The sequence below is a fragment of the Actinoallomurus iriomotensis genome, from assembly GCF_030269445.1.
Lineage (GTDB): Bacteria > Actinomycetota > Actinomycetes > Streptosporangiales > Streptosporangiaceae > Actinoallomurus > Actinoallomurus iriomotensis.
In genome coordinates, this window is the sequence record NZ_BSTJ01000019.1 from 57,672 (window position 1) to 114,354 (window position 56,683).

The window sequence follows — 56,683 nt, forward strand, 5'->3', positions numbered from 1 at the left end:
GCTGCGCGGATCGTCGCCGGGCGCGACCCGCTGCGTGCACGGCTCGCACCCGATGGAGGGGTAGCCGTCGTATTGCAGCGGGTTGACGAGGATGCCGTTCTTCTCGATGTAGGCGCCGAGCTGCTCGTGCGTCCACCGGGCGAGCGGGTTGACCTTGACCTTCCCGCGCGACGCGTTCCACTCCACGACCCGGGACCCGCGCCGGTGCGAGGTCTCCTCCCGGCGGATCCCGGTGATCCACGCGAGGTACGGCTCCAGGGCGCGGTTCAGCGGCTCGACCTTGCGCAGGTGGCAGCACAGGTCCGGGTTCCGGCCGTAGAGCCGGGGCCCCAGGTCGCGCTCCTGCTCGGCGACCGTACGCGAGGAGGTGACGTTCACCACGTTGACCGGGTAGACGGCCTCGACGGCGTCGCGGGTGCCGATCGTCTCGGCGAAGTGGTAGCCGGTGTCGACGAACAGCACGTCGATGCCCGGCCGGATCTTGGCGGCGATGTCCACCAGCACGGCGTCCTTCATCGAGGACGTCACGCAGATCCGGTCGCCGAAGGTCGCGATCGCCCAGCGGATGATCTCCTCGGCCGGTGCCTCCTCGAGGGCGTCGGCGGCCGACTCGACGATGTCGGTGAGGTCGAGCGCGGCGGTCGGGCGTTCGAAGGTGAGCGTCATCTCGCGCCTCCCTTCGGCGCGGCGGGGACGGCGGTGCTGAGCGCGCCGGTGCCGATGAACCGCAGCCGGAACGCGCGGGTGCAGGCACGGCAGTGCCAGCCGCCGCCGTCGCTCTCGTACGGCTCCAGGTCCTCGTCGCCGCAGTAGGGGCAGTAGAAGGGGACCGCTCGTTCAGTCATGAGTCCTCCTTCGTCGGAGGAGTCACTGAGGGCACCGTGTTCTCGGTTCGCTCACTCCGTTCGCTCATTTCAGGTCCTCCTGTTCCGCCCGCTGCACCCAGTCGGCGAAGGACTCGCCGTCGCCGCGCTGCTTCTGGTAGCGGCGCAGGACCCGCTCGACGTAGTCGGGCAGCTCGTCGGCCGTGGTCTTCAGCCCGCGGACCTTCTTGCCGAAGGCGCCGCCGACCGCCCCGCCGAGGTGGATCTGGTAGCCCTCGACCTGGTTGCCGTCGGCGTCGGTGACCAGCTGGCCCTTCAGCCCGATGTCGGCGACCTGCACACGCGCGCAGGAGTTCGGGCAGCCGTTGAGGTTGATGCTCAGCGGCTGATCGAAGTCCGGGAGGCGCTTCTCCAGCTCCTCGATGAGGTCCATGCCGCGCTGCTTGGTCTCGACGATCGCGAGCTTGCAGTACTCGATGCCGGTGCAGGCCATCGTCTGCCGCCGGAAGGTCGAGGGCCGCACCTGCAGGTCGTGGGCCTCCAGTTCGGCGGCGAGGGCCTCGGTGCGGTCCTCGGGCACGTCGAGGATGACCAGCTTCTGCTCGGTCGTCGTGCGCACCTGACCCGAGCCGTACTCCTCGGCCAGGTCGGCGATCACGTGCAGCAGCTCGCCGTTGACCCGGCCCACCCTCGGCGCGAACCCGACGTAGTAGTTGCCGTCGCGCTGCGGGTGGATGCCGACGTGGTCCCGCCGGGCGTCACGGGGGGCGCCCGGCGCCGGCCCGTCGGGCAGCGGGTAGCCGAGGTACTCCTTCTCCAGCACCTCGCGGAAGCGCTCGGGTCCCCAGTCGTTCATCAGGAACTTGAGCCGGGCGCGGCTCCGCAGCCGCCGGTAGCCGTAGTCGCGGAAGATTCCGATGACCCCGGCCCAGACCTCGTGCGCCTGCTCGGGGCGGACGAAGGCGCCGAGGCGCTTGGCGAACATCGGGTTGGTGGACAGCCCGCCGCCGACCCAGAGGTCGTAGCCGGTCTCGCCCTCGTCGTTCACCACACCGACGAACGCGATGTCGTTGATCTCGTGGACGGTGCACTGCGCCGTGCAGCCGGACATCGCAGTCTTGAACTTGCGCGGCAGGTTGGAGAAGTCCGGGCTGCCGATGTAGCGGTCGTGGATCTCCTCGAGCTGCTGGGTGGCGTCGATCACCTCATCGGCGGCGATCCCGGCGAGCGGGCAGCCGAGGATCACGCGCGGGGTGTCGCCGCAGGCCTCCGTCGTGGACAGGCCGACGGCCTCCAGCGTCTCCCAGATCGCCGGCACCGACTCGATCTCGATCCAGTGCAGCTGGATGTTCTGCCGGTCGGTCACGTCGGCGGTGCCGCGCGCGTACTTGCTCGACACGTCGGCGATCGCGCGCAGCTGGTCGAGGTTCAGCCGGCCGCCGTCGAGGCGGACGCGCAGCATGAAGTAGCGGTCGTCGAGCTCCTCGTCCTCGAGGACGGCCGTCTTGCCGCCGTCGATCCCCGGGCGCCGCTGCGTGTAGAGCCCGTACCAGCGGAACCGGCCGCGCAGGTCGGCCGGGTCGATCGAGTCGAAGCCGGCTTTGGAGTAGACGCCCAGGATCCGGTCGCGGACGTTCAGTCCGTCGTCGTTCTTCTTGTTCTCTTCGTTCTTGTTGAGCGGTTCGCGATAGCCGAGGGCCCACTGACCCTCGCCTCGCCTCCGCTGACGGGGTGGCATCGTGCGCGTCCTCCGTGGTGGGTGGTGGACGCGGAGCACACCGGCAGGCTCGCTGCTGGCTCTACGCTGAGCTTAAGGAAATCCGACACCGGCATACCGCGCGCCCATGAGGCAGTGGCGGTTGATCAGTGTCAACGACAGATGGCGCTGCCCACGCGGAGAAAATCGACGTGCCGGCGCATCACCAGCAACGGGTTCGCAGCAGCCATACACCGATGATGACATGCCGTTCGATGAGTGTCCAACCTTGTCCGATATGCGAAACGGCGTCCCATCTCGGTGGCCTGAACCCGGCGCGGTTTCTCAGCCCTGGCGGAGCCAGTTGACCGGCGGCTCGGACCCGTCCGGCCCGGTGTCCGGCTCGTCCTTGTCGTCCGGGGGCTGGTGCTGGCAGTCGCACCACGTGCCGCCCCGGCACTCCTCGTGCCGCCGCTCGCGGCACGCCTCACAGATCATGCTCCCATTCTCGCAGTACGGACCGGCACCGAACGCCGTTCTGTACGCTGATGCGATGGGTGTGGCGACAGAGGTGCTGATCCGTGACCTGAGCGCCGAGACGGCCGACCTCGACCGGCTCCTCGGCCCGGACGTGTGGGACGTTCCGACTCCGGCCGAGGGCTGGGCGGTACGGGACCAGATCGCCCATCTGGCGTGGTTCGACGACGCGGCGGTGCGCGCGGTCACCACGCCGGAGGCGTTCCGCGACGAGGCGCGTGCCGCCGCGGCCGGGGGCCTGGACGCCGACGCGCTCACCGCGGAGCGGCGGTCGATGCCGGGGGAGGACCTGCTCGCCTGGTTCCGCGCCGCCCGCGCCGGCCTGACCGAGACGCTTACTGCGGCCGACCCGAGGACGCGGATCCCCTGGTACGGCCCTGACATGGGTCTCGCGTCGTTCGCGACGGCGCGGCTGATGGAGACCTGGGCGCACGGGCAGGACGTCGTCGACGGCCTGCGGGAGGCCGGCCGCGACGCGGTCCGCGAACCCACCGACCGGCTGCGCCACGTGGCCGAGATCGGCGTACGCGCGCTGCCGTGGAGCTTCGCCGTGCGCGGGCGCCCCGCCCCGCGCGTGCCGGTGCGGGTCGAACTCACCCTGCCGGGCGACGGGCCGTGGACCGCCGGGCCCGAGGACGCCGCCGACGTCGTACGCGGAACGGCGCTGGACTTCTGCCTCGTCGTCACGCAGCGGCGGCATCCGGCCGACGTGGATCTGGCGGTCTCGGGCGCCGTCGCGAAAGAATGGATCAGTATCGCCCAGGCGTTCGCGGGGCCGCCGGGCGCCGGACGCCGCCCGGGACGGTTCACCTGAGCCGAGGACCGGCGGGAACGAGGGAAGGGCGGTGGATGGGCGGCACGCGTATGAGGCGTACCTCCCGCCGGGTGCCCGGCGGCGACGGGTGTCTCCGTGCGCCGGACCGGCCGTACGCCGGGTGGCGCGACCTCCCCCGAAGTGGTCGTCGCAGCGCGTATCGGACGCGTCACGGCTACGGTAGACCTTCGTGACCACCCTCTCCGATGCTTCGGCGGGTGTCGCCGAGGTCTCGGTGCGCGCCCGAATCCGGTCCGCCGTGTGGCGGGTCGTCCGCGGTACGAGCGTCTCCGCGTTCCGCTACCGGGTGACCGGCCTGGCCGCGGAGGCCGCGTTCTTCACCCTGCTGTCGCTGCCGCCGCTCGTGCTGGGGCTGATCGGCACGCTCGGGCACTTCCGGTCGATGCTCGGCGACGACACGGTGTCCGACATCCGCACGTGGGTGATCGAGAAGGCGCAGACGGTGCTGACCGAGCAGTCGGTGGACACCGTCGTGCGGCCGCTCCTCGACGACGTCCTGCGGGGCGGCCGGGTCGAGATCGTCTCGCTGAGCTTCCTGGTGTCGCTGTGGGCCGGCTCACGCGCGCTGAACGTCTACGTCGACACGATCACGATCGCGTACGGCCTGTCCGGCGTGCGCGGCGTCATCCGCACCCGGCTGCGCGCGTTCTTCCTGTACATCGCCGGGCTCGGCGTCGGGCTGGTGGTCATCCCGCTGCTGGTCGCGGGCCCGACGCTCGTCCTGCGCTGGCTGCCCGAGGGTGCGCGGGTGCTGCACGTGCTCTACTGGCCGGTGCTGATCGTCGTCTCGATCGTGTTCCTCGCCTCGCTGTACTACCTCAGCGTCCCGGTGCGCACGGCCTGGTGGCGGGGTCTGCCGGGCGGCGCGGTGGCCCTGGCGATCTGGGCGCTGGGCAGCCTCATCCTGCGCCTCTACCTGGACGGCTCCGCGTCGGGCGTGTCCGTGTACGGCTCGCTGGGCGCGGCGATCGCGGTCCTCGCCTGGCTGTACGTCACCGCCCTGGCCGTGCTGATCGGTGCCGCGCTCAACGCCGAGATCGACAAACTGTGGCCCGGCGAGTACACCGCGCGCGCCCGCGCCGAGGTCGCCGAGGCGCGCGCCCGGGCGGCGAAGAAGCAGCTCCGGGCCGCCGAGCGGCGCGTCGAGGCCGCCACGACCGACGAGCCGGAGGAGCCCACCGCGCCGGAGGAGGACGCCGAGCCTCAGGAGGCGCGGGAGCCGCGGGGGCCGCTGGAGGCGCGGGAGAGCGAGCGCGAGCAGGCCCGCCCGGAGTCCCGCAGCGCCTGACCGATCCGCCGGCCGGCGGAAGACCGGTCGTCTCCGGGCCGCCGCCCGCACCTGTGATCGGCCTGCCGCCCGCGCGGGCGGAGGAACCACGGGAAGGTCAGGCGCCGGGGGAGGCCAGGTGGTCGACGGCGGGCGGTGGGCCGGAGGACACCGGACGGGGTCTGGCGGTCCGCCGCCGGGTTCGCGGGTCCCCCGAGGTCGTCTCCGGACGTCCCGGGCCGTCCTGGGGGCGTCTGGAGCCGTCCTCCGCGTGTCCCCGGACGTCCGGGCCGCGTCCCTGTCCGTACCAGGGGCGGGCGATCGGGGTCCACCGCGCGAGCAGTTCCATCGCGTCCGGGAGCGTCTCGGCGAAGATGTGCTCCACCACGTTGCCCGCGTTGCCCTCGAGTTGGAGCAGGAACTGCAACGGCGGCGTCTCCCGGGAGTAAAGCGTCAGCGAGACCGGCACCGACGGCAGCTCACCGACCTGGCACCACGCCTCGTACCCCAGGTTCGCCACCGCCGCGCGCACGTCACCGCCGTACGGCTCGCAGATCGCCATCACCGGGTCCTCGCGTTCCACCCACGAGCCGTTGACCAGGCACCATGCGTGAATCATCTCGTTCATGATCACACCCCACGGTAGGCCGGGCGGACCGTCCGCGGCGGTAACGCCACGCGGCGTGAGCGACTCCCCGTACACCGGGCCGGGTGTCTCTGGTGGATCAGTGCGCCGGCAGGGGCCACTCGAGGCGGATCCGCGAACGTTCGGGGGACCGGGGCAGGTCCTGGCAGGAGACGTCCATGCCGCGCCCGCTGAGCGCGCGGATACGCCCGGCCACTTCGGTGAGGTCGCCCGTGGGCGCGTCGAGGTGCATGACGAGCCAGGTCGGTGGTCGCGGGTCGGCGGTGATCATCACATGGACGTCCGGCAGACGCTCCCCGGGGACGAGGGCGAGGGTCCGGTGGACGAGCCGGGCGACCCACTGCCAGGCCGACGGGTCGATCACCGCCTCGATGCCGTGCCCGAGCGTCAGCGCCGGGCACATCCGGCCCGGGCCGCAGGCCCGCTCCACCGCCTCCACGACCAGCGCGCGCAGGCCCGATTCTCCGGCGGAGTCCTCGGGGCGCAGGTCGAACACCACGCCGCGAAAGTCCTTGATCGCGCCGTCCAGGCCGTTGATGGCCTTGTGGACCTTGGCGACCGTGACGTCGGCGCCGAGGTTCGCCTCGATGTAGGTCAGCGCGGCGTGCAGGTCCAGACCGACCGCGAACAGGCGGTGCATCAGGACGTCCGCCATTCCGGGGGAGACCCGCTCGCCGCCCTCCGCGGTGGCCACGGGCGATGATCCCCCGCCGACGTCGTTCATCACCGGCTCACTCGGTGTGATCAAAATCGTCCATCCCTCTCTGTCGGCCGTACGGCTCACGGGCGGCGGGCCGCCCATCGGCTGGGGGAGGGATCCCGGGGGCGTCACGAATTTGCATGCCCATTGTGGCTGTTCAACGCACTGTGCGCCCTACCCAGCGAATGCCTGATTTATACGTTGTTGGCCGGGCGTGGGCGGGATCCCGGCGGTTGCGGTATTCAGGACCTTCGCCCCTGGCTCACCGTCATCATGTGACGCAACGTGTAGGTGAGGACCTGTGGGGAAGGGGGTTCGGCCGCACGTTGGGAGAAGGGGCCGAGGATCTCCAGTCGCCTCGGCCGCAGCTCAATGGCGAGTGACGGTGGCGGCCTGCCGAGGCAGGACGGCACCGCCCGGCGGAGGTGGTCATGTCGTTCACGGACATCGCCAGCGCGCTGGCGGAACAGGGGCGCTTGTTGCTCCCGATACCCGGACACTCCGCCGCCTCCGAGCCCGACCGTCCCCCGCCGACCCGGTCGATGACGGTCACCGCCGATGACGGCGTCGAACTGCACGTGGAGATCCAGGACGCCCCCGGCGCCCCGCTGACCGTCGTCCTCTGCCACGGTTACCTGCTGAACTGCACGAGCTGGGACGTCCAGCGCACGATGCTGGCCGGCAAGGCGCGGGTGGTCCTGTGGGACCACCGCGGCCACGGCCGGTCCGGCTGGGGAACACCGCCCAACGCCACCATCGACCAGGTCGGGCGCGACCTGTTCGCGGTGATCCGGGCGGCGGCGCCGCGCGGACGGCTGGTGCTGGTCGGCCACTCCATGGGCGGGATGGCCATCCTCGGCCTCGCCAAGTCCCACCCCGGCATGTTCGGCGGGCGGGTGGTCGGCGTCGTGCTCTCCTCGACCTCCGCCGGCGGCCTGTCCACGATCACCGCGGGCCTGCCGCAGATCACGGCGCCGTTCGTCGTCCGCCGCCTGGTGCCCGCCACCCTCAGCACGCTGCGGCGGCACGCACGCCTCGTGGACGGCGCGCGGCGGTCCGCGGGCGGCGCGACGTACCTGATCACCTGGCCCTACCTGTACGGCTCGCGGGTGCCCCGCCCGGTGGCCCGGCTCACCACGCGGCTCATGGCGTCGGTGCCCATCCAGGTGATCGCCGAGTTCTACACCGAGCTCGTCCGGTACGACCTGCACGCGGTCCTCCCGGCCCTCGGCCGCATCCCGGTGCTCGTCCTCGTCGGCGAACGCGACGTCATCACCCCGATCGCGCACGCCGAGGCGCTCGTCGCCGCGATGTCCGGCGCGGAACTGGTCGTGGTCCCCGACTCGGGCCACCTGCTGGTCCTCGAACGCCCCCGCGAGTTCGGCGAACAGGTCTGGAGACTGATAAGCCGCGTCACGCCGCCGCGCCTCGTCGCCGCCTCATCCGCCGTACCCCGCAGGCACATCGAGAAGCCGGCGCGAGCCCAGCACCAGCACCGTTCCTAACCGGTGATCGGCGCGCGGCCAGGACGGGTGGACGGCAGATCCACAGGCATCGCCGGCCGCTACGTGGACGTCCCGCGGTTCGAGGAGGCTCAGCCGGGCGGCGCGGGCCGGAGGCCGTCCATCAGGAGGTCCAGCAGGCGGTCGGCCCTGGCTTTGCGCCCGGGCCGGGGGGCCACGGTGAAGATGCCGATGAGCGAGGCGGCGATGTCTTCGGCGGTGACGTCGGAGCGGAGGTCGCCCGCCGCGCGGCCTGCGTCGAGAATCGTGGTGATGGCCGCCAGCAGCTCGGTACGGGTCCGCGCGTGGGCGATCTCACCCGATTCGATCATCGCGAGCAGCGTGTCGAGCATGCCGTTCTTGGTCGCGATCCAGTCCCCGAACAAGTCCATCCAGCGCCGCATCGCCGCGGCCGGGGGCAACGGGCCGAGCAGCTCGCGGGCTCCGGTCGTCAGCCGCACGACCTGGTCCCGGTAGACCGCGTCGACCAGCGACTCGCGGGTCGGGAAGTGCCGGTAGAGCGTGGCGATGCCGACTCCGGCCTCGCGGGCGATCGCACGCATCGACGGCTCGCCGTCAGCCGAGACGAACACGCGGGTCGCCACCGCGAGCAACTGGTCGCGGTTGCGGGCCGCGTCCGCCCGTGGCGCGCGCCTCTCCGCCTCAGTCAAAACGGATCACGCTCCGGTTGTGTTACGGTCAGCCATGAAACGGAGCATAGTCCGTTTCAAGGCGTTCCTTCGGTTCCCAAGGAGACAGGCGTACATGCAGGAACAGAGTGATCACCCGTCGGCGGGCAGGGGCAGGGCGGTCCGGCTCGATTCGTTCGGCGGCCCCGAAGTCCTGGACATCCGTGAGGTTCCCGCGCCGCAGGCCGGGCCGGGACAGGTCCGGGTGCGGGTCACCGCGGCCGGTCTGAACCCGATGGACTGGATCATGACTGCCGACGCGGACACCGCCGCCCGGTTCGGCTTGAGCCTCCCGGCCGGGTTCGGGACCGACTACGCGGGAGTGGTCGACCAGGTCGGTGACGGGGTGACCGGCTTCGCGCCCGGCGACCGCGTGTTCGGGGGTGCCCTGTCCCGCGCGGTCGCCGACTTCGTGGTGATCGACCCGGCCGGGGGGACCGCGGCGAACGAGGCCCACCACACGCCGGACGGCGTCGACGACCGCACCGCCGCCACCCTCACGATCGCGGGCCGCACGGCATCCGCCGCCCTTGCCGCGGTCGGCGCCGGCCCGGACGACACGGTGCTGATCGGCGGCGCGGCGGGCGGGGTCGGGGTGTTCGCCGTCCAGCTGGCCCGGATCGCAGGAGCGCGCGTGATCGGGACAGGGTCGGCGACATCATCCGATTTCCTGCGCGATCTGGGAGCCGAGCCGGTCGCCTACGGTGACGGCCTGGCCGACCGGGTCCGAGCCCTCGCTCCCGGCGGCGTCACCGCCGCCATCGACCTGCACGGGACGGAGACAGCGCACGTCGCAAGGGAACTCGGCGTCCCGGACGGCCACATCTGCACCATCGCCGCGCAGGTCGACGGCGTCGCGGCGGCCAACGGAGCGAACGCCGCCCCCGGCGCCCTGGAGGAGATCGCCCGCCTGGTCGCGGCGGGCCGGCTCCGGGTGCCCATCGCGGCGAGCTTCCCGATCGAGCGGATCCGCCGCGCGGCCGAGCTCCAGGCCGGCCGGCACGTGCACGGCAAGGTCGTCATCGACCTGTAGACCAAGGCCGTCGCGACGATGAACGCGTTGTCGTCGTCGCCGATCGGACGGGGACGGCCTCCCGCCCGCCAAGGGGCGACGGCGGGATGCCCTTCACGTCGCAGCCGAGGATGACGCCGCGGACGGCGTCCTTGTCCGCGGCCCCCAACCGCGCGATCGCTCGAGCGGCGTATCGCCAACCGGTGAACCCAGGTGGACTAGTCGGGGCGCGGCGCGCACTTGGCGCGGAGGCGGCTCTGCTGGACCAGCCGGCCGAGGTCCTCGGCGGTGACCATGCCGACGACGCGATGGTCGGCGACGACGACGGCGAGCACGGTACCGGCGAGCGGCAGCCGCCCGGCGAGCGGCGCGACGGGGTCCTCCGGCGCGGCCAGGTAGTCGGCGGGCAGGGCGACCGCCACCGAGTCGATCCGGTCGCCCGCACGGCCCGGCGGCACCCGCGTGAGGCGGGCCAGGGTGACCACGCCGCACGGTTCGCCGCCGAACCCGGTGACGGGGAAGGCCGACTGGCGGGACCGCGCGGCGACGCTCGCGATGAACTCCCCGATCGGCTGCCACGAGGGCGCGCACTCCGGCTCGGGGACCATCAGGTCGCGTACGCGGACGCCCGCGGCGGCCTCCTGTGTCGCCCGCGACCGGGCCTCGGCGCCGGCCGTCCACATGAGAAACCAGCCGATGAGCATCAGCCACAGCCCGCCCGTCTGGCTGAGGAAGATCAGCTGAGCGACGCCGGCACCGGCGAGCGCGGCGCCCATGACCTGGCCGGCGGCGGTCGCGACCCGGTCACCGCGCGACCGGTCGCCGCAGCGCATCCACACCAGCGCCCGCAGAATCCGTCCGCCGTCCAGCGGCGCGCCCGGCAGCAGGTTGAACACGGCCAGGAACCCGTTGGTCGCCCCGGTCCACGCGAGCGCCGCGACGATCACGCCCGGTGCGCCGGCCGACGAGGCGCCCTCCGCGGCGCCGAACAGCACCCCTCCGACGGCGAGGCTCGTCAGCGGGCCCGCGGCGGCGACGGCGAGGTCCGTACGGGCGGTCTTCGGCTCGCTGTCGAGCTGGGCGACGCCGCCGAGCATCCACAGCGTGATCGACCGCACCCCGAGCCCCCGCCTGCGCGCGACGGCGGCGTGCGCGCCCTCGTGGGCCAGCAGCGAGGCGAGGAAGAGCAGCGCCGTGGGGATCGCGATGGCCCAGTACACGCTCGCGGACCGGCCCGCGTCCGCACGCGGCAGGACGTTCACGGCGACGATGTCGGCGATCAGCACGAGGATCACCACGACCGACCAGTTGACACCCACCGGGATGCCCGCCACGTGGCCCAGCCGGAGATTCTGCTTCATCGCCACCCCCTCGATGGTGACCCAGGCTCCACTCTCGGCTCGTGCGGCCGGCCGGGGTACGTCCATTGGTCCCCGGTGAGCGGGCGAAGGTCGCAGGAACGCCCGGCGCCGCGGCCTCGGCGTCCCGTGGGACGGGACAGGCGACCAAGGTCCCGCCGCGGATGGGACCTTCGCCCCTGGATGGCTCTTCGGCCCGTGCGAGGCTGAATACAGGCCTGCGGGACGAGCGAGGGAGCCGGATCATCGACGACCTCCAACACCTGAACCGGGTGAAACCGGCGCAGGGAAATCGCCCCGCAGGTCTTCTCGTCGCCTGATCGAGAGCCCGTCCAGGGACCGGAACCCGTCGCACCAGCGCCCCTGGACGGCTCCCGGGCGATGCCCGTTGAGGGCCGCCGCTGCTGGGTAGAGCCACGGACAACCGGCTTTTCGAGGTGGTTCACCGTGGGTTCGAACGGACATGGCGTACGGCTGCCGTTCACCGACCGGGCCGAGGCCGGACGGGTGCTCGCCGAGCGTGTGGCGGCACTGGGCCTCACCGACCCCGTCGTCCTGGCCCTGCCCCGTGGCGGTGTCCCGGTGGCGCACGAGATCGCCGAACGGCTCGGCGTCCCCTTCGACGTCCTGGTCACCCGCAAGATCGGCTGCCCGGGCCAGCCCGAACTGGGCGTCGGGGCGATCGCCGAGGGCGGCGAACCGGTGTTCGACGCCGACCTGCTGCGCCGCCTGGGCCTGACCGAACGCGACCTGGACCCGACCACGACCCGGGAACGCGCCGAACTGGCCCGCCGCATCACCGCCTACCGCGGCGACCGCGCGCTGCCCCCGCTCAAGGGCCGCGACGTCGTCGTGGTCGACGACGGACTCGCCACGGGCGGCACCGCACGCGCGGCCCTGGCCGCGGTACGGGGGGAGGGCGCGGCACGCGTGGTCCTGGCGGTCCCCGTGGGCGCCGCGCAGACGGTGTGGGAACTGTCGTCGGCCGCGGACGACCTGATGGTCCTGGCCGCCCCGTCGGCCTTCCGCGCGGTGGGCCAGTGGTACCAGCACTTCGACCAGCTCACCGACGAGGACGTCCTGACGCTCCTCCACGCCCCGCACATGCGATGAGACAGGCCACGTTGGTGACCAGGCCGGGGAGAACGCCGGTGCCACGGATGCTTCCGTGGCACCGGTGATCGGGCGGGCCGTCGGGCCGGGGGAGAGGGTCCTCGTAGAGAGGACAAGAGCCGGATCCGCCTGGTCGGCGGTACCGGCTCTATGGAAACGGCCCCGCGGGGGCGGGGCCGCAGGCTGCGCTCTCGCTCAGGCGGCGTTGGCGCGGCGCATGCGGCGGCGGCGCTCCGACGCGCGCTCGTCCTCGTTCAGGCCGCCCCACGTGCCGTACTTCTCGGGCCGGGACACGGCATAGTCAAGGCATTCTCCTCGCACGGGGCAGCGCATGCAGACCGCCTTGGCCTTGCGCTCGCGGATCTCCCGCTCCGGCTGACGTTCACCGTCCGGGCCGAAGAACAGGATGAGGTCCTCCCCCCGGCACTCGGCAGCGTCCTGCCAGCCCCAGCTAGGGCGGGGGAGGTTTGCCTGCCGACGTACCTGAGCCATAGAACTACCACCTCGTAGCTTGCGGGTGAGCATAAATTTCGGTCACGGGCGCCAAACGGTGAGTACGTGCCAAAACTGTGCAACGTCGTGAAGCGCCGTGATGTTCCCCGGAGAGCGCCGTGTCCCCTCGGGAACGGCGTACAGGGCCTCGGAGAGGTTACACGAGGGCCGTCGCGTTGAGAAGAGTCAGGTCCCGTTCAACATAGGTTCGGACGTCTTCGCCGCATCCGGGACCGCAGGCGCTCATCGGCCTCTGCTCTACTCGGAGCCTATAGCGTGCCGTGCGTGCTCGCACCACGGCGACGTCGCCGGCCATGGACTCCACGGTGACGTCGCCGACCCCGAGGACCCCCGTACGCGCACGGACGAAATGCTCCGCTGCCTGCGAGGACTCCGGCTGGCCGCCCCGTCCGCGGAAGCCTTCGAGGACCACCCGGCCGCGCCGATATTCCTCCGCCGCGACCAGCGCCCGCCGCTCGTCCAGGTCGCCGTAGAACAGGCCGTGCGGCAGGCAGACGAGGTTCGCGGCGTAGCGGTCGCCGCCCACATGTGTCGTCTCCCACACCTCGCCGAACCGCTCGTGCAGGAACCGGGCGAGGGGCGCGCCGACGCGGGCGCAGCAGGCGTTGTGCCTCCCGTGCGTGCACACGAGGAACACCGGCCCGGCGACCGGCACTCCGAACCCGGGGGCGTGGCCGGCGCCGACGGCGGCCAGGTCGAGGTCGGCCAGTTCCTCGGGGTCCTCCAGCTCGCGTCCCTCCAGCCAGACGTCGCCGCCGGGGCCGGAGAACCCGGCGTACACCCGGAGCGGCGGTGTGACGCGCCGCCGCCGGGGCGCCCGGATGAGCTGGGGGCGTACGCCGTGGCGCCGGGCGCGGGCGACGGCCTCGGCGATGGGCGGGGGGAGTGTCATGGTGTCGACGTCCTCGCCCCACGGGCCGGGGTGTTCGATGAGCAACCAGGCGCGCGAGCCCACGGTCGCGCTGGCCAGGCACGGACGCCGGCCGATATGGCACCCGGCGCAGTGCGTGCATCGGTTGTCTCGCAACGAACCCCCTTCACAGGCTTATTAGGTAAGACTAACCTAACTATCTGCCGTCACGCGAGTGAACAGGAGTCGTGAATGAACACAGCGTGAACACCCGCCCGAGAAATGCCGGAAGGCGTCGACGCGTGACACCGCGCACGCTCTACAGTGTTTCCGTCCCCCGAGACCGATCATGGGAGCCCCATGCGCACGCCGTTCCTGGTCGTGAGCGTGGCGTTGTTGCTGGCCAGCGCCGGTGACGCCCGCCCGACCCTCGGCGCACCGCGCCCGGCCGCCATCGAGGCGTCGACCACCGGCTGCGGCACCGGCTGGACGCATCCGCACGCGGGCGGTCAGGTTCTCACGCTGCGTAACGACGGCGCCACCGCCGCGGGCGTGATGCTCGTCGATCCGTCCTCCGGCGCGGTCTACGCCGAGGTCGAGGGCCTGGGGCCCGGCGTGACGCGGCGACTGCACCTGTCCCTCGGGGGCGGCACGTACGCCTTCCGCTGCGAGGACGACCGCGCCGGCGACCCGGTCACCGGCCCCTCGGTACGCATCGCCGGCGGCCGCGGGAGCAGCGTCGCGGTGCTGCCCGTGACCAACAACGACCTGTACGCCCCGGCGCGGGCGTACTCCAAGTACGTCGACGCCGGGCTCGACCGCCTCATCGCCGCGACGGACCGGCTGCGCGCGGCCGTGGACGACGGCGACCTCGGCGCGGCCCGTACCGCCTGGACGCCGGCCCACGTCTCGTACGAGCGCCTCGGGGCGGCGTACGGCACGTTCGGCGACTTCGACGGCGCGATCAACGGCGGCCCCGCCGGCCTGCCGAAGGGCGTGCACGACCCGGACTTCACCGGCTTCCACCGGTTGGAGTACGGCCTGTGGCACGGGGAGTCCGCCGCGTCGCTGCGCAAGGTGGCCGACCGGCTCGCCCACGACACCCGCGCCCTGAAGTCCGACTTCCCGCACCAGCGCATGGACCCCGCGGACCTGCCGCTCAGGGCGCACGAGATCCTGGAGAACACCCTGCAGTTCCAGCTCACCGGCACGGCCGACCAGGGGAGCGGCACCACGCTCAGGACGGCGGCCGCCAACGTCGAGGGCACCCGCGAGGTGCTCGGCGTCCTCCGGCCGGTCCTGCGCGACCGCTACCCGGCCCTGTCCCAGGTCGACACCTGGCTCGACCGGCTCGACGCGCAGCTCAAGGGCAGGTCCTCGGTCGACGGTCTCTCCACCGCGGAGCGCGAGCGCCTGAACGGAACGGCGGGCCGGCTGCTGGAGCTGCTCGCGCCGATCGCCACGCTCGCCGAGCCGAGGCGCGTCTCATGAGCGCCCGCGGCCCACGTGACGACGGTGCCGGCGGCGACCGCCGGTCCTTCCTGCGCGGCGCGCTGGCAGCCGGCGTCGCCGGCTCGCTCGCCGGCGCGTCCGCGTCCGCCGCGGCGGCGCCGGCGGACCGCGCCACCACGCCCCCCGCACGCCCGTTCCACGGCGTGCACCAGGCCGGCGTGCTCGACCGGTCGCGCCCGCGGACGATCGTGGTCTCCCTCGACGTCATCGCGTCCGGGCGGGGCGAGCTGACCGAGTTCTTCCGCACCCTCACCGACCGGGCCCGCACGCTGACCGCCGGCGGCGCGCCGGACGACAGCGGCATCAGCGGGCCGCCGCCCGACTCCGGAGTGCTCGGGCCCGACGTGCCCGCCGGCGGGCTGACGGTCACCGTCGGCGTCGGCGCCTCGCTGTTCGACGACCGGTACGGCCTGGCGAGCCGCAAGCCCGCCGGGCTGAAGCCGATGCGGATGTTCCCCAACGACGACCTCGACCCGGACTGGTGCCACGGCGACGTCAGCCTGCAGCTGTCGGCCGAGGACGACGACACCGTCGTGCACGCGCTGCGCGACATCGCGCGGCACACGCGCGGCGCGGCGCAGATCCGCTGGCGGATGAGCGGGTTCACCAGCCCGCCACGCCCGAGCGGCACGCCCCGCAACCTCATGGGCTTCAAGGACGGCATCTCCAACCCCGACGCCACGAGCGCGGCCGAGATGGACCGCCTGGTCTGGGCGGACCGCTCGCGCGAGCCCGCCTGGACGGCCGGTGGCTCGTACGTCGTCATCCGGCTGATCCGCATGCTCGTGGAGTTCTGGGACCGGGTGGGGATCACCGAGCAGGAGCAGATGTTCGGCCGCGACCGGGCGACCGGCGCGCCCCTCGACGGCACGCGCGAGGCGGACGAACCCCGGTTCGCCGAGGACCCGATCGGGAAGGTCATCCCGCTGACCAGCCACATCCGGATGGCCAACCCCCGCACGCCGCAGACCGCCGACAGCCGGATCCTGCGCCGCAGCTACAACTACGACCGCGGCGTGGACTCCGTCGGCGACCTCGACATGGGCCTGGTGTTCACCTGCTACCAGCAGAACCCCGAGCGCCAGTTCGAGGCCGTGCAGGAACGCCTGATCGACGAGCCGCTCGTCGACTACATCACCCCGTTCGGCGGCGGCTACTTCTTCGCGCTGCCGGGCGCACGCGATTCCAAGGACTTCCTGGGGCGAACGCTCCTCGCGTAGGTGTACGGCGGATGAACGCCTTCGCCGTGAAGGCGAGGCAAAGATCCTTTAATCCCACATGGGGCCTTGTTCACCTGCCGTACACCTTCCATCACCGCGATCTTCGTCCCGGTCCGATGAGATCCCCGCTGGACCGACGCGGCCCCCGGGATTCCTCATCTCAGGGCCCGGAGCTTGATATTTCCCCAGGAGGCAAGATGGGTCCCGGCAAGTGGAAGAGACGGCGACCGGTGGTGATCGCCGCTTCGCTGGTGGCCGCCGGCTCGCTGGCTCTCGCGGCCTGCGGCACGACGGGAGGCGGGGCGACGTCGCTCACCGCGGCCGAGTCGCCCGTCCGGACCGCGACCCCGATCAAGCACCTCGTGGTGCTGTTCGACGAGAACATCTCGTTCGATCACTACTTCGGGACGTACCCGAAGGCGGCCAACACGGACGGCACGAAGTTCACCGCCGCGAGGCACACCCCGAAGGTGAACGGGCTGACCAAGAAGCTCCTCACCAAGAACCCGAACCAGTACAACCCCACGCGCCTGACGCACGACCAGGCCCTGACCTGCGACCAGGACCACAGCTACGGCCACGAGCAGAAGGCCGTCGACGGGGGCAAGGTCGACAAGTTCGTGGAGAACACCGGCAAGGACACCTGCACGGGCATGCCGCCCCTGTTCGGTGAGCCGGGCCTGGTCATGGACTACTACGACGGCAACACCGTCACCGGGCTGTGGAACTACGCCCAGAACTACGCGATGAGCGACAACTCCTGGGACTCGGTCTTCGGGCCGTCCACCCCCGGCGCGCTCAACCTGATCTCGGGTCAGACCCACGGCGTCTACGCCGTCGACCCGAAGACGGGCGCGAAGGTCAGCGACTCGTACGTGGTCGCCTCGCCGGACAAGAACGGCGTGGGCACGGTCATCAACGACCCGGACCCGGCCTTCGACGACTGCTCGGGCAACAACCACACGTCCAAGAACAACCTGGCCGTGATGACCGGCAAGAACATCGGTGACCTGCTCAACCAGAGGAAGGTCACCTGGGGCTGGTTCCAGGGCGGCTTCAAGCCGACCGGCTCGGCGAACGGCTACGCGGTCTGCGGCGCCACCCACGCCAACGTCGGCGGCGTCTCCTCGGTCGACTACAGCCCGCACCACTCGCCGTTCCAGTACTACAAGTCGACCTCCAACCCCAAGCACCTGCCGCCGTCGTCGGTCGCCGCGATCGGCCGTACGGACCAGGCCAACCACAACTACGACCTGACGGACTTCGACGCGGCGCTCAAGGCGGGCAACCTGCCGGCGGTGAGCTTCCTGAAGGCCGGCGAGTACCAGGACGGCCACGCGGGCTACTCCGACCCGCTGGACGAGCAGCAGTTCCTCGTGAACACGATCAACAAGCTGCAGCAGTCCCCGGACTGGAAGTCCACCGCGGTCGTCATCGCCTATGACGACTCCGACGGCTGGTACGACCACGTGGCTCCGCGGATCCTGAACGGCTCGTCCGACGCCGCCAACGACGACACCGCGACCTGCGGCAAGACCAGGGTCGTGGCCGGTGGCTACCAGGACCGCTGCGGCCCCAGCCAGCGGCTTCCGCTGCTGGTGGTCTCGCCGTACTCCAAGGTCAACTACGTCGACCACCACTACACCGAGCAGGCCTCGATCACGAAGTTCATCGAGCAGAACTGGGGTGTCGGCCGGATCGGCGACGCCTCGTTCGACGCTCGCGCGGGAGACCTGTCCCACATGTTCGACTTCCACAGGCCGGCGGCGAGGAACCTGATCCTCGACCCGAAGACGGGCGCTCGCCGGTAGCCCGAGCCAGGCAGCGAAGGCGCCTCCGTCCGGCTTCGGCCGGGTGGGGGCGCCTTTTCGTCATCACCTGCTGTTTACCTCTCGTTCGGGTTCCGGCAACATGATCGTCGCTCCGTCTTCACCCTGGAGGGTAAATGGCTCCCCGCAAGTGGAAGAGGCACAGACCGGCGGCGATCGCCGCCGCCCTGGTGGCGGCCGGTTCGCTGACCCTGGCGAGCTGCGGAAGCGGCCAGAACGCCGCGAGCACGCTGACCGCCGCCGAGTGGTCGCCGGTCCGTACCTCGACGCCGATCCAGCACGTCGTCGTGCTGTTCGACGAGAACATCTCCTTCGACCACTACTTCGGGACGTACCCGAAGGCGGCCAACACGGACGGGACGAAGTTCACCGCCAAGAAGCACACGCCGAAGGTGAACGGGCTGAGCAAGAAGCTGCTCACCGACAACCCGAACGTGTACGACCCCCAGCGCCTTACGCACGAACAGGCCCTGACCTGCGACCAGGACCACACGTACGGCAAGGAGCAGCTGGCCGTCAACGGCGGCAGGATGGACAAGTTCGTCGAGAACACCGAGAAGGACAAGTGCACCGGCCAGCCGGTCCTGTTCGGTGAGCCGGGCCTGGTGATGGACTACTTCGACGGCAACACCGTCACCGGCATGTGGAACTACGCCCAGAACTACGCGATGAGCGACAACAGCTGGGACACGGTGTTCGGACCCTCGTCGCCGGGCGCGATCGACCTCGTCTCCGGCAACACCCACGGCATCTACGCCGTCGACCCGGTGACGCATGAGAAGGTCAGCGACTCCTACGTCGTTCAGTCGCCGGACAAGAACGGCGTCGGTACCATGATCAACGATCCGGACCCGGCGTTCGACGACTGCTCGGGCAACAACCACACGTCCAAGAACAACCTCGGCGTGATGACCGGCCGCAACATCGGCGACCTGCTGAACCAGAAGAAGGTCACCTGGGGCTGGTTCCAGGGCGGCTTCAGGCCGACCGGCTCGGCCAACGGCTACGCGGTCTGCGGCACCACCCACGAGAACGTCGGCGGTGTCCCGGTGGTGGACTACAGCCCGCACCACAACCCGTTCGCGTACTACAAGTCGACGGCGAACGAGAAACACCTGCCGCCGTCGTCGGTCGCCGCGATCGGCCGTACGGACCAGGCGAACCACAACTACGACCTGACCGACTTCGACGCGGCGCTCAAGGCCGGCAACCTGCCGGCGGTGAGCTTCCTGAAGGCCGCGTCGTACCAGGACGGCCACGCGGGCTACTCCGACCCGCTGGACGAGCAGCAGTTCCTCGCCGGCACGATCAACAAGATCCAGCAGTCGCCGGAGTGGAAGTCCACCGCCGTCTTCATCGCCTACGACGACTCCGACGGCTGGTACGACCACGTGGCGCCGAAGGTCACGAACGGCTCGTCCGACGCCTCACAGGACACGCCGCTGTGCTCGAAGAAGCCTGCCGCGGGCGGCTACCAGGACCGCTGCGGGCCGAGCCAGCGCCTGCCGCTGCTCGCCATCTCGCCGTACTCCCGGGTCAACCACGTCGACCACTCGTACGCCGAGCAGACCTCGATCCTGCGGTTCATCGAGGACAACTGGCGGGTGGGCCGGATCGGCGACGCGTCGATGGACGTACGCGCCGGCGGTGTCGGCGGCCTGCTGGACTTCCGCCACCCGAGGGCGGGCCGGCTGATCCTCGACCCGAAGACCGGAGCCCCGGTCTCCTGACCTTGAGCACCGGCACGGCCCCCGCCCATCGGGCGGGGGCCGTTTCGGCTAGCTCAGGCCCGCGTCGTGGGCCAGGAGCGCGATCTGGGTGCGGTTGTCCAGGCCGAGCTTGGTGAGAATGCTGGAGACGTGAGCCTTGACCGTCGTGATGCCCATGGCGAGCTCCGCGGCGATGTCGGCGTTCGTCCGGCCGCGGGCGATCGCGAGGGTCACCTCGTGCTCGCGTGGGGTGAGGACGGCCAGCGCGGCGCGGGCCCGCTCGTAGGTGCCGGTCTGGGTGACGGTGCGGTCCATGAGCCGCCGGGTGATGCGGGGGGACAGGATCGGGTCTCCCTCCGCCACCCGGGTGACCGCCTCCACGATCCGCGGAGGCGAGGTGTCCTTGAGCAGGAACCCGCTGGCGCCGGCGCGCAGTGCGTACAGGATGTTCTCGTCGGTGTCGAAGGTGGTCAGCACGATCACCTCCGGGGGACGAGCGCGGGCGCGCAGCCGGCGGGTGGCGGTGATGCCGTCGACGCCCGGCATCCGCAGGTCCATGAGGACGACGTCGGGTGCGTGGGCGTCGGTGGCGGTGATGGCCTCCTGGCCGTCGGCGGCCTCGCCGACGACGGTGATCCCGGCGGCGCCGTCGAGCATCATCGACAGCCCGGCACGGACCATGGCGTCATCGTCGACCAGCAGCACGCGGATCACGCGGGCCATGGTAGCGACGCCTGGAGCCGGAACTCCCGATCGGCGATCCGGTGGTCCAGCCGCCCGCCGGCCAGCCGTACCCGCTCGGTGAGCCCGACCAGGCCCAGACCGCTGCCCGGCACGGCTGGGGCCGAGTCCGCCGCCGGCAGCGGGTTGCGGATGTCGATCAGCAGGCGCGTGCCGGGACGGCCGTGCAGCAGCACGTCGACCGGCCGGCCGGGAGCGTGCTTGCGCGCGTTGGTCAGCCCCTCCTGCGCGACCCGGTAGGCGGTCCGGGCGGCGGCCGGCGGAAGTGTCGTGGCGTCGGTGACCTCCTCGCGCAGGCGTACGGGCTGGCCCGCCTCCTGCGCCTCGGCGACCAGGCGGGGCAGGTCGGCCAGCGTGGGCCGGGGTTCCAGGTCGTCGTACCCGTCGTCTTCCTCGCGCAGGAGGCCGATCACCTGACGCAGCTCCTCCAGCGCCTGGTGCACGCCGGTGCGGACCACCCCGGCCGCGCGGGCGAGCTGCTCGGGGGAGGAGTCCGGGCGGTACTCCAGCGCTCCGGCGTGGGTGGCCACCAGCGACAGCCGGTGGGCCAGCACGTCGTGCATCTCCCGGGCGAGCGTGCGCCGCTCGGCCATGCGGGCCTCGGCGACCCGCCTGCCCTGCTCGGCCTCGGCACGCTGGGCGCGCTCGTACAGGGAGATGAGCAGCGCGCGGCGCGAGCGGGCCAGCGCGCCCCAGCCGAGCAGCGCGCCGTACGCGGCGAAGATCAGCAGCAGCCACCAGCCGAGAGAGATGCCGGAATTGGGCCGCCACAGTCGCTGGACCACGTGCGCCGCCATGCCCGCCGCCGTCACGGTCACCGCGATGGGGAACCGCCTGCGCTGGGCCGCCTGCAACGCCCCCATCGTCGCCGCCGGCGTGGCCACCGGGGAGACCGCGGCGAGCAGGGTGGCGGCGAGCGCGCCGGAGACCGGCCACCGCAGCTGGGCGAGCGCCGCGAGCAGGCTCGCGACCGCGGCCGCGGCATCCAGCACGAACAGGGACCCGCCCTTCTGCCCCCACAGGGACACGGCGGTCAGCCCGCCAATTCCGAGGGCCACACTCGCCACGGCGACCGTACGCGGGGATCGGCATCGGTTCACGGGCTCAAGGTAGCCGCCGGTCCGGCGGGGCCGTCACCTACCAAAGTCGGAGCCGGCCCCCACGCGGGACGGACACGGTGCGACCGCGCGCCCGATGCGGCGGCCCGGCCGGGCGGGCGAGGCTGCTCGGCGTGAACACCTCTGTGCGAAGACTCTTCATCACCGTGCTCGGCGCACCCGCCGTCGCCCTGGCCGTGTGGGCCCTGGCGGTGCCGCTGGCCGGAACCACGCTGACCGTACGGTCGGGCGGTGGCGAGCAGACGGTCGGGCCGGTGGCCGTCGCGGTGGCGAGCCTGCTGGCCGGGCTCGCGGGCTGGGCGCTCCTGGCCGTCCTGGAGCGGTCGGCGGCCCGGCCCGGCCGTACCTGGACGATCATCGCTCTGGCGGTGCTCGCCCTGTCCCTGACCGGCCCGCTCGGCGGCGCGGCCGGGGCCGCCGCGGCGCTGGTGCTGGTCCTGCTGCACCTGGCCGTCGCCGCCGTGCTCGTCACCGGGCTGGTGCGCCGATGAGCCTGCCCTACGGCTATCTGGTCACCGTGGGCCTTCTCGCGGCCGGCGCCCTGCTCACGCTGGCCGCGCCGCGCCGGCCCCGGCCGCTGGCCATGCTGAGCTTCCGGCTCGGCGTGGTCGTCAACGAGCTGCCCTTCGTGGCGCTCGCCTGGCTCCTGGCCGCCACCGCCCTGGCCCTCGCCGAGGGCGACCTGGCCGCACCGGCCGCCGCCGCCGTGGCGGTGGCGGCCCTGGTGGGCCCGGGCGCGGGTCTGGGGGTCGTGGCGTGGCGCGGCGGCCGGGCGCTGCCCGCCGTGCGACGTGCCATGGGGACGGTGCCCGTCGCGCGGCGTCTGCCGTACGGGCGCATCCTGTTCCGGCCCTTCTTCCGCCGTCGCCGCGCGGTGGAGCGGATCCCCGGCCTGACGTACGGCCCGGCGGGCCGGCACAACCTCCTGGACCTCTACCGTCACCGCTCCCGGCCCACCGGGGCCCCGGTCCTGATCCACCTGCACGGCGGCGGGTACACGGCGGGCCGGAAGAACAGCCAGTCCCTTCCCCTCCTGCACCGGCTGGCCGGCGAGGGCTGGGTGTGCGTGAGCGCGAACTACCGCCTGAGCCCGCAGGCGACCTTCCACGACCACCTGGTGGACGCCAAGAAGGTGATCGCCTGGGTCCGGGAACACGGCCCCTCCTACGGCGCCGACCCCGATCGGATCGTGCTGGCGGGCAGCTCGGCGGGTGCTCACCTGGCGGCCCTGGCCGGTCTCACCGCGGACGACCCCGCCTTCCAGCCCGGCTTCGAACCCGCGGACACCTCCGTCGCGGCGGTGATCGGTCTGGGCGGCTACTACGGCCCGTACGACGAGGCGGACCCGCGGACCTCGCCCTTCGCCCATGTACGGCCGGACGCACCGCCGTTCTTCATCGTTCACGGCGATCACGACACCCTGACGCCGGTCGAGACGGCCCGGCTCTTCGCCGAACGCCTGCGCGCCGTGTCGACCCGGCCGGTCGTCTACGCCGAACTGCCCGGCGGGCAGCACGCCTTCGACCTGTTCCACTCGCTGCGTTTCGAAGCCGTCATCAACGCCATCGACGCCTTCGCCGGGTCGGTGCTCACGCAGCGTTGAGCTCGGCCGTGGTCAGGTCCGCGAGCCGCCGCGCGGTCGTGAAGTGGGAGTCGATCAGGTCGGCAGGGCCGATGCCACGAGGCATCGCCGGCACGCCGGCCGAGTGCGTGAGCACGTGCCGAAGAGTCGCGGTCGTCTTGCCGTGGGCACCGTGATGGTAGACGGCGACCTGCAAGCCGGTCTCGGCTCCGGTGTCGACGAGTTCGTCGAGGACGCTCTGCACCTTGTGCTGCAGTGCGGGCGTCGTCGTCACCGGCTCGGCCACGTGTAGCGAGTCTGGCCGGGCACCGGCAGCTTGCCGAAGGCGAATCCGACGGCCGGCGCGACCCGGTACAGCCTGACGTCGCCGGCGATGACGGCCTCGCCCAACCGGTACCAGGTGCCCTCGGGGCTGGTCAGATGCGCGCCGTACTTCCGCTCGAAGTCCGCGACGGCCTGTTCACGCTCGGAGCGCTCGTCCACCAGGGACGCGATTCCCTCGATGACGACGTCCACACCGGTCAGGGCGTTCGTGCCGGTCGTCAGCACACAGCGGGGATCGTGCTCGAGGTTCCGCGCCTTGCGCTCCTGACCACCCGTGGTGAAGCACAGGCCACCCAGACTCCACACCGCCAGCAACGGCGTCACGTGGGGTCGCCCGTCGGGTCGCACCGTGGACAGCCAGAACACCTCCGCCTCACCGAGGACCGCCGACGCCGACGCCCACGGCGTCGCTCGCGCGTCTGGAGACGAGAACGGCCCCAGCTCGGCATCCGGTTCGTCGTCGGCGGCGGCAAGCCGGCTCATCATGCCCTCCAGTAATCGTCATCTGCGGTCCTGATGGTGACTCGAACTCGCCGGGAAACTCATCGGTCGCCTCCCTCCCGTCATCCGATCGGTGGGGTGGACATTTCGCGGGCGGCGGGTACGGGCCGCTGTCCCGGCGGTACGGCTCGGTGGTGGATCACCTGTACGGGGTGGAGGTCGTGGTGGTCGACCGCGACGGCGCCGCCGCGCCGGGGTCAGTCCTTCCGGTGGGTGTCCGCGCCGAGCGCGCCTTCCAGGAACTCCGCCTCCAGGACGAGGATGTTCTCGGCGATCTCCTCCTGCGGCGTCATGTGCGTCGCGTCCGGCAGCGGCAGCACGGTGTGCGGTCGCCCGGCGGCCGTCAGCGCCGACGAGAGGCGTAGCGTGTGCGCGGCGAAGACGTTGTCGTCCGCGAGTCCGTGGATCAGCATGAGCGGCCGCCGGAGGTGTTTCGCGTCGGCGAGAAGGCTTGAGCGGTCGTACGCTTCGGGGTTCTCGTCCGGATGGCCGAGGAAGCGCTCGTTCCAGTGGGTGTCGTACAGCCGCTGGTCGGTCACTGGCGCGCCGGCCACGGCGGCGTGGAAGACGTCGGGTTCGCGCAGCACGGCGAGCGCGGCGAGGAAACCGCCGAAGGACCATCCGCGGATGCCGACCCGGTCCAGATCGAGGTCGGGATGGCGCGCGGCGGCCGCGTGCAGCGCGGCCACCTGGTCGGTCAGCGCGAGCTCCGCGCGGTCGCCGTAGATCGCCCGTTCCCAGGCGGGGCCGCGGCCGGGCGTGCCGCGGCCGTCCGCGACGATGACCGCGAAGCCACGGTCGGCGAACCACTGGGAGACCAGGTACTGGTTCCGCGCCGCCAGCACGCGCTGCGCGGCGGGCCCACCGTAGGGGTCCATCAGCACCGGCAGCCGTCGCGACCCCGGTGTGTGCCCGGTCGGGAAGAGCACGGCGGTTCGCAGCTCCCCGTCTCCCATGCGCAGGAGTTCCACCTTGGGCGTCAGGACGGGTTTCTCGGCATGCGAGGTGATCGACGCGGCCGGCCGCCCGTCCCGGTGCACGGTCACCTGGGCGCCGTCGTGGCGCAGGGACTGCGCGACCACGACGGTCGTACCGCCCGCCCGGTGACCGTGGTGGACGCCGGGCGCGTCGGCGAACGGCGTCACCCCGGTACTCGGCGCGTACGTCCACAGGCCGATCTCCGTCGGCTCGGTGGACGCGGTGAACAGGACGGTCTCGCCGTCGACTCCGAGGACCTGACGGACGTGCAGGCGGGGTGGCGTGACGGGTTCGTCGTCGAGGAGCAGGCGCCGGCAGTCGTCCAGGTCCGCGGTCCAGACGAGGCGGCCGCTCTCGGCGAGCGCCGGCACACCCGGCACGATCTGCACCCAGTACGGGTCGGTGTCCTCACGCCGTGGGCGTGTCGTCCCGGTCAGCGGGTCCACCGCCAGCACCCGCATCGTCCTCTGGTCGCGGCTCTGCACGGCGATGAGCGGCTCGGGCCCGCTCCAGCAGACGGCGGTGACGTACTCGAAGGCGGCGCGGTCCCAGTCGACGGCCACCCGGCCGCCGTCCAGGCCGACGATCCACAGGGACACGTCGGCGTTGCGGGTGCCGGCGGCCGGGTAGGCGATCTCGGCGGGCGGCCTGGCCGGGTGCGCCGGGTTGGCGATGTACCAGCGCTGTACCGGTGCGTTGTCGACCTGGGCGGCCAGAAGGCGAGAGCCGTCCGGTGCCCACCAGAACCCACGGTGACGGCCCATCGACTCGGCCGCCACGTGCTCGGGGAGGCCGTAGGTCACCTCCGGACCCTCCGGTGTGGCGAGCGCGCGGTCCCCGGAGCCGTCCGCGCCGATCACGCGCAGGGATCCGCCGGACACGTAGGCGACCGTGGCGCCGAGCGGGTCGGGGCGCGGTCCGACGACCGGGCCGGTCGCGGGCAGCTCCACCGCGGACGGGGCTGCGAGGTCGGCCAGCCACAGCCGTCCGGACAGCGCGTACGTCGCCTTGGTCAGCGCACGATCGGTGGCGTACGCGGTCACTCCCGCGCTCTGCTCGCGGGCGCGCTCGCGCCGTGTCGCCTCGGCCGGTGACAGGGCCTCGGTGGCGTCTCCGGGGTCGGCGATGAGCCGCTCCGCGCCCGCGGTGACGTCGAACTCCCACAGGCAGGTGATCGGATCGCTCCCGGCCCGCGACCGCAGGAAGACGACCCGCCGGCCGTCCGGGGAGATGGTGAAGGACCGGGGGACCCCCAGGCTGAACCGGCGGGTGCGTGCGTGCTGTCGGGGCAGGTCGAGGGTCACTTGTCCTCCATCGCGAGTCCGTCGGCCGCGTCGCGCCGGTCGTGGCGGCTGAGGGGCTGGCGGCACGTCGCCCTCGCGCCGGAACCGGGCGTGCCACGCGCAGAACACGGTGCCCGGCCGGACCCTCCCGCGCAACCGGTGCGACCGCCACCGGACCGGCGGTGCTGGGAGGAGTCCATGGTCATCCGTGTCCATCCGCACACGCGGGTGGCGGGGAACTCGTCCCCGGCCGGGTCAGAGGCGCAGCTCGGCCCGGCCGAGGGCGCGGCGGGCGGCGGGCAGGGCCGCCTCGCGGTCGGCGGCGATCAGGCCGACGCGGGTGCGGCGGTCGAGCAGGTCGCCCTCATCCAGCGCGCCCTCGTGGCGGACCGCCCAGGCCAGCTCCGCCCCGATCGTCGCCGAGCCCGGCGCGACCGGCTCCAGCAGCGCCGGGTCCTCGGCGGCCAGGGCCATGACGTCGCGCGCCTCCGTGCCGTACCGGTGGACCAGGTGGGCCGGCGCGACCAGCCGGGACAGATCCGCCGCCGGGCCCGCGCCCACGAGCGGCAGCCGGGCCGTACGGCACGGGCCGGCCTCGACGCCGCGGCTCGCCAGGGCGGCGTCGACCGCGTCCTCGGCCATCCGGCGGTACGTCGTGAGCTTGCCGCCGACGATCGTCACGACGCCGTTCGCCGCGGTCAGCACGGCGTGGCGGCGGGACAGGTCGGCGGTGCCGCCCTCCGCGCCGTACAGCAGCGGCCGCAGCCCGGCGTACGCCCCGGCGACGTCCGCGCGGCGCACGGGCACGTCGAGGGCCGAGTCCAGCAGGTCAAGCAGGAACCCGATCTCGGCCTCCGAGGGCTCCGGCACGTCCGGGACCGGCCCGTCGACGGGCTCGTCGGTGAGCCCGACGTAGATCCGCCCGTCCTCCTGCGGCAGCACGAGCGCGAAGCGGCCCGCCGAGCCCGGCACGGGCAGGTGCAGCCCGGTGGCGAGGCCGCCCAGGCTCTCGGCGCGCAACACGAGGTGGGTGCCGCGCGAGGGCCGCAGGCGCACGCCCTCGGCGAGGCCGCCCGCCCACACGCCCGTGGCGTTCACGACCGCGCGGGCGCGCAGGAAGAACTCCGCCCCGGTGAGTTCGTCGCGCACCTGCGCGCCGTCGCCGGTCAGGGTGAGCGCCCGGCAGCGCGTCAGGACGCGTGCGCCGTGCGCCGCCGCCGTACGGGCGATCGCGGTGACCAGGCGCGCGTCGTCGGTGAGCTGCCCGTCCCACGACAGCAGCCCGCCGCGCAGCCCGTACGAGCGCAGCGCGGGCGCGAGCCGCAGCGCCTCCACCGTGCTCAGGCGGCGCGGCCGGGGCAGCGCGGCACGGTGGGTACGGGCCGACATCCGCAGCACGTCACCGGCCCGCATCCCGGCCCGGGCGAGGGCCACCGCGGACGCCGGGACCTGCGGCGTCAGCGGCAGCACGAACGGCAGCGCGCGTACGAGGTGCGGCGCGGTGCGCTCCATGAGGACGCCGCGCTCGACCGCGCTCTCGTACGCGATGCCGAGCTGCCCGGAGGCGAGGTACCGCAGGCCGCCGTGGATCAGCTTGGAGCTCCACCGCGACGTGCCGAAGGCGAGGTCGTGCGCGTCGATCGCGGCCACGGACAGGCCGCGTGAGGCGGCGTCCAGCGCGACGCCGGCGCCGGTCGCGCCGAGCCCGACGACCAGGACGTCGACGGCCGTGCCGTCGGCGAGCTCGGCCAGCTCGCGGGCGCGCCGCGCGGCGTTCAGCGATGAGGCGGGAGACGCGGGCGGAACGGCCGCCTCGGCGGGCCGGTGGAGACGTGTCATGGAGCCTCCTTCATCGGGGGGAGTGACCACGGGTGCGTGTTTTCGATTCCCTCGCTCCGCTCGGTCATGGCGCGAGGTACCTTTCGAGAATCTGCCGGAGCTCCTCGTCGAAGGCGGCCGCCGACAGGGCCGGACCGTCGCCGGTCATGGTGTGGCCGGACATGGCGAAGGACTGGAGGACGAGCAGCAGGGAGCGCGCCTGCCGGACCGGGTCGCCGGCGCGCACGCTGCCGTCGCGGTGGCCCGCCCGCAGCGTCGCCTCGATCGCGCGCAGCATGGCGTCCTGGCTCGTGCCGCGCCGCTCGAGGATGTAGGGGAGCAGGACCTCGGGGTCGACTTCCATGATCTTGAGGAAGAGAGGGTGCGCGCGGAGGGCGCCGACCCCGGCGACCAGGGCCTCGACGGCCTGGACCCGTACGGGTGAGCCGTCCTCGGGCGGCGCCACGCGCGAGACGACGGAGGCCCACTCGCGGGTCATCAGGTCGGCGACCAGCGTCCGCACGTCCGGCCAGCGCCGGTAGATGGTCATGCGCGACACTCCGGCGCGGCGTGCGACGTCGGTGAGCGTCGTACGACGCACGCCCACCGCCAGCACACAGTCACGTGTCGCGTCCAGCACGGCATCCTTCTTGTGACGAATCGACGCCATATGTCACAGTGTAACTGCGCTGGTGAGGGGGTAGCGATGCCGATCGTGGACATGTTGTGGAGCGGCTGGGGTGATCCGGAGCGGGCCGAGCGCCTGCCGGAGTCCGTCGCCGGACTGCTGCGCGAGTTGCTCGGCGTGCACGCCGAACCGGCCCAGCCGGTCAAGCTCGCCGAGATCGAGCCGCCGCCGGCCCGGCCCGTGCCCGGCGCCCTGGAGGACGTCGTCGGCGAGGAGCACGTGCGCGCGGACGCCGAGACCCGCATCCGGCACACGCGCGGCAAGTCAACGCCCGACCTGCTGCGCATCCGCGGGGGCGACGCCGGCGGCGCGCCCGACGCGGTCGTGCTGCCCGGCTCCCACGACGAGGTCGCCGCGGTGCTGGCCCGGTGCGCCGAACACCGGGTCGCCGTCGTGCCGTTCGGCGGCGGCACCTCCGTCGTCGGCGGGCTCGCCCCGGAGGCGGGCGGCTACGCGGCGGTGATCGCGCTCGACCTGCGGCGCCTGGACCGGCTCGTCGGCCTCGACCCCGTCTCGCGCACGGCCACGCTCGAGCCGGGGCTGCGCGCGCCGCGCGCCGAACGGCTCCTGAACGAGCAGGGCTACACCCTCGGCCACTTCCCGCAGTCGTTCGAGTGGGCGAGCATCGGCGGGTTCGCCGCCGCACGGTCCTCCGGGCAGGCGTCGGCCGGGTACGGGCGGTTCGACGAGATGGTCGCCGGCCTCACGCTCGCCACGCCGTCCGGCACGCTGGAGGCCGGCCGCGCGCCCAAGTCGGCGGCAGGGCCCGACCTGCGCCAGCTCGTACTGGGCTCGGAGGGTGCGTTCGGCGTCATCACGGACGTGACCGTGCGGATCCGGCCGCTGCCCGAGACGCGCGTGTACGAGGGCTGGCTGTTCCCCTCGTTCTCCGAGGGCGTCACCGCGGTCCGCGCCCTCGCCCAGGACGGCCCGCTGCCGACCGTGCTGCGGCTCTCCGACGAGACCGAGACCATGATCGGCCTGGCCCGGCCGGACGAGCTGGGCGAGCGGAACGACGCGGGCGGCTGCCTCGCGGTCTGCGGGTACGAGGGCACCGCCGCCGAGGTGCCCGACCGTCGTGCGAAGGTCCGCGCGGTGCTCACGTCGCTCGGCGGCGCCTACCAGGGCGAGGAGCCGGGGGAGAGCTGGGTGCGCGGCCGGTTCTCCGCGCCGTACCTGCGGGACGCCCTGCTCGACGTCGGCGTGCTCGCCGAGACGCTGGAGACCGCCGGCTTCTGGTCGAACCTGTCGCGCCTGTACGACGCCGTGCGCCTGACCCTCTCCCGCGAGCTGCCCTCGTCGGTGGTCATGTGCCACGTGTCGCACGTCTACCCCGCCGGCGCGTCGCTGTACTTCACGGTCGTCACCGCGCAGGGGGAGCGGCCGGTGGAGCGCTGGCGGGACGCCAAGGCGGCGGTCAGCGACGCGATCATCGAGGCGGGCGGCACGATCAGTCACCACCACGGCGTCGGCGTCGACCACCGCGACTGGTACGCCCGCGAGGCGGGCCCGCTCGGCGTCGCCGTGCTGCGGGCGGTGAAGGACCGGCTCGACCCCGAAGGCATCATGAACCCGGGCGTGCTCATTCCGGGGGAAGGCTGATCCGTCCCGGGCCCCGACCCCGTACGATCCCGCGCAGAGCCCGCTCGCAGGCGCGGGCCCCGGACAGGAGACCGACATGCGATCGTTCACCGCCGTGGTGAACCCGGCCGCCGGCAGTGACCCGGCCGCACGCCTCATCCCGGTCGCGCGGCGGCTGCGCGAGGCCGGCGCCGAGGTCGCGGTGGAGTACAGCCGCAGCCTCGAGCACGCGGGCGACCTGGCGCGGGAGGCCGCCGAGAAGGGGCACGTCGTGATCGCGACGGGCGGCGACGGCATGGTGGGCGGCCTGGCCGGGGCGCTCGCGGGCAGTGACGCGGTCCTCGGCATCCTGCCCGCCGGGCGCGGCAACGACTTCGCCCGCCAGCTCGGCCTGCCCGACGACCCCGAACGCCTGGCCGACCTGCTGCTGTCGGCCGAGCCCACGGCGATCGACGCGATCGAGGTGACCTCCGGCGACGGCACGACCAATGTCGTGGCCGGCAGCGTGTACGGCGGCGTCGACTCGGTGGCCAACGCGCACATCAACCGGCTGACCCGGCTGCCGGGCTCCCTCGCCTACTACCTCGGCCCGCTGCGCGCGATCGCGACGTGGCGGCCCGTCGCGTACCGCATCACGGTCGACGGAGAGACGCGCGAGGAGCGCGGGTACACCGTCGTCGCCGCCAACTCCGGGTACTACGGCTACGGCCTGCACGTCGCGCCGGACGCCTCCGTCTCCGACGGGCTGCTCGACGTCGTCATCATCCGGCACGCGCCCCGCCGCCTGTTCTTCGCGGTGATGCGCGAGCTGCCGCACGGCACGCACGTACGCCGCCCGGAGATCGAGGTGCTCCGCGGACGCGAGGTGCGCGTGGAGGCCGACCGGGAGATCCCGTTCGGCGGCGACGGCGAGCTGCTCGGCACCCTGCCTGCGACGATCCGGGTGCTGCCCGGCGCGCTCCGGGTCATCGCGGCCTGACCTGCCGCCGGGGGACACTCTCCTGGCGGCCTGGTGAAGCTTGCCCGGCGCTTTGCCGCACGGCGACCGGCCACCGGGTACGTTGCCGAGTGCGATCGGGGAGCTGGGGGCGACCACTGTGAAACACGCGCTCGCCGTCCTGGCCGGCATCGCCGTGGGGCTGCCGGTGATGGCGGCTCTCGCGTCCGCGGGCGGGCACACCGCGGGTGCCCTGCCGGACCGCTACGTGCCGTGGGCGCACCACCTCCGCGGCGGGTACACCACGATCAGGACGCCGGTCCGCCCGTCCCGCGCACGGACCCGCCACCGGTCCCGCGTGCTCATCTCCACCTCGCCCGCCTCCGCCGGCACGCCGTCGCCGACGCCCGCCGGCCGGCTCGTCCGTCACGCCCGGCCCGCCGAGGCCGCCGAACCCGCCGACGGCCTGCAGGTCTCCATCGAGGCCCCGCACTCGGTCCGGCCCGGCGGCACCTACGCGTACCGGATCCGCCTGGCCAACCGCGGGCGCGCGACGCCGGGTGAGATCACCGTACGCAACACGCTCCCGGCGGGCGTCGAACGGACCAGCACGTCACTGCCGGGCGGCGCCGGAGGCTACGCGGGCGGCCGCGACACGACACTCGTCCTGCCCCGGCTCGGCCCGGGCCGCTCCGCCACCGCGCGCTTCGTCGTACGGGTCCGGCCGAAGGCCCGCGGCGAACTGGTCGCCCGCACCCGGATCGCCTCGATCGGCGGCGCACGGGTCCCCCGCACCGGCACGAGCGTCTCCCACGTGGCGACCAGAGTTCGCTGATCCACCGGAACCGCGGGCCACCCGTGCTTCGTCTCACCTGTGACGACCGCGACACGGGAAGGCAGGGAGCATGCGTACGCTGCTCAACCTCATCTGGCTGGTGCTCTCCGGGCTCTGGATGGCACTCGGGTACTTCCTCGCGGGGATCGTCTGCTGCGTGCTCGTCGTCACCATCCCGTTCGGCGTCGCGGCCTTCCGCATCGGCGCCTTCGCACTCTGGCCGTTCGGCCGGACCGTCGTGCGCAAGCCGAGCGCCGGAGCGATGAGCACCATCGGCAACGTCATCTGGTTCGTCGTCGCCGGTCTGTGGCTGGCCATCGGGCACCTGCTCAGCGGCATCGCGCTGTGCGTCACGATCATCGGCATCCCGCTCGGCCTGGCCAACTTCAAGCTCATCCCGGTGTCGTTGATGCCGCTGGGCGCCGACATCGTCGACGCCGACGACCCGCGCGTCCTCGTCGCGGCCTGACTCCTCGCCTTGCGGGTCTCGACAGCGGAGGGTGTCCGGGTCCACACTGGCCCCCATGCCAGGGGCCTCTCCGCTGCCCAAACAGGGCGACGTGTTCTTCGACTGCCGCAGGCCGGACCGCTCGTTGCGGATCAGCCGCCACCCGGACGCCGGAGTGGTCGTGCTGAGCATCTGGAACGGCGGCGTCTGCCAGGGAACGTTCCAGCTGCCGGCCGACCAGGTCGGCATGTTCGCGGACGCACTGCTCCACGGCCCACCCCCGGAAGCCGCCGCGGAGACCGCCCCCGAACTCTTCCGCACCGGCGAGTACGACACGCACCCCCGCATCGCGTGAACCAGGGGCCCTGATCGTCGCCCTGGGGTGGGGCGTTCACGTCGCGCCTCCGGCGACCGACCCCGTCCGCCCTGGATGTGCCGTCGCGCCTCGATAGCACGTCGGGTACTGCTTCGCACGCTGCATCTGTCTCGGCGGGTGGGGGGTGATGGACCAGTCGCCCGCCGGGCGTATGTGGTGGGCATGTCGCTCGTTGGGCGGGGTGCGGCAGGCGAGCGGCCCGCCGGGCGGCGTGCGGGGGTGAGGCGAAGGTGAGCCTGCGGGACCGGTGGTGGTCCGTGCGCGGGAAGGGCGGACCGGCGTTCTGATCGTGGCGTACCCGTCGCGGAGGCTGAGGTGCGGTGTTCGGTCTCGATCGCACGTCGCTTCGCGGGGTGGCTGCTTCTGTTTCGCCCGTGGGGCGTGGTGGACCAGCCGCCCGCCGGGCGGGTGCGGCGGGCGAGTCGCCCGCCCGGGCGGTGTGGTGGAGGAGTCGCTCGCCGGGCGGGGTGCGGCGGGCGAGCGGACCGCCGGGCAGCGTGCCGGCGGGTGAGGCGAAGACGCGCGCCACGCGTGGACCGGAGTGGGGCCGGGCGCTGGAGCGGCGGACCGGCGTCCTGCTCATGGCGTACCCGTCGCGCAGGCCGCGGGGCTCGGCGTCCCGTCCCGGTAGCGCGGCAGGTGGATGCCACCGGGCTGGGAAGGGCGCCTCTTGCCTGACGCCGTCCCGTCTCACCGGCGCCTCGTTTGAGCGCCGCCGGCCCAGGCATCGGCTTCTCCCGCTTGGTGCGCCGCCCCGCGCCAGGCAGCGAACCCCAGAGGCCGCCACCGACTCAGGCAGCGAACCCTCCCGCCTGAGCGCTCCCTGTGTCATCCCCCTCGCTTGAGCCCCCTGCCCGGGGACGGACCCCGCCCGCCCGGGGTGTGCCATCCCATTTCCATTGTCCAGTGGCTGCTTTCGTCCAGGGAAGGGCACGGCGCGCCTGTGGATGACCGCTGCTTCCAACCGCAACGTTGTGGTTGTGAGACCCGAACGCTAGCATCGGCGATTGCAACCCCAACGTTGGAGATGTACACCCAGAGAGGCGAACGACATGGCAGACAGCGCTCCCGGCGGCACCCTTCGGCTCGCGGACGATCTCGTGCTCAGCCGCATGGGCTACGGCGCGATGCAGCTCGCCGGGCCCGGGGTGTTCGGGCCGCCCAAGGATCGGGCCCAGGCCATCGCGGTCCTGCGCGAGGCGGTCGAGCTGGGCGTCACCCACATCGACACCAGCGACTTCTACGGCCCGGCCGTCGTCAACGAGCTCATCCGCGAGGCGCTCCACCCCTACAAGGAGGACCTGCGCATCGTCACCAAGGTCGGCGCGCGGCGGGACGAGAACGGCGGCTGGCACCCTTCGCTGGAGCCTGCCGACCTGCGGAAACAGGTCCACGACAACCTCCGGCACCTCCGTGTCGACGCGCTGGACGTCGTCAACCTGCGGCTGTCGGCCGAGGGCACCGGCGAGGAGTCCGTCGCCGAGCAGTTCGGCGCCCTGGCGGAGCTGCGCGAGGACGGCCTGATCCGCCACCTCGGCCTCAGTGGAGCCACCGCCGCCCAGCTCACCGAGGCGCAGGGCATCGCGCCCGTCGTGACGGTGCAGAACCTGTACAACCTCGCGAACCGGCAGGACGACCCCCTCGTCGACCGGTGCGCCGCCGAGAACATCGCCTATGCCGCGTTCTTCCCCCTCGGCGGGTTCAGCCCGATCCAGTCCCGTACGCTCACGGACGTGGCGGCGCGCCTCGGCGCCTCGCCGCAGCAGGTCGCGCTGGCCTGGCTGCTCCGGCGCTCGCCCACGACCGCGCTCATCCCGGGGACCTCGACCCTCGCCCACCTCCGCGAGAACGTCGCCGCCGCGGACCTGGCGCTGCCGCCCGACGCGGTCGCCGAGCTCGACGCCATCGGCGGCTGAGCGGCCCACCCGCGCACTTTCGCCTGGAATGGCGTGAACACGGCGTGTCGCCGCTATTACGGCTGTTACGGTGCCGCCGTGCCCCCCTCTGCGCCTCTGTCCTCGCGTCACTCACCGGCCGGCGCCGGCTGGTCGTGCGACGAGCCGGGGACCTACACCGACCTCATGCCGGCCCGGGTCCAGAACCTGTCCTGGCTCAACCCCGCCGTCCTCTGGCGGTCGCGCAACGACGTGCTGGCCCGCCGGTTCGGCGATCCGACCAACGACGAGCGGCGCCGGTGGGTGGCCCGCCAGCTCGGTGCGGGTGCGCCGCCCGACTTCGCCATCCCGCGCGACGACCCGTCGTCGTTCTCGTTCATGGTGCTGGGCGACACGGGGGAGGGGGACGCCCCGCAGTACGCCGTGGTGCCCGGGTTCCTGAAGATGAGCGAGGACACGCGGTTCGCCGTCATCGCCAGTGACGTGATCTACCCGACCGGCAGCGTCAACGAGTACGGACCCAAGTTCTTCCGGCCGTACAAGGACTACGACGCGCCCATCTACGCCGTGCCGGGCAACCACGACTGGTACGACGGGCTCGGCGGGTTCATGCGGATCTTCTGCGGCGCGCCCGAGCTGCCTCCGGAGGGCCGGCCGCGGCTGCTGTCGCGCGCCTGGTGGCGGCGGCTGTTCTGGAAGAACCCGGACGTTCCCGACGAGACGCTGCTGGCCGAGGCCGAGAGCCTGCGGTCCCGGCCGGAGCAGCGGGCCGGGCAGCCCGGCCCGTACTGGATGATGGACGCCGGTCCGATCCGGATCATCGGCATCGACACGGGCATCCTCGGCGGCATCGACCGCGAGCAGGGCGCGTGGCTGCGGAAGGTCTCCGAAGGCCCCAAGCCGAAGATCCTCATCACCGGCAAGCCGCTGTACGTCGACGGCGCCCACCATCCGGGTCCCATCGAGGGCGGCGGCACGGTCGATGAGATCGTCCAGGACCCGGCGTGCAACTACGTGGCGGCGATCGGCGGCGACATCCACAACTACCAGCACTATCCGGTCAAGGTCGGCGACCGTACGATCGAGTACGTCGTCTCCGGGGGCGGCGGCGCGTTCATGCACGCCACGCACACGATCCCCAAGGTGAATGTCGGCGGCGTCGGCGAGGACGACTTCCGCTGCTACCCGCTGCGCGGCGACTGCCTGGCCTTCTACGGCCGGATGTACGGGCGGCGGCTGCGGATGCGGTGGCTGTTCGAACTGACCAGTGAGCAGGCCGCGGCGGTCATCGCCCAGCGGCTCGGCATCCCGCCGAGGCGGGAGACGAACGCACCGGTGACGTGGCGCACGCGGCTGGTGGCGACCCTCCTGGGCGTACCGGGGCGCCCGCACCGCCACCGGGGGTTCCGGCTGCCGGTACGCCGGGCGTACCAGCGGTTCCTGTCCCCGGCCTCCGCCTCGTACGGGCCGCCGCTGTTCAAGAGCTTCCTGCGGATCGACGTGACGCCGGAGCGGCTGCGCATCCGCTGCTTCGGCGCGTCCGGCTGCCGGGAGCACGAGGTGGCACCGCCCCTGGAGGACGAGATAACGATTCCGCTCACCTGACGGGCGACCGGCGGGTACGCCCCGAGGGCCGAGACCGCGACTGTCGGACGCCACGGGCACAATCGGGAGCATGCGGATCGCGGTCGCCGAGGGGCCGGACGACGGAGGCGTGCTGTGCCCCGTCGCCGAGGACGGCGCACCGCTGGAGCCCGCCGAGCCGGTCGCCGACCTCGTCGCCGCCGTCGCCGCCCGCGAGGCGCGGGCGAAGGAGCGGGGCGACCCCGCCGGCGTGCGCTGGGTCTGGCCCGCGACCGCGCGGATCTACCCGCGCTTCCTCCGGGCGGGCGTGCGCCTGGCGCGGTGCCACGACCTGGAGCTGGCCGAGATCCTCCTGCTCAACCACGCCGGCCGGTACGGCGAGCCGCGCTCGCTGCGGGCCGCGTTCGCCCGGCTCAACGGCTCGGCGGTGCCGGACGACGTCGTCCCCGGCGACGGGCCGCCGACGCTGTTCGACGAGCGGCCCGCCGACGACATCGACGCCGTCGTCGCCGTCCACGCCGAGCAGCAGCGACGCGCCGCCGAGACCGGCATGCGCCTCCTGGTCGCGGCGGAGTCGGCGGGCGGGCTCGCGGCGGCGGAGATGGGCCACGACGGGCTGCCCTGGCGGCCCGACGTGCACGATGCCCTGCTGACCGAGCTCATGGGCCCGCGTCCCGCGCCCGGTCTGCGGCCGCGCCGGCTCCAGGAGCTGGCCGACCGGATCGGTGAGGCGTTCGGGCAGCGGATCAACCCCGACTCGCCGGCGCAGGTGGTCAAGGCGTTCGCGGCGGCGGGCGTCGGCATCTCCTCCACCCGGTCGCACGTGCTCAAGAACGTCGAGCACCCGGCGGCCGGGCTGCTGCTCGCCTACAAGGAGCTCGCCCGGCTCCACGTCGCGCACGGCTGGTCGTGGCTCGACTCCTGGGTGCGCGACGGCCGGTTCCGCCCGGAGTACGTCGTCGGCGGCGTGGTGTCCGGCCGGTGGGCCACCAACGGCGGCGGTGCGCTGCAGATCCCCAAGGTGCTGCGGCGCGCGGTCGTCGCCGATCCCGGCTGGACGCTCGTCGTCGCCGACGCCGCCCAGCTGGAGCCGCGCGTGCTCGCCGCCCTCGCCGGCGACCGTGCCCTGGCCGCCGCCGCGGGCGAGAACGACCTGTACGCCGCGCTGGCCGGCGTGTTCGGCGGCGCGCGCGACAAGGCCAAGATCGCGCTGCTGTCGGCGATGTACGGCGGCACCAGCGGCGAGGCGCCGCAGCTGCTCGCCGTCATGCGCCGCCGGTTCCCCGACGCGTACGAATACGTCGAGGCGGCGGCCCGTACGGGCGAGGCCGGGCGGCTGGTCCGCTCGCGGTTGGGTCGCACCTGCCCGCCGCCCTCGCACGAGTGGCGCGACCTGGCCGTGCAGGACGACGGTGGCGCCGCCGTGCGCAGCCGGGGCCGGTTCACTCGCAACTTCGTCGTCCAGGCCAGCGCCGCCGACTGGGCGACGGTGCTCCTGGCGGCACTGCGCCGCCGGCTGACCGTGCTGGAGACCGTGCCGGAGCGAGCGCCGCGCCTGGTGTTCTTCCAGCACGACGAGGTGATCGTGCACGCGCCGGAGCACCACGCCGAGGCGGTGGTCACCGCCATCCGCGACTCCGCCGCCGAGGCCCGCCGTCTGGTGTTCGGCGACACTCCGGTCCGCTTCCCCATGGAGGCGGTCGCGGTCCCCTGCTACGCCGACGCCAAGTAGAGGGCGTCTCCTCGGCCGGCGGCGCCTCGGATCAGCCCGCGCCGACCGGGTTCCACGACGGCCGGGAGTTCAGCGCCTCCACGTCCATGTCCGTCGTACGCCGCCAGCCCTCCCGCAACGCGGTCAGCTCGTCGGCGGTCAGCACGTCCGCGATGTCGGTGAAGCCGTCCGGCGCTCGTTCGGCGACGACGTCCAGGATGCGGTCGGCGGCCATGTCGCGGCACGCCCGCACCACCGCGTTGGCGTCGTCGAGGCGCGCCTTCTCGTACGCCTGCAGCGCCTCGGCGGGGTCGTCGCAACGGGACAGCTCCAGCGCGAGCACGCGCGCGTCGATGACGGCCAGCGACCCGCCGTTCGCGCCGACCGGGTACATCGGGTGCGCGGCGTCCCCCACCAGTGTCACGCGGCCGCGGCTCCACCACGGCAGCGGGTCCCGGTCCACCATCGGGTACTCCAGGATCTGCGGCGACTCCGCGATCAGCCGGGGCACGTCCAGCCAGCCCAGCCGCCAGTCGGCGAAGTACGGCAGGACGTCCTCGGCCCGGCCCTCGCGCGTCCAGTCGGCGGTGTCGGTCTCGACACGGGTCTCGGGCGACACCCGGACCTCCGCCACCCAGTTCACCAGCGCCCGGCCGCGGTCCTCGGCCGGCTTGGAGATCGGATAGCACACGAGCCGGCCGGACCGGTGGGAGCCGGCGACGATCATGCTGCGGCCGGTCAGGTACGGATCGGCCTCGGCGATGCCGCGCCACATGCGGATGCCGTTCCACAGCGGAGGGCCCTCACCGGGATGCAGCCGGCGGCGCACGGCCGAGGAGAGCCCGTCGGCGCCGATCAGGACGTCCGCGCGCAGCGTCACCGGCGCGCCGCCCGTACGCGCGTGCAGGCACACCTCGACGCCGTCGGCGTCCTCGGCGAACGACTCGAACACCAGCCCGGTCCGTACGGCCGCGGGCCCGAGCCGTTCCACCACCGCGTCGAGCAGGAGCATCTGCAGCTCACCGCGGTGAATGGAGTACTGCGGCCAGCGGTAGCCGGCGTGCACGCCACGGGTGTGGGCGATGATCTCGTTGGCGTGCCGGTCCATGCGGAGCATCTCGCGGGTCGGGATCCCGGTCGCCGCCAGGGCGTCGCCGAGCCCCAGTTCGGTCAGCTCGCGTACGGCGTGCGGCTGGAGGTTGATGCCGACGCCGAGCGGCAGCAGGGCACGCACCGCGTCCACCACGACCACCTCTGCGCCCGCGGCGTGCAGGCTGAGCGCCGACGTCAGACCGCTGATGCCGGCGCCGACGATGAGCGCCTTCAAGGCTTAGGCGGGGACGGCGTTGTCGCGCACGAGACGCCCGACCTCCGAGCGCAGGTGGACGAACTCCGGCAGCTCGCGGGTCTCGATGCGGTCGCGCTCGGCGGGCAGCCCGACGTCGAGGTCGGCCATGACCCGGCCGGGCGAGCGGCCCATGACGAGGACGCGGTCGCTGACGTAGACGCTCTCGTCGATGTCGTGGGTGACGAGAAGGATCATCATGTCGCTCGCCGCGTGCGCGCGCAGGAGCAGGTCCTCCAGGTCCTCGCGCGTCTGCGCGTCCACCGACCCGAACGGCTCGTCCATCAGCAGCAGCGTCGGGCGGTAGGCCAGCGCCCGCGCGATGGCGACGCGCTGCTGCATGCCGCCGGACAGCTGCCAGGGGAACTTCCCGCCCTTGTCCGCCAGGCCGACCTCCTCCAGAGCCTCGTCGGCGGCGGCGCGGCGGGCGGCCTTGTCCAGGCCGCGGCGGCGCAGCGGGAAGGTCACGTTGTCCCGTACCGACAGCCAGGGGAGCAGCGAGCGGGAGTAGTCCTGGAACACCACGGCCAGGTCGTCGGGCACGCCGTCCACGGTCCGGCCGGAGAGCCGGATCTCTCCGGTGGTCGGGGTGATCAGCCCGGCGACGGCACGCAGCAGAGTCGACTTCCCGCAGCCGGACTTGCCCACGATGCTGACGAGCTCGTTCTCGCCGACTTCGAACGAGACATCGTCCAGAGCCGTCTGTTCGCCGTACGTGTGAGTGAGTTTCAGCACTTCAAGCACGATTATGAACCCCGCAGCTCCGAGTAACGGAAGCGCCAATAATAACGTAGCCCCGGCAACTGCGACATAGGAGATGCATCCTGCAATGCAAGTCTCGCGGGATGCAAGTCTCGTGCCACTGCCCCGGGACACGACAGAACACCTTACGAAAGCCGTCAAGTTCCGCCGGTGGCGGAGGCCGGCCGTCCCGCGGAGGGGTGGGGCGGGACGACCGGCGACGTCATGCGCGAACGCCCGAAGGACTTACTGCAGGACGCCTGAGACGTCGTAGTGCTGCTTGATGACGCCGAGCTCGGTCATGAGGTCGGCGACCCGCTGCAACCGTGTCTTGCTCAGGGACGCCGGGTAGACGCCGAGCGTGATGGTCTGCGCCACCTGCGGCGACAGGCCCTTGACATAGGTCGGCAGGATCTGTCCGACCTGGTTCCGGTCGGTCGCCGCCTGCTGGGCCTTGGCCATCGCCCGCTGGAAGGCCGCGACGGTCTTCGGGTTCTGCTTCGCGAACTTCTGCGACGTGAGGTAACCGCCGACCGGAAGGTCGGCCGTCGGACCGGCCATCGTGTCCACGATGACGCGGGCGCCGAACTTCTGCTGTGACTGGCTCAGGAAGGGCTCGGTCATGAAGGCGGCGTCGATCGAGTGGTTCTGCAGCGCCGCCGGCATGTTCGGGTACTGGATCTCGACGAGATGGACCTGGTCGGGGGCCACTCCCGCGTTTTTCAGCGCCGCATTGGTCAGCAGGGACGGAAAGCCCTTCGTGTTGATGAGGCCGATCTTCTTGCCGACGAGCTGCTTGGCGTTGTGAATGGGGGAGTTCGGCAAGGTGATCAGGGGATACAGGTTGCTGCGCCCCTGGTAACCGTCGGTCACCACCCGAAGCTTCACGCCCTGGGTCGCGGCCTGGACGATCGGGATGTAGGCGCTGTAGGAGAAGTCGACCCCGCCCGACATGACCCGGGAAATCGTCTCCGAGCCATTGGTCAGAATCGTGGGCGTCACATTGAGGCCCTCGGCCTTGAAGTAGCCCTTGGAGCGCGCCAGGTAAACGGTCGCCGCGTCCGGGATCGGCAGCACGCCCACCTTGATGTTGGTCTTCTCCAGCCCACTCGAGCTCTTGTTCGAGTCCGAGCCGCCGCAGGCGGTGAAAGCCGAAACGGCGAGCATGGCAAGGGCTGTCGCTTGAGTCCAGCGACGTATTTTCATGGAACTCCTCGAGAGGGATTCGCGCCGGACCCTTAGTCGGCGTGCGCAGGGGAGGGGGCACGCGTCGAACACCGGCTTCAGGTCACTGGTTAACGGCCGGGCCAGAGTATAGGGCTGCCACATCGGCATGTCTGGGTACCATCTGCAAATTTGGTAACAGATGCGGACGTTCAGGACGTTCGCTACGGAGAGTGCACAAAGCCTGCGCTGAGTGTGGTCTTGATCACGTTTTTGTCACGCCTGGAAGGCCTTCAGTCATGGATGCAGTCACGGGACAAGTCGCCCTTATTCGTGATGAATCGGGTGCTATAGCATCCGAGGCGCACTGAAGGGCCGTTGGCGAACACAGCAGTTCCGCGGCCCGGCCCGCGCGCGGGGTGGACGCTCGGCCACGGCGTGCGCCGGACCGGTACGGCCGTCGGCACCAGAGGAAAAGAGGGTCATGTTCCCAGTCCCACCGATTTCCGTCCCGACGCCGGCCCGCCCGGCGACGCTTCGTCACCGACTCCAGGCGAACCACGGCCGTGCGGACCACCGGTCCGTACCGGCCGCCGGGAGGACGGCGTGACCGGGGCGGGCCGCAGCGGCGGGCGCGCCGTGCTCGAGACGCTGCGCGCCTGGGGCGTGCGCCGCGTCTTCACCTGCCCGGGAAGCACCGAGGCGGCCTTCCTCGACGCGACGCTGGATCACCCGGACTTCGAGGTCGTCCTCACCCCGCACGAGTCCATCGCCGTCTCGGCGGCCGACGGATACGCGCGGGTCACCGGCGAGCCCGCCGTCGCGTACCTGCACACGCACGTCGGCCTGGCCAACAGCCTCGGCCACCTGAACGCCGCGCGGCTCGCGCACTCGCCCGTGGTCGTGCTCACCGGCCTCAAACCCGCGCTCCTCCAGTCGCACCGCAGCTTCACGTGCGTCCCGGACACCGGCCGCCTGGTCGAGCCCTACGTGCGCGCGCAGTGGCAGTCACTGCGGACCGAGGACATCCCGGCGGACCTCAACCGCGCCTTCCGGCTCGCGCTCACCGAGCCGGCCGGGCCGACATGGGTGGGTCTGTCGCAGGACCTGATGAACGACACCTGCACCGCGCCGGTGCCCGACCCGCAGCGATACCGTCCCCGCGCGCGTACGGCCCCGGACCCGGAGCTGATCCGCGAGGCGGCCGCGCTGCTGGCCTCCGCGGCCAGCCCGCTGCTCGTGGCCGGGGCGGAGGTCGCCCGGCACGGGGCCGTCGGCGACCTGATCGCGCTCGCCGAGCGGCTCGGCGTGCCGGTGGTCAACGAGGACCGGCGGACCTACGAGCGGCCGGGCTTCCCCACGTCCCACCCGAACTTCGCCGGCCTGTACGACGCCCGCCGCGCGACCGTGCGCGACAGCGACCTGATCGTCTTCGCCGGGTGCCGCTGCTTCACCGAGTTCGAGACGCCGGTACGGCCCGACGTGCCCGAGGGCGCCCGCGTCGTCCACATCCATTCCGACGCCGCCGAGATCGGTCACATCTACGGTGTGGACACCGGCATCGTCGCCGACGAGGGACTGGCGCTGGCCGCGCTGCTCGAGGCGCTCCCGCGCGACGGCTTGGCCGCGCGGGCCGGCCGGGTGGACGAGGCGCGCGGGGAGTACCTCGCCGACACCGGGCCGCTGCCGCCGGAGCCGGAGGGCGTCGAGAACGTCGCCGCGGTGGCCGACGCGCTCGCCGAGCAGGTCGGGGAGAACACGACCGTCGTCGGTGACGCGACGACCACGGGCGCGATCCTCCTGCGGCGGCTTCCGCAGGACCCGCCGCACCAGTACTACACGACGTCCTCGGGGTCGCTCGGCTGGGCGATGGGCGCCGCGCTCGGCGTCAAGCTCGGCCTGCCGGAGCGCGAGGTGGTGGCCGTGCTGGGCGACGGAGCGTTCCAGTTCGGGCCGCAGGGCCTCTGGGTGGCCGCCCGCTACCAGATCCCGGTGACGTTCGTCGTGATCAACAACGAGTCGTACGCGGCCGTGGCGGCCGCGCTGCGGCGGTACGGCGGGACCGCCGTCGAGCGCGGCGAGTTCCCCGGCAAGGACCTGTCCGGCGTCGACGTGGCCGCGATCGCCCGCGGGTACGGGGTGTTCGGCCAGCGGATCCACCAGGCCGCCGAGCTCGGCGAGGCGATGGCCAAGGCGCGCACGCACCCGGGGCCGTCGCTGATCGAGATCATGACCGATCCCGACTACCTCGGTCCCTGATCGCCGGAAAGAAGAAGAGCGGCCCGCCGGTCACCGGCGGGCCGCTCTCGTCGTCCGGGACCCCTACGGCTCCACGCGGCGGGCGCCGCGGTGCCAGGCGAGCAGCCGCCGCTCCACCCAGAGCAGCAGCGCGTTGAGCGTGTACCCGAGGATGCCGAGCAGCACGATGGCCGACCACATGTCCGGCAGCTGGAAGGAGTCCTTGGCGGTGTAGAGGGTGTAGCCGATGCCGTTCGTGCCGCCGACCATCTCCGAGATCACCATCAGGATGATCGACATCGACAGGCTGACCCGCAGGCCCGCGAAGATCTTCGGCGCTGCGGAGGGCATGATGATCAGCCGGAACCGCTCGAACCGCTTCAGCGCGAACACGCGCGCCAGGTCCAGCTGCAGCGGCTCGACCGAGCGCGCCCCGTCGATCGAGTTCAGCAGGATCGGCCAGAGCACCCCGAAGACGATCACCGCGAGCCGCATCGTCAGGCCGAGTTTGAACAGGACGATGAACACCGGGATCAGCGCGGGCGACGGGATGGCGCGGAAGAACTGGATCAGCGGGTCGACGTAGTCGAGCAGCCGCCGCGACCGCCCGAGCAGCACGCCCAGCCCGACCCCGATCACCACCGCGATGCCCCAGCCGGCGAGCATCCGCCCGATGCTGGGCAGGATGTTGCCGGTGGCCGCCGGCGTGAGGAAGAGGTGGCTCGCCGGACCGGTCAGCCACAGCTCGTACATCCGCTTGGCGATCACCGTCGGGGCGGGGAAGAACATCTTGTCGTCCTCGGGCACCGCGACGTACGTCGCGAGCTGCCAGAGCGCGACCGCGACGGCGAAGACGATCCACCGCAGGAGCAGCCCCGTCGGCCCGGACCGGCCGAACGGCCTGGTCCTGCGCGGCGCGGCCGCGACGGCCGCCGGCGTGGTGGTGGAGGCTGTCATGCGGCCCTCCCGAGACGCTCGAAGTGCCAGCGGAACATGCGCCGTTCCAGGGTGCGCATGGCGAGGTCGATGAGGAACCCGAGCAGGCCCGCGATCCCCGCCGCCGCGAAGACGACGTCGGCCCGGCCGGCGTCGGCGCTCGCGGTGAGGATGAAGATGCCGATGCCGTGCTCCCCGCCGCCCGCGATCAGCTCGGTGCTGATGGTCACGATGAGGGCGATCGAGGACGCCACGCGGATGCCGGTCGCCACGAACGGCGCGACGCTCGGCAACGCGACACGGGTGAGGATCACGAGCCGGCCCATGCCGAACGACCGCGCCATCTCGCGGGGGACCGGGTCGACGTCGCCGACGGCGTAGATCGTGTTGATGAGGATCGGCCAGAGCGCCGCGTACGCCGCCAGCGTCTGCTCGATCTGCGCCTGCTCGGCGATCATCAGAATGACGAGCGGGATCAGCGCCACCGCCGGGATCGGCCGCAGGAACTCGATGAGCATCCGGACGGCGGAGTTCACGAAGGGCAGGCTGCCGAGCAGCAGGCCGGCGGGCACCGCGATCACGGCCGCGATGAGCAGTCCGACGGCCCAGGCGGTGAGTGTCCAGCCGATGTCCTGGAGGAAACCGCCGTCCGTGATGAGACGGGCGGCCCGTGCCAGAACGGTGGATGACGGCGGCAGGTAGGAACGGTCGACGAGGCCGATCCGGCCGATCACCTCGCCGATCAGGAGGAAGATCACGACGCCGACGACGCCGCGGACGATCCGTCCTGCTCGTGGCTGCTTTTTCGCATTTCGCGAGGCCGCGGCGGGGATGCGACTACCTGCAATCGAATCCGTCGCCGGGACCGGTGTCCTGACACTGCGGTCAGCCAATGCTCACTCCCTGGACGGCCGTGGATACCGGCCTGACGTGCGCGGAATGTGGCAACGCGCCGCGGAACGGCGCCGTCCCGCCGGCGTTCCGTTCGGAGCCGCCTCGGGCCTGACGGTGGGGAGACCCCGCAGGGAACCTATCGTAATGACGTGGTACGGGCCTTACAGCGCTGATTGCGCTGGATACGGGGGGTTACTTTCCGTAGTGCCTGGGTACGGTAACTGGGTTACGGTCCGCCCTCTGCCCGTGAACGACGAATAGAACCCCATTTTGGTGACCGGTGAGTCGTCGGCGAGAAACTCTCTGTGACCATTGCTCTCGTTTCGATCTCTTCGGCAGGGAGTGTTCGTCGACTACTTGCCGTAGAGCACGGGCGGAGGCAATGATGTTGGCCGCAAATCAGTCGGTGCCCACCTTCAGGGCAGGATGATGCAGAAAGCAGAGAAATTTAGATAGGTGGGACATAGGATCGCCTCGGATATATGCAGACGGTTCGTTTTGGGTAGCGACACCACTCTGTGTAGGCGAAACCGTGCTCGGCCGGCGGACCTGCCTCCCGTCGATCGCTCGCATCGTCCGGCAGGCCCGACACGGTTCGATCCGGTGAGACGCAGCGGAAGGTAGTGTGGACAGCGACGGAGATCGGACGCGGCAGAGCGCCGCGGACACGTCCCAGCCCATGGACGAAACGGCGAGCCGCCCCAAGCGGCGATTCGCCGGACGTTTCGCCCTACGCAACTGGAAGGTGTCCGCCCGGCTCGTCGCGCTCATCGTCATCCCGACCATCGTGGCGGGCGTGCTCGCGGGCCTGCGTGTCAACAGCGCCCTGGCGAACGCGTCGACGTTCGGCCGTATCGAGCGGCTGGCCGCACTGGGTGACAAGCTGAGCGTGCTGACGCACGCGCTCGAGGCCGAGCGCGACACGACGGCCCTGTACGTGGCATCGTCCGGGAAGAGCGCGAGCAAGAGCGACCTGCAACACGTTGAGGGGCAGGTGGACTCGGCCGTCCAGGGGGTGCGCGCCCAGGCCGGTGGCATCGATGACTCCTACCCGAGTCAGACCCGGACCCAGGTGCGCGACATCCTCAACCGGCTGAGTCAGTTGAGCGGCCTACGGGCGGAGGCGACGCAGACCAAGCTTCCCGCGGACGCGACGATCGACAAGTACAGCGAGTTCGTCGCGGACCTGCTGAACTTCAACGAGCAGATCGCCCAGGACGGCTCGAACTCCGACCTCGCCGAGGAGTCCCGCGCGCTCGACTCCCTGGCCGAGGCCAAGGAGGACTCCGCCAGAGAGCGGGGCTTCCTCTCGGTCGCGCTGGCGGCCGGCGGGTTCCAGCCGGGCGCCTACCAGGAGTTCCAGGCGGCGCGCAGCCAACGGGACACTGACATCGCGGCCTTCCAGGCGGACGCGACGCCGGCGGAGGCCCAGCTCTACTCCGACACGGTCGCCGGACCCGAGGTCGACCAGGCGGAGCTGATCCGCCAGCAGGCGGTGACGCAGGCGGGCAAGTCGGCCGACCTGTCACTCGCCGGCATGGGCGTCAACTCCGACCCGCGCAAGTGGTTCAACGACATGACCGTGCGCTCGGACAAGATGCGCGCGGTCGAGGACCAGCTGGTGCACAACCTGCTGGACAAGAGCCACAGCCTGAAGAGCCAGGCGCAGCGGTCGGCACTGCTCATCGGCGGCCTGCTGCTCGTCGTACTGCTGCTCGTGGTCTTCGCGGTCGTCATCGTCGCCCAGTCGCTGGTCCGGCCGTTGCGCCGGCTGCGGGGAGGCGCGCTGGACGTGGCCGGCACCCGGCTGCCCGACTTCGTCCGCCGGCTGCGTGAGCCGGACGTCGAACAGGTCGGCTTCGACGTCGAGCCGATCGACGTCGACTCCACCGATGAGATCGGTGAGGTCGCGCGGGCCTTCGACGAGGTCCACCGCGAGGCCGTACGCCTGGCGTCCAACGAGGCCATGCTGCGGGGCAACGTCAACGCGATGTTCGTCAACCTCTCCCGCCGCAGCCAGTCGCTGATCGAACGTCAGCTGCGGCTCATCGAGGACCTCGAACAGAGCGAGCAGGACTCCGGCCGGTTGGACAGTCTCTTCAAGCTCGACCACCTGGCGACCCGCATGCGCCGCAACTGTGAGAACCTCCTGGTCCTCGGCGGCCAGGAGCAGGCACGGCGGTGGAACAAGCCGGTCGCGCTCGTGGACATCGTGCGCGCGTCCCTGTCCGAGGTCGAGCAGTACGAGCGGATCACGCTGCGGATCCAGGACGAGGTCTCGGTGAACGGCCGGGTCGTCAACGACCTGGTCCACCTCGTGGCGGAGCTGGTGGAGAACGCCACCTCCTTCTCGCCCGAGCACACCAAGGTGGCGGTGTCCGGACACCTGCTCAGCGGAGGCGGGGCCATGCTCCAGATCTCCGACAGCGGGGTCGGCATGTCGCCGGAGGAGCTCGAGGAGGCCAACTGGCGGCTGGCCAACCCGCCGACGATCGACGTGTCGGTCTCCCGGCGCATGGGCCTGTTCGTCGTCGGCCGCCTCGCGCAGCGGCACGGCATCCGGGTCGAGCTGCGCGCCGCGCTGTCCGGCGGCCTGACCGCCTTCGTCATCCTCGCCCCGAACACGATCATGCAGGACCCGCAGAAGGTGCGCCCGCAGCGGCTCGACACGTTCGGCGGTCCGTCGCTGGACCGCGGCCCGGTCTCGCAGCCCCTACAGCCGGTCCAGCCGGTCCAGCCGGTCCAGCCCGTGCAGCCCCTTCAGCCGCCGGCCGTCCGCGGTGAGATCGGCCGGCCGGGGGACACCGGGCGGCCCGGCGAGAACGGGCGGCCGGGGGAGAGCGGGCGGCCGCCCGTACCGGACACGCCGCGCGAGCCGTTGCGGTCCCACGGCACGCCGCTGCCCAAGCGCAAGGCGGCGCCGACGTCACCGCCCGGCCGCGGCTCCGGTCCGACCGCCCCGTCGCGTTCGTCGCGTCCGCAGGGAGTGCCGCCCTCCAGGTCCGGCCCGCCTCCGGGGCCGCCGCAGGAGCCGCCGCCGCCCCGGCCGGTGCCCCAGGCGCAGCCCCAATCGGCGGGCCCGGCGTTCGGCGAACGCCGCTCGGTGACCGAGAACAACGGACGCTCACCTATCTTCGAGGCAATGCAGTCGGAATGGTTCGAACGGCGTAAGACGGGATCGACGAGCCGTGCTGAGACCGCTCCGCCGAGAGAGTGGTCCTCGCCCGGCGATGACGGGTGGCGAGCCGCGGAGGCGATCCGCGCGCCGGCCACCGGCGGGCAGACCAGCGCCGGCCTGCCGAAACGGGTACCCGGAAGCAACCGGATCCCCGGATCGGTCGGCTCGGCGAGGCCGGCCCCGCCGGGGCCGGCCGCGCAGCCGGCGCAGCCCGCACCCAGAATGGAATCCCGCCCGCCGCAGGCGGAAACCGTACGGAACCGTTTCGCGAGCTTCCAGCAGGGCGTACGGAAGGGTCGCGCCGCGATCCAGCCCGAAGATGATGAACGGGAGAACCAGTGAACAGCCGCCAGGACCTCAGTTGGCTGGTGACGAACTTCGTCGAACGCGTCCCGCGCGTCGCGCACGCCGTGGTGGTCTCCTCCGACGGTCTGCCGATGGCGTACTCGGAAGGCTTCCCGGCCGACCGTGTCGATCAGCTCGCCGCGATCGCGTCGGGACTGACCAGTCTCACCCAGGGCGCGGCCCGTATCTTTGAGGGCGGTGCGGTCACGCAGACGCTCGTCGAGATGGAACGCGGGCTGCTGTTCGTGATGGCGATCAGCGACGGTTCCGTGCTGGGCGTCCTCGCCGCACCCGACTGCGATATGGGATTGGTGGCATACGAGATGGCACTGCTCGTCGAGCGTGTGGGCCGCGTGCTGACGCCCGCGCTCCGCGCCGAACCCGGGATCGGTTAAGGGTGGACGGCGGCAGGTACGGGAATTACGGGTTCGGCCCCCAGCACGGGTCGAACCCCGGTCCGCACCGAGACCCGCCGCCGGGGCCGCCCTCGTCGCCGCCCTCGGAAGCGGGAGACTCCAGTTCGCTGGTCCGGCCGTACGCGGTCACGGGCGGGCGCACCAAGCCACGGTACGACCTGCCGATCGAGGCGCTGATCTCGGTCGCTCCGTATCCGCGGCACGACATCACGACTCTCACCCCCGAGTACAAAGCCATCATCGATCTGTGCCGCAACTGGCGTTCGGTGGCGGAAGTGTCGGCCCTGCTCAGACTGCCGCTCGGCGTGGCCCGTGTGCTGATCGCGGACATGGCGCACGAAGGCCTGCTACGCCTGCATCAGTCTCCCTTCACTGAGGGGCAGCCTGACCTCCAGCTGCTGGAAAGGGTTCTCAGTGGACTTCGCAAGCTCTAATCCGGGCGCCTCCCCCGGAATGACCTCGGTCAAGATCATTGTCGGGGGAGGCTTCGGTGTGGGGAAGACGACCTTCGTCGGTTCGGTGTCAGAGATCATGCCGCTGACCACCGAGGCCGTCATGACCGCGGCCAGCACCGAGGTCGACGACCTGTCCTCCACTCCGGACAAGACGACCACGACCGTCGCGATGGACTTCGGCCGGGTCAGCCTCGACCGGGAGCTGATCCTCTACCTGTTCGGCACGCCCGGACAGCACCGCTTCTGGTTCATGTGGGACGACCTGGTGAAGGGCGCGATCGGAGCGGTGGTCCTGGTGGACACGCGCCGGCTCGCCGACTCCTTCGCCGCGGTCGACTACTTCGAGGAGTCGGGGGTGCCCTTCGTCGTGGGCATCAACGGTTTCGACGGCGTCTACACCCACACGATCGAGGACATCCGCGACGCGCTCACGATCGGCGCGCACGTGCCGATCGTCACCTGTGACGCGCGCAACCGCGAGTCCACCAAGGCGACGCTCATCACGCTGGTCGAGCACGCCCTGTCGATGCGCGGCCGGGGAGTGCCGATCAACAACTGAGGGGCTGTGATCGCCGGGAGGCGGCGTCATGCATCATTGATGGACGTGACCGACTCCGAATCGACGTACTCCTCATACGTGGCCCTCGGTGACAGCTTCACCGAGGGCCTCGACGACCCGGATCCCGCCGGCGGCTACCGCGGCTGGGCCGACCGGCTCGCCGAGCACCTCGCCGCCTCCGCCTCAAGCTCCACCAGCGGCCTGCGCTACGCCAACCTCGCCATACGCGGGCGGCTGCTGGGCCAGGTCGTGGCCGAGCAGGTACCGCGCGCCGTCGAGCTGCGGCCGGACCTGATCACGCTCGCCGCAGCCGGCAACGACCTGCTGCGCCCGCGTGCGGATCCGGACCGGCTCGCCGTCGTCTTCGAGGACGCGGTCCGGCGGCTGCGGGCGACCGGCGCCGAGGTGCTGCTCTTCACCGGCTTCGACACGCGTGACGTGCCGGTGCTGCGCCGCATCCGCGGCAAGGCGGCGATGTACAACCTGCACGTCCGCTCCATCGCGGACCGGCACGACTGCCGGGTGGTGGACCTGTGGTCGATGCGGACGCTGCTGGACCCGCGGGCCTGGGCGCCGGACCGGCTTCACCTGTCGCCGGAGGGGCACCGGCGCGTGGCGCTGGCCGCCTGCGAGGCGCTCGGCATCGAGGCCGCCGGCGACTGGCGCGAGCCCTGGCCGGCGGCGCCGCCCGTCGACTGGCTGACCTCGCGGCGCGGTGACATCGAGTGGGCGCGGACCTACTTCGTGCCATGGATCCAGCGGCGCCTGCAGGGACGCTCGTCCGGCGACGGCCTCACGGCCAAGCGCCCGGACCTGCACCCGTTCTGAACCGGCTCTGAGACCGGCTCGGAGGCGGGGCCGGAGTCACGCGGCCGGTTCGTGCCGTGGTCGGGCCGCGGGCTTGACGCCGGGCGTACAGAGATGAGATGACAACGTTGTCGTCCTGAGAGATCGCCCGGGACCCTCGCCGGCCGCGGGCGCGGGGTTCGGGCAGTCTCTCACGGTCGGCGGTCTCGACGCCCCGTCCAGCCGAAGTCCTGAGGGAGCCCATGCGGCCGACCATGCGTGACGTCGCCCGGCGTGCCGGCGTGAGCCTCAAGACGGTCTCGCGCGTGGTCAACGGCGAGGACGGCGTGCGGCCGGACACGACCGCGAAGGTCAACGCCGCCATCTCCGCGCTGGGCTTCCGCCGCAACGACATCGCCCGCGCGCTGCGCGGCGGAAAGCGCACCCGCAGCCTCGGGCTCGTCATCAAGGACGTCGCCAACCCCTTCTACTCCCAGATCGCGCGCGGGGTCGAGGAGGTCGCGCGGGCCCACGACCTCCTGGTCATCTCCGGCTGCTCGGACGAGGACCCCGCGCGGGAGCGCCACCTCATCCGGTCGCTGTGCGAGCGCCGGGTGGACGGCCTGCTCGTCGTGCCCTCCGGCACCGACCACCGCTACCTGATCCCCGAGATCAGCATGGGCACCCCCGCGGTCTTCATCGACCGCCCGCCCGAGGAGGCCCTTGAGGCCGACGTCGTCCTCATCGACAGCGTCGGCGGGGCCCGTACGGCCGTCGACCACCTCGTCCGGCACGGCCACCGCCGCATCGCCTGCCTGTCCGACCTGCCCGGCATCTTCACCGCGAGCGAGCGCCTGCGGGGCTACCGCGAGGCGCTGGGCGAGCACGGCGTGCCCGTGGACGAGGCCCTCGTACGTCCGGGCCGGCACGACGTGGCCGGCGCCGAGTCGGCCATGGCGGAGCTGCTCGCCCTCGACGACCCGCCGACGGCCGTCTTCACCGGCAACAACCGGCTGACGGTCGGCGCGCTGCGGGCCGTCCAGGCCGCCGGCGCGGGCACGGCGCTGGTCGGCTTCGACGACCTGGAGCTCGCCGACATGCTCGCCACGCCGGTGACCGTCGTGGCGCACCAGCCCGTGGAGATGGGCCGGCGCGCGGCGGAGCTGCTGTGCCGGCGCATGGCGGGCGAGGAACTGCCCCCGCAACGCGTGGTGCTGCCGACCCACCTCATCGTCCGCGGCTCCGGGGAGCTGCCGCCGCCCTAGCCAGGAAGGTGCACATGACGGAACCGCTGCTCGAAGCACGAGGCGTCACGAGGCGTTTCGGTCATGTCCAGGCCCTGCGAGGGGCCGCCTTCACCGCGTACGCGGGCGAGGTCGTCGCGCTCATCGGCGACAACGGCGCCGGCAAGAGCACTCTGGTCAAGACGCTCGCCGGCGCGCTGCGGCCCGACGGCGGCGAGATCCTCCTCGACGGCCGCCCGGTGCACCTGACCGATCCGGTCGACGCGCAGCGGCTCGGCATCGAGACCGTCTACCAGGACCTCGCGCTCGCCCACGACCTCGACGCCGCCGCGAACCTCTTCCTCGGCCGCGAGCCGACCCGGTTCTCGTTCCTCCACGTGCTCGACCGGGGCGTCATGCAGCGGCGGGCGGCGGAGGCCTTCGACGAGCTCGGCATCCGGCTGCCCGACATGTCCGCGCCCGTACGGCAGCTGTCCGGCGGGCAGCGTCAGTGCGTCGCCGTGGCGCGCGCGGTGGCGTGGGCGTCGCGGGTGGTGTTCATGGACGAGCCGACCGCCGCGCTGGGCGTGGTCCAGCGAAAACAGGTGCTCGACCTCATCCGGCGCGTCCGCGACCGTGGCGTGACGGTGGTCCTGATCAGCCACAACATGCCCGAGGTGCTCGCCGTCGCCGACCGGGTGGAGGTGCTGCGGCTGGGCCGCAGGGTCGCCCGGTTCACCGCCGCGGACACGTCGGTGGAGCAGCTCGTCTCGGCGATGACCGGAGGACTGGACCAGGAGGGTGCCGCATGACGACGACCGCCGTCTCTGAGGAGACCACGGAGACGGGACGGATCCCGGCCCTCCTGCGCTCGAACACGGTGTGGACGCTCGCCGTGCTGGTCGCACTGTTCGCGTTGTTCGCCGTGCTCAAGCCGGCCGAGTTCGCCACGACCTTCAACATCCGCAACGTCGCGACCGACTCGGCCATCCTGCTCGTCCTCGCGGTCGGCATGACGTTCGTCATCGTCACCGCCGGCATCGACCTGTCGGTCGGCTCCGTGCTGGTCTTCTCCGGCGTCGTCGCGGCCAAGACGATGGTCGCCCTGGGCGGCACGACCGCGGGCTGGGGCGGCATCGCGCTCGGCGCGCTCGCCGGGATGGGCAGCGGGCTCGGCTGGGGCCTGGTGAACGGCCTGCTCGTCACCAAGGCGAGGATCCCACCCCTCATCGCCACTCTGGGCAGCCTCGGCGTGGCCCTCGGCCTCGCCCAGGTCATCACGGGTGGCAGCGACGTCAACCGGATCCCCGCCAAGCTGGCCAACGCCATCGGGTACGGCCTGGTCGCCGGGGTGCCCTGGCTCGTCATCATCGCCGTGCTCATCGCGGTCGTCTTCGGGCTGCTGCTGGCGCTCACCCGGTTCGGCCGCCACACGTACGCGATCGGGTCCAACGCCGAGGCGGCACGCCGGGTCGGCATCAAGGTCGACCGGCACCTCATCAAGGTGTACGCGCTGTCCGGCCTCCTGTCGGGAGTGGCCGGCGTGCTGTCGCTGGCGCACTACACGACCACCACGATCGCCAGCCACACGTCCGACAACCTGAGCGCGATCGCCGCCGTCGTCATCGGCGGCGCGAGCCTGTTCGGCGGCGTCGGCACCGTCGCGGGCACGGTGATCGGCGTGCTGATCCCCGGCGTCCTGCGCAACGGTCTGATCATCCTCGGGGCACAGCGGTTCTGGCTCGATGTCGCGGTCGGGGCCGTACTGGTCGTCGCGGTCTTCTTCGACCAGCTACGGCGGCGAGCGCGAGAACGTCGATAAAGGAGGCACATCGGTGAACAGGTACGTCGTCGTGGCCGCCGCGCTGTCACTGGCCCTGACCGGCGGGTGCGGGAGCGGCGGCTCCTCGTCCTCGTCCGGAGGCGGGAGCAAGAAGCTCACCCTCATCCAGGGGATCGCGAACGAGCCGTTCTACATCTCCATGTACTGCGGGGCCAAGGCCGAGGCGGCCCGGCTGGGCGCGCACCTCAGCGTCCAGGCGCCGGCCCAGTGGGACGTGGCGCAGCAGACCCAGGTGGTGACCTCGGTCGCCGCCTCACGGCCGGACGCGGTGCTGATCGCCCCGGTCGACAAGGACGCCATGGCCGGCCCGGTCCGCCAGCTCACCGGCAACGGCAGCAAGGTGGTCTTCGTGGACACCGAGCTGGCCGACCAGTCGGTCGGCCTGTCCCGCGTCTCCTCCGACAACCGGCTCGGCGGACGGCTCGCGGCGCAGACGTTGGCGAAGCAGATCGGCGACCGGGGCAAGGTCATGGTGCTCGCGCCCACCCGGGGCATCGCCACCACCGACGATCGGGTGGCCGGTTTCAAGGAGGAGATCGCCAAACACCCGGGCATCACCCTGGCCTCGGAGCAGTACCCGGGCGACGACGCGGGCAAGGCCACCGAGCTGGTCAACGGCGAACTGTCGAAGAACCCGGATCTGGCGGGCATCTTCGCCTCCAACCTGGTCACCGGCGAGGGCTCGGCGGCGTCGCTGAAGCAGGCGGACAAGGTCGGCAAGGTGAAGCTCATCGAGTTCGACGCGAGCCCGAAACAGGTCGAGGACCTGCGGGCCGGCACGATCCAGGGCCTCATCGGCCAGGAGCCGCTGGAGATCGGACGCCAGGGCGTCGACCAGGCGGTGAACGCCCTGGAGGGCAAGACGGTGACCAAGCACATCCAGACCCGGCTCGTGGCGGTCACCAAGGACAACGTCGACAGCCCCGACATCGCCAAGTACCTGTACAAGCAGACCTGCTGACGCCCGTCCGGCCGGGCCCCGCCCCCGGGGCCCCGGCCGCCGGCGTCAGCCGGGCGATCGCTCAGACCTGCCGGCGGCCGTCGCACATCGGCTCGCGGCCGGGCAGCGCGCCTGGCACCAGGCCTGGATACGGCGCGGCGAGCGGACGCGGGGCGAAGGCGGTGCGTCCGGCGAACAGGTCGCCTCACTCCCGGGGCAGAGAAGCCGTCCGCGCAGATCCAGCCCCGGAGGAGACCAGGGCCTTGAGTCTGTCCAGGTCGCCGGAGCCGTGGAGAACGCCCGTGCGCGCCCGGACCTCGCCCGTGAGGGTCGGCGGCGTGCCCGAGCCGCCACCACCGGCCGACCTCGGCGGCGTTCCGTGTGGTGACGGCCGCGCCGGGGGCGGCCCGACCCCATGAGGCCGCCCCCGGTCGTCTTCCGAGACGAGATCAGCCGGTCTTGCGGCTGGTGATGATCTCGTCGATGAGGCCGTACTCGCGTGCCTCCTGTGCGGTGAGGAAGCGGTCGCGCTCGATGTCGGCGCGTACCTGCTCCACCGGGCGGCCGGAGTGGTCGGCCAGGATCTCCTCCAGCTCCTCGCGCTGCCGGAGGATCTCCTTCGCCTGGATCTCCAGGTCGCTGGCCTGGCCGTACCCGCCCTCGGTGCTGGGCTGGTGGATGAGGATGCGCGCGTGTGGCAGTGCGGCGCGCTTGCCCGGTGTGCCGGCCGCCAGGAGGACCGCCGCCGCCGAGGCCGCCTGCCCGACGCAGGTCGTCTCGATGTCCGGTTTGACGTACCGCATCGTGTCGTAGATCGCCGTCATCGCGGTGAGTGAACCGCCGGGGGAGTTGATGTACAGGCTGATCGTACGGTCGGTGTCCATCCCCTCCAGCGCGATGAGCTGGGCGATCACGTCGTTGGCGAGGGTGTCGTCGATCGGCGCTCCGACGAAGACGATCCGCTCCTCGAACAGCTTGTTGTACGGGTTGCTCTCCTTCATCCCGTACGACGTGCGCTCGACGTAGGACGGCAGGATGTACCGGGCCTCGATGCCGAACGGCTCGTGGATCCTCACGGCGCGACGCCTCCCGCCTCCAGTGCGCTGGTCACGACGTGGTCGATCAGGCCGTACTCGCGAGCCTCCGTGGGGGTGAAGTAGCGGTCGCGGTCGGCGTCGTGCTCGATCTGCTCGAACGGGCGCCCCGTGTGCTCGGAGATCAGCTCCAGGAAGCGCTTCTTCAGGTGCAGTGACTGCTCGGCCTGGATGCGGATGTCGGACGCGGTGCCGCGGATGCCGCCCAGGGGCTGGTGCATCATGATCCGCGTGTTCCGCAGCGAGTAGCGCTTGCCCGGCGTCCCCGCGGTGAGCAGGAACTGTCCCGCCGAGGCCGCCATGCCGAGCCCGAC

At 72.1% G+C, this 56,683-nt stretch carries 53 protein-coding genes (2 of these 53 only partly in view); 29 read left to right on the plus strand and 24 right to left on the minus strand.

From position 1 onward, the window contains the following. The 4 genes from QSK37_RS48035 to QSK37_RS48050 all read right to left on the minus strand — a co-directional run. On the minus strand, window positions 1-666 hold the 5' portion of the coding sequence (locus QSK37_RS48035) for a phosphoadenylyl-sulfate reductase (protein WP_285635844.1). Its footprint begins 48 nt before the window's first position; 666 of the gene's 714 nt are visible here — the first part of the coding sequence; its start codon is at window positions 664-666; its stop codon lies beyond the left edge, outside the window. After that, the gene (locus tag QSK37_RS48040) at window positions 663-845 is read right to left on the minus strand and encodes an Insertion element protein (RefSeq protein WP_285576265.1); all 183 of its coding nucleotides are present in this window, start codon (window positions 843-845) and stop codon (window positions 663-665) included. Before QSK37_RS48040 ends, QSK37_RS48035 begins: the two co-directional genes overlap by 4 nt. A 64-nt stretch (window positions 846-909) precedes the next feature. Beyond that, window positions 910-2,562, minus strand: a complete 1,653-nt coding sequence (locus tag QSK37_RS48045) for a nitrite/sulfite reductase (protein ID WP_285635847.1) — start codon at window positions 2,560-2,562, stop codon at window positions 910-912. Between the two features lie 303 nt (window positions 2,563-2,865). Then, complete coding sequence (locus QSK37_RS48050) at window positions 2,866-3,018, minus strand: hypothetical protein (RefSeq protein WP_285576269.1); 153 nt, start codon at window positions 3,016-3,018, stop codon at window positions 2,866-2,868. 55 nt (window positions 3,019-3,073) lie between these two features. On the opposite strand from QSK37_RS48050, the gene QSK37_RS48055 reads away from it, so the two are divergent. Both QSK37_RS48055 and QSK37_RS48060 read left to right on the plus strand, forming a co-directional pair. After that, a complete protein-coding gene (locus QSK37_RS48055) occupies window positions 3,074-3,871 on the plus strand; it encodes a TIGR03084 family metal-binding protein (RefSeq protein ID WP_285635850.1) in 798 nt (265 codons plus the stop codon). A gap of 190 nt (window positions 3,872-4,061) precedes the next feature. Beyond that, window positions 4,062-5,180 carry a YihY/virulence factor BrkB family protein gene (locus tag QSK37_RS48060; protein ID WP_285635853.1) on the plus strand — a complete coding sequence of 373 codons (1,119 nt, stop codon included), beginning with the start codon at window positions 4,062-4,064 and terminating at the stop codon, window positions 5,178-5,180. Between the two features lie 97 nt (window positions 5,181-5,277). Here the strand turns inward: QSK37_RS48060 and QSK37_RS48065 are convergent, their stop codons facing one another. Together QSK37_RS48065 and QSK37_RS48070 are read right to left on the minus strand one after the other, a co-directional pair. Beyond that, on the minus strand, window positions 5,278-5,787 hold the full coding sequence (locus QSK37_RS48065) for a hypothetical protein (protein ID WP_285635856.1): 510 nt from the start codon (window positions 5,785-5,787) through the stop codon (window positions 5,278-5,280). Between the two features lie 97 nt (window positions 5,788-5,884). Beyond that, on the minus strand, window positions 5,885-6,529 hold the full coding sequence (locus tag QSK37_RS48070) for a sensor histidine kinase (protein WP_285635859.1): 645 nt from the start codon (window positions 6,527-6,529) through the stop codon (window positions 5,885-5,887). Between the two features lie 407 nt (window positions 6,530-6,936). On the opposite strand from QSK37_RS48070, the gene QSK37_RS48075 reads away from it, so the two are divergent. Continuing rightward, the gene (locus QSK37_RS48075) at window positions 6,937-8,010 is read left to right on the plus strand and encodes an alpha/beta fold hydrolase (RefSeq protein ID WP_285635862.1); all 1,074 of its coding nucleotides are present in this window, start codon (window positions 6,937-6,939) and stop codon (window positions 8,008-8,010) included. An 89-nt stretch (window positions 8,011-8,099) separates the two neighbouring features. Here the strand turns inward: QSK37_RS48075 and QSK37_RS48080 are convergent, their stop codons facing one another. Continuing rightward, on the minus strand, window positions 8,100-8,678 hold the full coding sequence (locus QSK37_RS48080) for a TetR/AcrR family transcriptional regulator (RefSeq protein ID WP_285635865.1): 579 nt from the start codon (window positions 8,676-8,678) through the stop codon (window positions 8,100-8,102). Window positions 8,679-8,772: 94 nt separating this feature from the next. Here QSK37_RS48080 and QSK37_RS48085 point away from each other — a divergent pair, with 94 nt between their 5' ends. Beyond that, window positions 8,773-9,729, plus strand: coding sequence for an NADP-dependent oxidoreductase (locus QSK37_RS48085; RefSeq protein ID WP_285635868.1), 957 nt, complete (start codon window positions 8,773-8,775; stop codon window positions 9,727-9,729). 197 nt (window positions 9,730-9,926) lie between these two features. On the opposite strand, the gene QSK37_RS48090 is transcribed toward QSK37_RS48085, so the two are convergent. Next, on the minus strand, window positions 9,927-11,069 hold the full coding sequence (locus QSK37_RS48090) for a site-2 protease family protein (protein ID WP_285635871.1): 1,143 nt from the start codon (window positions 11,067-11,069) through the stop codon (window positions 9,927-9,929). Between the two features lie 444 nt (window positions 11,070-11,513). Between QSK37_RS48090 and QSK37_RS48095 the strand changes: the two genes are divergently transcribed. Further along, window positions 11,514-12,179, plus strand: a complete 666-nt coding sequence (locus tag QSK37_RS48095) for a phosphoribosyltransferase (protein ID WP_285635875.1) — start codon at window positions 11,514-11,516, stop codon at window positions 12,177-12,179. Between the two features lie 195 nt (window positions 12,180-12,374). On the opposite strand, the gene QSK37_RS48100 is transcribed toward QSK37_RS48095, so the two are convergent. Then, complete coding sequence (locus QSK37_RS48100; RefSeq protein WP_285576288.1) at window positions 12,375-12,671, minus strand: WhiB family transcriptional regulator; 297 nt, start codon at window positions 12,669-12,671, stop codon at window positions 12,375-12,377. 157 nt (window positions 12,672-12,828) lie between these two features. Beyond that, the gene (locus QSK37_RS48105; protein WP_285635878.1) at window positions 12,829-13,719 is read right to left on the minus strand and encodes a ferredoxin family protein; all 891 of its coding nucleotides are present in this window, start codon (window positions 13,717-13,719) and stop codon (window positions 12,829-12,831) included. 183 nt (window positions 13,720-13,902) lie between these two features. Between QSK37_RS48105 and QSK37_RS48110 the strand changes: the two genes are divergently transcribed. The 4 genes from QSK37_RS48110 (at window position 13,903) to QSK37_RS48125 (ending at window position 19,833) form a co-directional block, all read left to right on the plus strand. Then, entirely contained in the window at window positions 13,903-15,033 is a 1,131-nt protein-coding gene (locus QSK37_RS48110) for an EfeM/EfeO family lipoprotein (protein ID WP_285635885.1), read from the plus strand. Beyond that, entirely contained in the window at window positions 15,030-16,274 is a 1,245-nt protein-coding gene (gene efeB / locus QSK37_RS48115; protein ID WP_285635888.1) for an iron uptake transporter deferrochelatase/peroxidase subunit, read from the plus strand. The genes QSK37_RS48110 and efeB overlap by 4 nt, the downstream gene beginning before the upstream one ends. A 197-nt stretch (window positions 16,275-16,471) precedes the next feature. Beyond that, entirely contained in the window at window positions 16,472-18,085 is a 1,614-nt protein-coding gene (locus QSK37_RS48120) for a phospholipase C (protein WP_285635891.1), read from the plus strand. Window positions 18,086-18,219: 134 nt separating this feature from the next. Beyond that, window positions 18,220-19,833 (plus strand): phospholipase C, encoded by a 1,614-nt coding sequence (locus QSK37_RS48125; protein ID WP_285635892.1) that lies wholly within the window; start codon window positions 18,220-18,222, stop codon window positions 19,831-19,833. Between the two features lie 48 nt (window positions 19,834-19,881). On the opposite strand, the gene QSK37_RS48130 is transcribed toward QSK37_RS48125, so the two are convergent. Next, window positions 19,882-20,535 carry a response regulator gene (locus QSK37_RS48130; protein WP_285635893.1) on the minus strand — a complete coding sequence of 218 codons (654 nt, stop codon included), beginning with the start codon at window positions 20,533-20,535 and terminating at the stop codon, window positions 19,882-19,884. Beyond that, on the minus strand, window positions 20,523-21,653 hold the full coding sequence (locus QSK37_RS48135; RefSeq protein ID WP_285635894.1) for a sensor histidine kinase: 1,131 nt from the start codon (window positions 21,651-21,653) through the stop codon (window positions 20,523-20,525). Before QSK37_RS48135 ends, QSK37_RS48130 begins: the two co-directional genes overlap by 13 nt. 131 nt (window positions 21,654-21,784) lie before the next feature. Here QSK37_RS48135 and QSK37_RS48140 point away from each other — a divergent pair, with 131 nt between their 5' ends. Together QSK37_RS48140 and QSK37_RS48145 are read left to right on the plus strand one after the other, a co-directional pair. After that, entirely contained in the window at window positions 21,785-22,162 is a 378-nt protein-coding gene (locus QSK37_RS48140) for a DUF6069 family protein (protein WP_285635895.1), read from the plus strand. Further along, window positions 22,159-23,274, plus strand: a complete 1,116-nt coding sequence (locus tag QSK37_RS48145; RefSeq protein WP_285635896.1) for an alpha/beta hydrolase — start codon at window positions 22,159-22,161, stop codon at window positions 23,272-23,274. The genes QSK37_RS48140 and QSK37_RS48145 overlap by 4 nt, the downstream gene beginning before the upstream one ends. Here QSK37_RS48145 and QSK37_RS48150 read toward each other — a convergent pair. From QSK37_RS48150 to QSK37_RS48170, 5 genes are all read right to left on the minus strand, one after another. Then, on the minus strand, window positions 23,261-23,539 hold the full coding sequence (locus tag QSK37_RS48150; RefSeq protein WP_285635898.1) for a hypothetical protein: 279 nt from the start codon (window positions 23,537-23,539) through the stop codon (window positions 23,261-23,263). The two genes, QSK37_RS48145 and QSK37_RS48150, sit on opposite strands and share 14 nt — an antisense overlap. Then, on the minus strand, window positions 23,524-24,060 hold the full coding sequence (locus QSK37_RS48155) for a pyridoxamine 5'-phosphate oxidase family protein (RefSeq protein ID WP_285635900.1): 537 nt from the start codon (window positions 24,058-24,060) through the stop codon (window positions 23,524-23,526). The genes QSK37_RS48150 and QSK37_RS48155 overlap by 16 nt, the downstream gene beginning before the upstream one ends. A gap of 215 nt (window positions 24,061-24,275) precedes the next feature. After that, window positions 24,276-26,360 (minus strand): S9 family peptidase, encoded by a 2,085-nt coding sequence (locus QSK37_RS48160; RefSeq protein WP_285635903.1) that lies wholly within the window; start codon window positions 26,358-26,360, stop codon window positions 24,276-24,278. A 234-nt stretch (window positions 26,361-26,594) separates the two neighbouring features. After that, window positions 26,595-28,178, minus strand: a complete 1,584-nt coding sequence (locus QSK37_RS48165) for a glycerol-3-phosphate dehydrogenase/oxidase (RefSeq protein WP_285635905.1) — start codon at window positions 28,176-28,178, stop codon at window positions 26,595-26,597. A gap of 64 nt (window positions 28,179-28,242) precedes the next feature. Continuing rightward, window positions 28,243-28,827, minus strand: coding sequence for a TetR/AcrR family transcriptional regulator (locus QSK37_RS48170; protein ID WP_285635907.1), 585 nt, complete (start codon window positions 28,825-28,827; stop codon window positions 28,243-28,245). A gap of 36 nt (window positions 28,828-28,863) precedes the next feature. On the opposite strand from QSK37_RS48170, the gene QSK37_RS48175 reads away from it, so the two are divergent. The 8 genes from QSK37_RS48175 (at window position 28,864) to QSK37_RS48210 (ending at window position 38,233) form a co-directional block, all read left to right on the plus strand. Next, entirely contained in the window at window positions 28,864-30,447 is a 1,584-nt protein-coding gene (locus QSK37_RS48175) for an FAD-binding oxidoreductase (protein ID WP_285635909.1), read from the plus strand. A gap of 76 nt (window positions 30,448-30,523) precedes the next feature. After that, window positions 30,524-31,405, plus strand: a complete 882-nt coding sequence (locus tag QSK37_RS48180; protein WP_285576318.1) for a diacylglycerol/lipid kinase family protein — start codon at window positions 30,524-30,526, stop codon at window positions 31,403-31,405. A gap of 118 nt (window positions 31,406-31,523) precedes the next feature. Beyond that, window positions 31,524-32,198 (plus strand): hypothetical protein, encoded by a 675-nt coding sequence (locus QSK37_RS48185; RefSeq protein ID WP_285635911.1) that lies wholly within the window; start codon window positions 31,524-31,526, stop codon window positions 32,196-32,198. A 70-nt stretch (window positions 32,199-32,268) separates the two neighbouring features. Continuing rightward, window positions 32,269-32,667, plus strand: a complete 399-nt coding sequence (locus QSK37_RS48190; protein WP_285635912.1) for a YccF domain-containing protein — start codon at window positions 32,269-32,271, stop codon at window positions 32,665-32,667. 55 nt (window positions 32,668-32,722) lie between these two features. Beyond that, window positions 32,723-33,001 carry a hypothetical protein gene (locus QSK37_RS48195; RefSeq protein ID WP_285635915.1) on the plus strand — a complete coding sequence of 93 codons (279 nt, stop codon included), beginning with the start codon at window positions 32,723-32,725 and terminating at the stop codon, window positions 32,999-33,001. Between the two features lie 1,073 nt (window positions 33,002-34,074). Next, complete coding sequence (locus QSK37_RS48200) at window positions 34,075-34,938, plus strand: oxidoreductase (RefSeq protein ID WP_285635918.1); 864 nt, start codon at window positions 34,075-34,077, stop codon at window positions 34,936-34,938. Between the two features lie 78 nt (window positions 34,939-35,016). Next, on the plus strand, window positions 35,017-36,522 hold the full coding sequence (locus QSK37_RS48205; RefSeq protein WP_285635921.1) for a metallophosphoesterase family protein: 1,506 nt from the start codon (window positions 35,017-35,019) through the stop codon (window positions 36,520-36,522). A 70-nt stretch (window positions 36,523-36,592) separates the two neighbouring features. Next, the gene (locus QSK37_RS48210; RefSeq protein WP_285635924.1) at window positions 36,593-38,233 is read left to right on the plus strand and encodes a bifunctional 3'-5' exonuclease/DNA polymerase; all 1,641 of its coding nucleotides are present in this window, start codon (window positions 36,593-36,595) and stop codon (window positions 38,231-38,233) included. A gap of 31 nt (window positions 38,234-38,264) precedes the next feature. Here QSK37_RS48210 and QSK37_RS48215 read toward each other — a convergent pair whose 3' ends face one another. The 3 genes from QSK37_RS48215 to QSK37_RS48225 form a co-directional block, all read right to left on the minus strand. Next, a complete protein-coding gene (locus tag QSK37_RS48215) occupies window positions 38,265-39,539 on the minus strand; it encodes a flavin-dependent oxidoreductase (RefSeq protein ID WP_285635927.1) in 1,275 nt (424 codons plus the stop codon). A gap of 3 nt (window positions 39,540-39,542) precedes the next feature. After that, the gene (locus tag QSK37_RS48220; protein ID WP_285635934.1) at window positions 39,543-40,292 is read right to left on the minus strand and encodes an ABC transporter ATP-binding protein; all 750 of its coding nucleotides are present in this window, start codon (window positions 40,290-40,292) and stop codon (window positions 39,543-39,545) included. 252 nt (window positions 40,293-40,544) lie between these two features. Then, window positions 40,545-41,633 (minus strand): ABC transporter substrate-binding protein, encoded by a 1,089-nt coding sequence (locus QSK37_RS48225; RefSeq protein WP_285635937.1) that lies wholly within the window; start codon window positions 41,631-41,633, stop codon window positions 40,545-40,547. A gap of 435 nt (window positions 41,634-42,068) precedes the next feature. On the opposite strand from QSK37_RS48225, the gene QSK37_RS48230 reads away from it, so the two are divergent. Beyond that, window positions 42,069-43,721 carry a thiamine pyrophosphate-binding protein gene (locus QSK37_RS48230; RefSeq protein ID WP_285635940.1) on the plus strand — a complete coding sequence of 551 codons (1,653 nt, stop codon included), beginning with the start codon at window positions 42,069-42,071 and terminating at the stop codon, window positions 43,719-43,721. A 63-nt stretch (window positions 43,722-43,784) separates the two neighbouring features. On the opposite strand, the gene QSK37_RS48235 is transcribed toward QSK37_RS48230, so the two are convergent. Next, window positions 43,785-44,657 carry an ABC transporter permease gene (locus QSK37_RS48235; RefSeq protein ID WP_285576341.1) on the minus strand — a complete coding sequence of 291 codons (873 nt, stop codon included), beginning with the start codon at window positions 44,655-44,657 and terminating at the stop codon, window positions 43,785-43,787. Continuing rightward, window positions 44,654-45,394 carry an ABC transporter permease gene (locus QSK37_RS48240; protein WP_285635941.1) on the minus strand — a complete coding sequence of 247 codons (741 nt, stop codon included), beginning with the start codon at window positions 45,392-45,394 and terminating at the stop codon, window positions 44,654-44,656. Before QSK37_RS48240 ends, QSK37_RS48235 begins: the two co-directional genes overlap by 4 nt. Before the next feature lie 815 nt (window positions 45,395-46,209). Here QSK37_RS48240 and QSK37_RS48245 point away from each other — a divergent pair. From QSK37_RS48245 to QSK37_RS48285, 9 genes are all read left to right on the plus strand, one after another. Continuing rightward, entirely contained in the window at window positions 46,210-49,050 is a 2,841-nt protein-coding gene (locus QSK37_RS48245; protein WP_285635942.1) for a sensor histidine kinase, read from the plus strand. Next, the gene (locus tag QSK37_RS48250) at window positions 49,047-49,448 is read left to right on the plus strand and encodes a roadblock/LC7 domain-containing protein (RefSeq protein ID WP_285576345.1); all 402 of its coding nucleotides are present in this window, start codon (window positions 49,047-49,049) and stop codon (window positions 49,446-49,448) included. Before QSK37_RS48245 ends, QSK37_RS48250 begins: the two co-directional genes overlap by 4 nt. Before the next feature lie 2 nt (window positions 49,449-49,450). After that, window positions 49,451-49,903, plus strand: coding sequence for a DUF742 domain-containing protein (locus tag QSK37_RS48255; RefSeq protein ID WP_285576346.1), 453 nt, complete (start codon window positions 49,451-49,453; stop codon window positions 49,901-49,903). Between the two features lie 19 nt (window positions 49,904-49,922). Then, a complete protein-coding gene (locus QSK37_RS48260) occupies window positions 49,923-50,483 on the plus strand; it encodes a GTP-binding protein (protein ID WP_285576347.1) in 561 nt (186 codons plus the stop codon). A gap of 39 nt (window positions 50,484-50,522) precedes the next feature. Further along, a complete protein-coding gene (locus QSK37_RS48265; RefSeq protein WP_285635944.1) occupies window positions 50,523-51,311 on the plus strand; it encodes an SGNH/GDSL hydrolase family protein in 789 nt (262 codons plus the stop codon). Window positions 51,312-51,532: 221 nt separating this feature from the next. Beyond that, window positions 51,533-52,534, plus strand: a complete 1,002-nt coding sequence (locus tag QSK37_RS48270) for a LacI family DNA-binding transcriptional regulator (protein WP_285576349.1) — start codon at window positions 51,533-51,535, stop codon at window positions 52,532-52,534. Between the two features lie 14 nt (window positions 52,535-52,548). Then, the gene (locus tag QSK37_RS48275) at window positions 52,549-53,304 is read left to right on the plus strand and encodes an ATP-binding cassette domain-containing protein (RefSeq protein ID WP_285635946.1); all 756 of its coding nucleotides are present in this window, start codon (window positions 52,549-52,551) and stop codon (window positions 53,302-53,304) included. Continuing rightward, window positions 53,301-54,314, plus strand: coding sequence for an ABC transporter permease (locus tag QSK37_RS48280; RefSeq protein WP_285635947.1), 1,014 nt, complete (start codon window positions 53,301-53,303; stop codon window positions 54,312-54,314). The genes QSK37_RS48275 and QSK37_RS48280 overlap by 4 nt, the downstream gene beginning before the upstream one ends. 13 nt (window positions 54,315-54,327) lie before the next feature. Beyond that, complete coding sequence (locus QSK37_RS48285; RefSeq protein ID WP_285635950.1) at window positions 54,328-55,296, plus strand: ABC transporter substrate-binding protein; 969 nt, start codon at window positions 54,328-54,330, stop codon at window positions 55,294-55,296. A gap of 428 nt (window positions 55,297-55,724) precedes the next feature. Here the strand turns inward: QSK37_RS48285 and QSK37_RS48290 are convergent, their stop codons facing one another. Both QSK37_RS48290 and QSK37_RS48295 read right to left on the minus strand, forming a co-directional pair. Next, window positions 55,725-56,351 carry an ATP-dependent Clp protease proteolytic subunit gene (locus QSK37_RS48290; RefSeq protein WP_285576355.1) on the minus strand — a complete coding sequence of 209 codons (627 nt, stop codon included), beginning with the start codon at window positions 56,349-56,351 and terminating at the stop codon, window positions 55,725-55,727. Beyond that, window positions 56,348-56,683: the 3' portion of a ClpP family protease gene (locus QSK37_RS48295; RefSeq protein WP_285576357.1), read on the minus strand. Its footprint extends 282 nt past the window's final position; the window shows 336 of its 618 coding nt (coding positions 283-618); its start codon lies beyond the right edge, outside the window — the gene reads right to left on this strand; the stop codon is at window positions 56,348-56,350. Before QSK37_RS48295 ends, QSK37_RS48290 begins: the two co-directional genes overlap by 4 nt.

Excerpts from the sequence above, each read along its gene's own strand:
- QSK37_RS48070 (WP_285635859.1), bottom strand. The coding sequence starts at position 6,529 with ATGAACGACGTCGGCGGGGGATCATCGCCCGTGGCCACCGCGGAGGGC.
- QSK37_RS48100 (WP_285576288.1), bottom strand. The coding sequence starts at position 12,671 with ATGGCTCAGGTACGTCGGCAGGCAAACCTCCCCCGCCCTAGCTGGGGC.
- QSK37_RS48235 (WP_285576341.1), bottom strand. The coding sequence starts at position 44,657 with ATGACAGCCTCCACCACCACGCCGGCGGCCGTCGCGGCCGCGCCGCGC.
- QSK37_RS48280 (WP_285635947.1), top strand. The coding sequence starts at position 53,301 with ATGACGACGACCGCCGTCTCTGAGGAGACCACGGAGACGGGACGGATC.
- QSK37_RS48200 (WP_285635918.1), top strand. The coding sequence starts at position 34,075 with ATGGCAGACAGCGCTCCCGGCGGCACCCTTCGGCTCGCGGACGATCTC.
- QSK37_RS48050 (WP_285576269.1), bottom strand. The coding sequence starts at position 3,018 with ATGATCTGTGAGGCGTGCCGCGAGCGGCGGCACGAGGAGTGCCGGGGC.
- QSK37_RS48170 (WP_285635907.1), bottom strand. The coding sequence starts at position 28,827 with ATGGCGTCGATTCGTCACAAGAAGGATGCCGTGCTGGACGCGACACGT.
- QSK37_RS48155 (WP_285635900.1), bottom strand. The coding sequence starts at position 24,060 with ATGAGCCGGCTTGCCGCCGCCGACGACGAACCGGATGCCGAGCTGGGG.
- efeB (WP_285635888.1), top strand. The coding sequence starts at position 15,030 with ATGAGCGCCCGCGGCCCACGTGACGACGGTGCCGGCGGCGACCGCCGG.
- QSK37_RS48265 (WP_285635944.1), top strand. The coding sequence starts at position 50,523 with ATGGACGTGACCGACTCCGAATCGACGTACTCCTCATACGTGGCCCTC.
- QSK37_RS48165 (WP_285635905.1), bottom strand. The coding sequence starts at position 28,178 with ATGACACGTCTCCACCGGCCCGCCGAGGCGGCCGTTCCGCCCGCGTCT.
- QSK37_RS48045 (WP_285635847.1), bottom strand. The coding sequence starts at position 2,562 with ATGCCACCCCGTCAGCGGAGGCGAGGCGAGGGTCAGTGGGCCCTCGGC.
- QSK37_RS48270 (WP_285576349.1), top strand. The coding sequence starts at position 51,533 with ATGCGGCCGACCATGCGTGACGTCGCCCGGCGTGCCGGCGTGAGCCTC.
- QSK37_RS48075 (WP_285635862.1), top strand. The coding sequence starts at position 6,937 with ATGTCGTTCACGGACATCGCCAGCGCGCTGGCGGAACAGGGGCGCTTG.
- QSK37_RS48120 (WP_285635891.1), top strand. The coding sequence starts at position 16,472 with ATGGGTCCCGGCAAGTGGAAGAGACGGCGACCGGTGGTGATCGCCGCT.
- QSK37_RS48210 (WP_285635924.1), top strand. The coding sequence starts at position 36,593 with ATGCGGATCGCGGTCGCCGAGGGGCCGGACGACGGAGGCGTGCTGTGC.
- QSK37_RS48130 (WP_285635893.1), bottom strand. The coding sequence starts at position 20,535 with ATGGCCCGCGTGATCCGCGTGCTGCTGGTCGACGATGACGCCATGGTC.
- QSK37_RS48090 (WP_285635871.1), bottom strand. The coding sequence starts at position 11,069 with ATGAAGCAGAATCTCCGGCTGGGCCACGTGGCGGGCATCCCGGTGGGT.
- QSK37_RS48245 (WP_285635942.1), top strand. The coding sequence starts at position 46,210 with ATGGACGAAACGGCGAGCCGCCCCAAGCGGCGATTCGCCGGACGTTTC.
- QSK37_RS48175 (WP_285635909.1), top strand. The coding sequence starts at position 28,864 with ATGCCGATCGTGGACATGTTGTGGAGCGGCTGGGGTGATCCGGAGCGG.
- QSK37_RS48055 (WP_285635850.1), top strand. The coding sequence starts at position 3,074 with ATGGGTGTGGCGACAGAGGTGCTGATCCGTGACCTGAGCGCCGAGACG.
- QSK37_RS48180 (WP_285576318.1), top strand. The coding sequence starts at position 30,524 with ATGCGATCGTTCACCGCCGTGGTGAACCCGGCCGCCGGCAGTGACCCG.
- QSK37_RS48110 (WP_285635885.1), top strand. The coding sequence starts at position 13,903 with ATGCGCACGCCGTTCCTGGTCGTGAGCGTGGCGTTGTTGCTGGCCAGC.
- QSK37_RS48260 (WP_285576347.1), top strand. The coding sequence starts at position 49,923 with ATGACCTCGGTCAAGATCATTGTCGGGGGAGGCTTCGGTGTGGGGAAG.
- QSK37_RS48275 (WP_285635946.1), top strand. The coding sequence starts at position 52,549 with ATGACGGAACCGCTGCTCGAAGCACGAGGCGTCACGAGGCGTTTCGGT.
- QSK37_RS48040 (WP_285576265.1), bottom strand. The coding sequence starts at position 845 with ATGACTGAACGAGCGGTCCCCTTCTACTGCCCCTACTGCGGCGACGAG.
- QSK37_RS48125 (WP_285635892.1), top strand. The coding sequence starts at position 18,220 with ATGGCTCCCCGCAAGTGGAAGAGGCACAGACCGGCGGCGATCGCCGCC.
- QSK37_RS48085 (WP_285635868.1), top strand. The coding sequence starts at position 8,773 with ATGCAGGAACAGAGTGATCACCCGTCGGCGGGCAGGGGCAGGGCGGTC.
- QSK37_RS48195 (WP_285635915.1), top strand. The coding sequence starts at position 32,723 with ATGCCAGGGGCCTCTCCGCTGCCCAAACAGGGCGACGTGTTCTTCGAC.
- QSK37_RS48190 (WP_285635912.1), top strand. The coding sequence starts at position 32,269 with ATGCGTACGCTGCTCAACCTCATCTGGCTGGTGCTCTCCGGGCTCTGG.
- QSK37_RS48225 (WP_285635937.1), bottom strand. The coding sequence starts at position 41,633 with ATGCCGATGTGGCAGCCCTATACTCTGGCCCGGCCGTTAACCAGTGAC.
- QSK37_RS48145 (WP_285635896.1), top strand. The coding sequence starts at position 22,159 with ATGAGCCTGCCCTACGGCTATCTGGTCACCGTGGGCCTTCTCGCGGCC.
- QSK37_RS48065 (WP_285635856.1), bottom strand. The coding sequence starts at position 5,787 with ATGAACGAGATGATTCACGCATGGTGCCTGGTCAACGGCTCGTGGGTG.